Origin of the sequence: Legionella santicrucis (assembly GCF_001468135.1) — a bacterium.
GTDB lineage: Bacteria > Pseudomonadota > Gammaproteobacteria > Legionellales > Legionellaceae > Legionella > Legionella santicrucis.
The window spans coordinates 105,751-163,421 of the sequence record NZ_LNYU01000091.1 but is presented as its reverse complement, the minus strand read 5'-3'; the positions used below and the strand labels follow the sequence as shown (position 1 = coordinate 163,421).

Here is a 57,671-nt window from a genome sequence, read left to right as displayed (position 1 = left end):
TTTAATTGCTGATGCTGGAAAAACTTTAACAGGCTGTGGAGTTAAAATACCTTCTTCGAACAGAGCCAAGATGGTTTTTGACATGGCTGAAATACTATCCATTTTATTTACAAGCATGCGGTCAATATCAATCGCTGAAAAGCTAATATTCTGATTAAATGCCTGCATAGGCAGAAGCGTGTTTTCAGCTATATCTCTCTTGCCAATTTCTATAAACCGACCATATGGCGCTAATAAATTAAAACTATGTATCAACGCGTCGCCTGCGATAGAATTAATCACTACATCAACCCCATAACCATAGGTGTCACGCAATACTTGCTCTTTGAATAATGAGGTTCTTGAATCGTAGATATATTTAATACCTAGCGTTTGAAGATAGGCTCGTTTTTCTGTAGTGCCAGCAGTTGCATAAATTTCTGCTTGTTTCCATTGTGCTATTTGAATTGCTGCTATCCCCACTCCGCCTGTTGCATTATGAATAAGGACTTTTTCACCTGGTTGAATATCGGCAATTTGCACTAATCCACGGTAAGCCGCCAAAAAACCTGTTAATACCGGGGCTTGATAAAAATCAAGCGTACTCGGTTTGCGCAGAACATAACGTTGATCGACATAAGCATATGAAGAGAAATTTTGAGGCAAGGGTGCGATGACTTCGTCACCACATTGAAAACCCGTCACCTGCGATCCTATATCAGTGATCACACCGGCTACCTCCATACCAAGTGAATCACCAAAAAAAGTATTGTCAGTAATTTTATCATCCAGTTTGTTAGATAATTTTAATAAATCTTTGAAATTAAGCGCGCTGGCATACACTTTAATTTGAATTTCATTTGCCGTAGGCTTTCTTATCGGAGCAGAGATAAAAAAGAGACTATCCAATAAGCCAGGTTGAGTTATTTTCAACTCAACATTATGCTCACTCAAAGATATATTTTGAAATTCATTTTTTTTCACTTGTCCCTGCTCAATTTGTTGAATATAGCGAACATTATTCCTATAAACGACAGTGTCGCAGGATAACGATGAAAGCAATTCAGCAAGAATATGCTGGGAAGAAGTTTCTCTATCGATATCTATGGCCTTAATATTAATAAAAGGTACTTCATTTTCTATAACGCGGGTCAAATTAGGCAATGCCGAGCACGCTAGATGATTCTTATCAAAGGGATGTTGTGCTTCCCAGGTGAGAACAAAAAGGTTAAGCGGAATTTTATGCTTGCTTAAGGATTGGGCTAGTACTATCAACGCCCAGGTTTGCTCCGACACAGATTCCAGGGAAAGATCATTTGCCATAGAGCTAATATAAACAATATGTTTAGGCTGGTAACATTGCCATAGCCATAAATAATCTTGCAAACTATGTGCAGAAATTTGCCATTGGGCATCACTGATTTGCAGACGTTCATCTGCCCAACTCACAAAGATTAAATTCGGAATTGTATTTTTTAATTGCTGCACCAACTCTGAATGGGTACTGCCGTCATAAATCACTATCCAGGATTGATTCTGAAGATGTTCTTTAATAACAGGTTGTAGTGTATGCTCATGCCACTGCACCTTATAGTAAATGTGCGAAGAAAGCAGCGAATTTGCTGATGTGACAGCCTTCAAGCGCAGGCCTTGTAATTGCAGACATAACTCCCCATGTTCATCAACGATATCCACATGACCGAATAATGTCTTTTCATTTACAGTAGTTAAAAAAGCATGCGACCAACAAGATTTTGGCAGTGGTTTATAGAATAAAATTTTATTAATACTATGAGGTAAATACGCTTTAGATTTGTCAAGTTGCAAGGCTATTAATGATTGAAATGCACCATCCAGTAAAGGAGGATAAATAGAGGTTTGATCAAATAGTTCTTGATGTTCTCCATTCCAAACTAACTGAGCTAATACTTGATTATCACCTCGATAAATAGTATGAATCGTTCTAAAAGAACTCCCATAAATTAAGCCTAATCTATCAAAGGATTCATATAATTGTTCTATTGGACTAAAAGCCTGTAATTGGTTTTTCAGTTGATTTATATCCGTAGGATATGTTAGTGAAGTTAAATCCATTGGGTATAAGAAAGCAGTACAATGTTCCTGACTTAAAGAATGATTGGAAGTATGTAGGCTAAATTTGTTTATTTCCTTTTGCTGAGTCAAGGTTAAAACAAGTGGATCATTCTCATTATAAACAAGCATGGATTTAAATCGCATGTCTTCAATAATGCAAGACGAGACAGGATCGCTTTTTTTATTTAACGCAATTGCAGCTGAAATATAAGCTGCTCCCGGAAAAACCAGCATATTAAAAATTCGATGATCGCGTAGATAAGGAAAAAATGCTTCATTTAATTCCACTTGCCAGGAAGGGGGAGTGGTGGCTATTTCCTGATAAAACCAGTTCTCATTATTTGAGCCAATCCGTTGTTGTTTTGACGCTTCGCTTTCTCGCCAATATTTTTCTCTTGCCCACAATTGCAGGGGGGTATCAATAAATTGGCCAGAGGGCTGTAATGCGTTAAAATTAATAGGGATACCTCTACAATACAAATCACAAATAGTACCGAGTAAATACTCTCTTTCATTCTTTTTGTGGCGGTTTAAAGTATGAAATAATTGCAGTGGCGTTTGTTGGACAATCTCATTTAAATAATTCTTAAGAACCGGATGGGGTCCAATTTCAATAAAACTATTAAAGCCATCTTCTAGTAACGAGTTAATAGCCAGCTCAAATTCTACAGTTTTTCTGGCATTATCCCACCAATAGGATGCTGTTAGTGTAGAGGATAAGATAGCTTTTCCTGTTACTGTGGAATATAAAGGAATGGTGTTTTTACACAACTGAACAGAATCGATGGCGCTGAGAAAATCATTTTTTATCGGTTCCAGAACTTGACTGTGATACGCCAAATTAACATGGAGTAATCGATTAAAAACTTTGTTTTCAGTTAATTGCTGAGCTATATCCAGAATGTCTTTTTTATCGCCTGATAAAGTAATATTATTGGGACTATTTACTGCCGCTATACCTACAGATTTTCCGCCAAGTAACGGTTGAATCTCGTCACGTGACAGATTTACCGCAAGCATTTCTCCCCTGCCCATTAAACTATTTTGCAGACAACTACGATGGTAAGAAATTAAAATGGCATCATGTAAATCAAGCACACCACTGACATAAAAGGCGGCAATTTCTCCTACGCTATGTCCTACTACTGCTGCTGGTTTTACGCCCCAGGAAGATAACAATGTGGTTAAACTAACTTGCAAAATAAAATTGGCCAATTGTGCAATTCGGGGCTCATGCATACAACTTTCTTGTTCTGGCTTAAATAATTCATCTAATATTGACCAGCCTGCAATGGCTTGCAGGTGCGAGTCACAAGTAAGAACCATTTGTCTGTATATGGGTTCTTTTTCAAATAGCTCTTTTCCCATCTGTGGCCGTTGTGGCCCCATACCTGTGAATACAAAAACGACTTCTTCTGTACTTGTGTTGGCAGTAAATAAATTCGCTACGGACTCTCCTGCATTATAGCTGGCTAGTTTATTAATAAGTTCCTCATTAGATTTAACCAAGGTGATCAAACGATAATTAAAATGTGTTTTTTTATGATTCATCGTGTAAGCGATATCTCGCAAATGTAACCCAGGATTACACGACAGCCAGTGAAGATATTGCTTAATGCCTGCATCCAATCGTGCATTATTCATGGCGCTAAATACAACGGGTATAGACAAATCCACCTCAAATTTTTCCTGATCCTGGGCCGAACAGTGTTCAATGGTGCGCAGCAATGCATGAGCATTAGTCCCGCCATAGCCAAAAGAGTTCACCGAAGCATAAGACTCCTCTGGCCAATCCACAGTATCAACAGGTACGGTAAGTTGATTCAATGAACTATGAGGGTTGGGGGTATGAAAATGTAAATTAGCTGGTATTTTTTTATATTTTAAGCATAAAACGGCTTTAATAAGCCCAGCAACACCTGCAGCTGCTTCCAAATGGCCAATATTGGTTTTAACAGAGCCTATATAAACGGGTTTTTTGCGTTGGTTAAACAAGGCATTAATACTGTTAACCTCTGTTATATCCCCTGCTTGTGTACCTGTTCCATGGGCTTCAATATAACCTATATCATTTACTGTAACTTGTGCCTTATGATAGACCTCTCGCATTAAATCATGTTGCGCTGTTCCGTTGGGCAATGTAATTCCTAAAGTATGTCCATCCTGGTTGACCCCTGTTGCAGATATGATGGCATGAATTCGGTCGTTGTCTAATAAAGCTTGTTTTAATGATTTTAAAATGACAATGCCAACCCCCTCGCCACGAGCATAACCATTTGCTTTGGCATCAAAAGTCATGCATTTCGCATCTGGAGATAAAAATTGTCCCTTACTCATCACTATGGCATTTTCTGGTTTGAACATGGCGTTGGCACCACCAGCAATAGCCATATCTGCTTCCTTGTGAATAATGCTTTGGCAGGCATAATGCAGGGCAACTAAAGAAGACGAGCAAGCAGTATCCAGCGTTAGGCATGGCCCTTTTAAATCAAAAGTATAAGAAAGACGGCTTGCTAATAAAGTCATGCTTGAGCTGGTCGCAGTATGTGAGTCAATTAATGCACGGTTTAATTCGCTAAGTTGAAGCAGTTGATTATCAAGACAAAAGCCACCTATAAACACGGATGTTTTGCTACCATGAAGCTGCTTAAGCAGAATCCCCGCATCTTCAATAGATTCCCAGCATACTTCTAACAATAAGCGTTGCAGCGGATCAATCGCTGCTGCCTCTCGTGGTGAAATACCGAAAAATAGTGGATCAAAGTCTTCAAGATTTTGATCAATAAATCCAGCCGATTGAATAGTAGTCTTTGCCGGATGTTTGCTGTCTGGATGATAAAATTTTCTTGAATCCCATCTTGATTGGGGAACCGGTGAAATGGCATCAAATTTGTTTAAAAGCAGTTGCCAGAATTGCTGGTACGAATTTGCTCCGCCTGGGAAACGACAACCCATCCCAATAATAGCAATATCAGTATCACGGCATTCGGTATCACGAGACAATTTATGAAGTATTTGCATTTTTTAAATCCTTTTCTGAATCGCACTCAAAGAATGAGTTTTCACATTGTGGTGAGAATAGTATCGCAATTAGAACGATAATTGGTTCTATTGAAAAAAAAACAATAGTTTATACTTAATCAGAACTTGCGGATATTGATGGTGAGAATTTTGTACCTATCGATAAGCAAAAAATATCTTCACGGTTGTGATAAACAGGAACTGTTTTACTTTTACATGATTAGTAATTGAAGCCAATTATGGATATAATTGAATAACAAAATTCTGGGGTTTACAGATGTTTCCTGATTTGTCTCAATTAATTTTATTCATTACTTCAACTGTTCTTCTTAATTTAACTCCTGGCGCTGATGTACTTTATATAAGCAATAAAAGCCTGCAAGGGTTAAAGCAGGGGGTTATTGCTACATTAGGTATCAGCATGGGCATCTTTATTTATTCTTTTGCCACCGCTTTTGGATTATCAACTCTTTTGAAAGAGTCTCCTCTAATTTTCAATATGGTTAAAATCATAGGTGCAATTTATTTAATCTACCTGGCTTGGCAGTCATTTACACAACCCTCGTCTTCATTAATCAGTAATCAACTGCACCAGACTAAAGGGTGGAAGACGTTTCAAAATGGCGTATTGACTAACTTACTTAACCCCAAAGTGGGGATTTTCTTTTTAACTTTTTTACCACAGTTTGTTGATATTGAGGCTGGAAGTGTCGAACTGCAATTACTCACCCTTGGGATTTTATTTGTTATTTCTGGAACAATAATTAATTTGGGGTATGCCTTACTTATCTCGCGTTTAAACCAATTTATACTATGCAGTCAAATGACACAAAAGATTATCAATAAATTAACTGGCTTTATATTCTGCGCACTTGCCTATAAGGTCCTTATCGCAGAAAGCAATGAATAAGAGAGTATTATGCACTATTTGTTAGTTCACGGTTCTTGGCATGGCATGTGGTGCTGGGAAAAATTAATCCCTTATTTATGCAAGCAAGGACATTCAGTTACCTGCTTTGATTTGCCGGGTAGTGGTAGTCGGTTCTCAGAAATCGATGAAGTTAATTTAGAGCTATTGATTGACTGCGTGGAAAATGAGATCAATAAACTTAGTGAACCATTTTGTATTGTTGCCCATTCCTTTGCCGGACTCCTTGTGGCTAGGCTAAGTGAAAAGTATGCTTACAAAATACATCATACTTTTTATCTAGCTGCTTGGCTTCCACGTGAAGATAACTCATTAGTGGACATGGCTGTTGCTTTTAATAATTCGAATCTTCCCTCTATATTTATCCCTGCTGAGAATTCACTATGGACAGCTCTTGATCCCGAAGGTGCTAAAGAACTTTTTTATCATGATTGTTCGGAGGAAGACAAACAATTTGCTACTTCGCGCATCAAACCTAAAAATAAATTACCTGATCACACACCACAACAGGCAGTAAATCCTCGATATAGCATAGTAAAAAGCACTTATGTGCTTTGTGAAAAGGATAGGGTTGTCAATCCCAAGTCTCAGCTTGATATGGCAACATGTTTTGGATTTCAAGATTCGCAAATCAAAAACATCGCTACTGGTCACGCCCCATTTCTGGCTAAACCTCTGGAATTGGCTAATATTTTAGGACAGTTTAAAAGTTAGTCTTTTGGCTAAACTTAATACTCTCAAAAAAGCATTTATTTTGAGAGTATCAATAGAGTAGCGGTCGGTTTTAAAAAAAATGCATCCAAAGTATCAAAGACTTATATAAATATCAAAATATTGCCACTCTTATTTGCTTCAAAAGTTTATTTGAATTAAATGCAATTGATAATCATTCTCATTGACTTTCGGCTTTTATAATGTAATGCTGTCCCAAAGTTGCCTATTAAAATTGATAAAGGATTGTTATGTTTGATAAAATTAGCACGAGTTCACAGTCACACGATATATCATTAAGGTTCTGCGCCAAATGTTTAAAAAAATTTTGTCCCGATACAGAGCAAATAAATTCTGATACAGTGAGATTTATTGTGCCTACTCTGGATGCATTATTTAGAAATCATTTCGCTTATATTGAGTTACCTAAAAAAATGGTTGATGTAATTTATCATATTGAAGAGCATACTAGTGTTGACTTATCAGAAATTGCTGAGGTATTGCATGTTGAGTTAGGGGATTTACCATCCTGTGAAAGAGAGGAGGAGATAAAGTCATTTTACTCATATTCAACTGAGAGTAATTTTCATTTTACTAAGCAGCTTAAAATTTAATTAACTCTAGCTTAGCTTATTTTAATCGAACAAGTATTCAAATTTAACTTTTCTCAAATGGCGGCAAAAATTTTTGATCTTTAGTCCGAGCCATGATGGAAGTTGCTCTACCGCTAGTGGCTGATAGCACCATAGGAAAAGCACTATGAGCGCTTTTCCTCTTGACTTAGATTAGAGGCGGTAACGCGCATTAGATTATATGTAGGGCTAATGAAACATACGCATTAATGGTATATTGAGCTGCTCCGGGGTAACGTGCCCCACTAAATCTTCTTTTTCCAAATGCTCAGCTAATGCCTCGGGAGGTACATAATGAGCATGGCGCTTTATCTTCCACTCATCAAATAGGGCAAAGGATTGTGAGGCTGCGATGTTTAACGTATTAGCCACAAATTCGGAGCAAAACATTTTTGTAGGCTTAGGAAGTGTATTTTTGTCGTTAGAACGTTTCGTAGGATGGGCCGTTAATACAGAGCGAATAGCCTCATCTGGACTGGTGTCTCTTGCTACCCAATGTCCGATGAAAGAAAAAACACGATAGAGCATATTTACAAAACCTGAGAATATTTTTCGCCAGGTATTGTTTTCAAGACGAACTTGTTGGGCACTATATTGTTCTTTAGAAAGTGTATACAAATTTTCATGAATGGTTCTATATTCGTTTAATGCATCCTCGCTTTTTTCAGGATTTTGGATGCGTTTGTCTTTAAAGAGCTCTTTTTTAACACGATAAACATCGGAGTATAAAAAATGATGCAACTCTACTCTGTTATGTTGATAGGCATCGACAATATGAGAGTAATGCATCGCATTATTGTCCTCTTTATCAAATATCATCAGAGCACTGTGCGCATGTTTAGTTAGTTTATTTTTAAACCAAAAATAGATTTTGTCCCATACACTTTCATTGTCATGCAAGCTCGGTATTATTTTTTCTTCTTTCTCATTCGAGGGCTGTAAGATATCGCCGCTTTGAAGAGTACCTTTAATTTCGTGTTGGAATTCAAGATCTAGTGCATCAAGAACTTCTTTAGACTTCTGTTCTAATGAAAAGAAAGTTTCAAAATGCTTAAGTTGTATATTGGTTTGATCCATAAATGCTTGCAGTTTTAAACAGGCTTTATGAATTCGATCATCTTGGTCTTCATACATAGAAATATGGTGTCCTGCCAGTTCTAGTATTTTAAAATAGCTACTTACGCTGACTGGTTGGATAGGCGCATTAATTTTTTTCTGTAGTAGCGTTACATTGTCTCTTACCGTGATCAAAGTATCATTATAGATATTGGCTTCGGGGACTACTTTGCGATATTGTGTCATAAAGCTAAGTAAGGTTGTACAGTGAGGATGTGTTTTTTTGTATTTTTGCAGCGTGTCTAGAATCGTATCTAGTTGGTTTTGATCGTTCCCATTCAATATGTTTATTAATTCACATAAGTCTTGATGATTGGATGACAAATTGCCTTCGTTTTCAAATAATATAGCCAATTGTTGCAATTTTTTGGAGGAAAGCATTAGAGCTCCATTGGTTTCAATGAAATCGATAAGTGTAAAAATTATACACTACAATGTATTTATTATACATAGTTAGCGTAAATATTGAGTTTATTGGCTTTGTTGCATAGCTCAAAATCAGATCAATGGGGTTAATTGTAGATCTGAAGCAAAAGTGAACCAGACTTGTCTTTTTTCAATAAACTAAGAACAAAAATTAAAATTTAATCTACCCAAAAACTGCATGTAGATTTCATTAATAATCCGCTTAACTCATGGCAAAAGATAAGTATAATGATGTTATTGGTGATTTTCCGATCTTGAGTTATCGCATTGATTATAGAAGGTATTATCGGTTGGTACTCTATCTCTTATTTGTTTAGGGAAATCAAGTTATAGCTCTTAAACGATAGATTCTTTGGCAAATGTATAAATATCTATTCATTTGCTAGGATAAAGAAATTAAAAGGAAATTTATTAAATGTCTCTATTTAAAAAATTCAAAAAATTTTACAATTCCTCTTCAGAAAACAGAACTCAGATCCATCTTTTTCTTGGCTTTGTGATCATACCAATAGTCGGCATGTCTCTCTTATATATTTTTGTAAGAATATTCTGGTTGTAAGTTATTTGTGCCATAAGTATATACTAATAGATAGAGCAAAGCGTTTCCCCCCAATTTAAATCATCAATTTAAGATACGGCCAATTTCGATAGGAATAGTTTATGATCTAATCCACAAAATGATCAGAATAAGAATTGGTACCAGTTGTACAAACATTTATGTAGTCCTTGGTCCTTAAATAAAAAAGGATATTTTCAGCGACTAACCATGAGATAAGTTCTTTATTAAGGAGTTCATGGTCGGCCAAGATACCTTGAGCAGGCTCTTTGCCAAAAAGAGTAATTAAGTGTGAAATCAATTTAATCTGCTATTTTGCCGTGGTGGTGCCGCTTTATTCAAGAGCGTCCAAAACAAGGGAATAGCTAATAGTATTGGAATTAATATTTCATTTGATTTCGAAATTTGCGTCATAGCATAAGTTTCGGAATGATAGGCCAAATAAAGCCGTATCATTCAGAATACTCATATTATGTTTAAAAAGTAAAATATGTTATCAAACATAAGCTATTGTTTCCCTAGTATCAAGTCCTATAATGTCCGTTAAAAAACTAAGGGACTATACTGTCAATGAACTTGCCTCTTCTGATCCTGGTGGTTAATGGCTTTTTTATTTTTCGATTTTCTTTGGACTTCATTCGACACATTGAGCTGGTTAAGAAAGAAAACGGAAATCCTGTGCTGTTAGCGTTTTCTTCCATGATAATTTTCTTCTTATCTTCCTTTGGTATTTGTGATTTTGCTATATCCACTATTTTCTATCGATTTAAGAAGCTTGTTTCTGATAAGAAATTACCGGGAACGCTAAATACCCAATGCGTTATTCCTGTAGCAGTAATGGCCTGTGCTTTTATTTCATCAATTCAAGTCGGTCTTAAAACATTGATTGTCTGTATTATTGCTCAAGTAGTGGGTGCTTATATTGGACCTCAATTTGTTGTTAAGCTTTCTATCAGTATGATCAGAAAAATAATCAGCCTGGGGCTTTTTCTTGCTGCAGTATTTATTGTATTGGGCCAATTACATTGGTTACCAGCAGGAGGAGTAGCAACAGAATTACATGGTGTGAAATTACTGATTGCCGCGGGCGCACTTTTTATTTTTGGGGCGTTAAATAATGTAGGTATTGGCTCTTATCCACTTACCATGGCAACGATTTATATGCTTGGGATGAGTCCGCTGGCCTCCTTTCCTATTATGATGGGAGCTTGTGCTTTTTCTACATCCATTGCCAGTGTGCAGTTTATCAAGCACGGCCAATACAGCCGAAAAATTACCTTGTTTACATCGACGTTTGGTGTCCTAGGGGTGCTTATTGCTGTTTATGTCATTAAGGAATTAAATGTCGCCTGGTTACAATGGATAATCACCGCTATCATTTTTTACACAAGCTTTAGTATGCTTTATAAAGAATACAAGGCCCCCATAGCGCAATTAACAGTCAACTCTAGTCCATCCAACGGTTAGTTAAAGAGGGATCTATGCAATGATTACAATCAAAAATTGCACTCGTCATGGGGGGACACAATCCATTGCGAACCGCATAGGGCATCCGATGACTTAATCATCTGTATCAGCTATCACTTGCTTATCTAAATGTCATTTATCCGAAGGTCTGGGTTCTCATTTCTTAATCACATTCTTAAAGTGATCGCCAAACTTAAGACACCATTGCCGCCCCGTTTCATAACTTACTTCAATGCCCCGATACAACAAGCGCTCTGAACCATCTCGGTAGTTGTCATTAAAACGATGATAATTCCATAACGTAATGCTGACGGGCTGTGCAGAGTAATGATATCTTTTGAGTTTTTTTGATACCTCATAGGAGTCTGCTCTCCAATTTTAATACTAAGTTGGTAAAATATTTTGCCAACTCAACGGAGGAGGATTCATTATATTAGAACACATATTTAATGTTGGTATTTTTTTATAAACTACGTATTATTAATATCTTATGGAATATATAGCGTACGTAGAGGATGATCGAGATGGAGCGCAAACCAACCATTAAAAATCTATTATGGGCAGAATTGGATTATATTGATTGTGGGGATTTTGAACCCGCTATAGAAGATGATCGAGTTTTTCTTACAACGATTGTTCGTCTAAATGGGCGAAATAATCCTAAAAACTTTCAAATGCGGTTACGATGGATTGATGAAGATGGTTCTGAACAAGAAGTGTTTGTTGATCCCTATGAGTCTTTGGATGAAATAAATCCCGACAATAAAAAAGAATCGTTTTTACATTTTCGTACCCCAGAATTATTGTGCAAAAAAGACTATCAATGCGACATCTTTTACAAAGGAAGCACTTTATCTGTCTTGAAGGCTCCAAAAGGTGACTATATTCCTTTAACCATTGAAACTCCTCCTGCCAGACAAGATCCTCAATCTATTACTATCGCGGTGGGAGGAGATCAGGAGCGACATGAACAGTTGGGTTTTTTGGGGCAATTGTTTGGTATCAATAACTATTCTCACACCAAACAAATTTATAAACATATTGGCAGCAGTCAAGGATATCAACTATTTATTCATTTGGGCGATTTATTTAATGGCGAAGTTTATTTTTCTTTACGTAATCTATTTCGTTCTGGCCGTCGTGTTTTTGAGCGAAAAGTTCAAACGGAAGAGGCTTTTGATTATCATTTAAAGGCAGATTTTCTCCACCCTGCGAAACGGTATTTAGCCAAACTTAGTCATGGTTTTTACAATGTTTGTGATGATCATGATGGTGGAAATAATGATCAGAAAGAAGCGATTACTGAGCAAGAAAAAGCAGCCCGGCAGTACATGGAGAATTCTTTTCACAAGAATGTCGGGTTACCCCGTTTTAGTATTCAGGAACATGATGGTTATGGCAATGTAAAAACATCGGGTCGCGCTGGTCCTTTTTTTAAAAAACGAATAGGACAGAGTGAGTTTTTTATTCTTCATAATCGTCTTACTCAAACAACAGATGCAAAACCTGAATCTTTTTTGTTAGGCGAGAAGCAATGGGAGTGGTTGGAGCAATCGCTTGCAGAATCAAAGGCCAGTAATAAGATTATTATTTCACCTTTGCCTTTCGTGATGGGGAAAAATCCAGGTGAAGATTATCGAGCTCATTGGCAAGAATGGCACCGCTTTATTCAATTATGCCGAAAATACAAAGTTGGTACTATTCTTACTGCTGATTCCCATAACTTCAGTGAAAGTGAAATTCATGTAAGTAATGCCGATGATCCGAATGATAAAAACCGCTGGATTATTCATCAGCACCTCATTGGGACTTTAGGTGGAAGTGCTCAACATATTACAGATGAGGAAAATGAACGAATCAATACTCCTGGAAGGCCACTCTTGCTTCCTCAGGATAACGATTTTCCTAAAGAGCTTTATCAAGGGTCGCGAGTCATTTCTTATTTCTCTCCTGGAAGTAAACAGGCACTTATTTCTTCTCGACATTCTGGAGATGCTACAAATAGAGTAGATGGACAGGAAGAAACATTAATCGATAGTCAATGGACACAAAAAAATGAATGGCGTAAACATACTCATGGCTATGCACGCTTTGTTTTTACACCTCAAAGTCATTATGTTGCGGAAGAAATAGAGATAGGTGCTAATGAAGTCATCTCTAGCAATAGACAGAGTGTACGGTTATCTCCCGAGCAACTTGATGCATGGCAAGTAAAAATGTCTTTTTTTGCATGCAATAGAAAGCAATCAATAACTAATGAGCTTCGCTTGGAGAGTAAATACATAAATTCTATCTGCTAAATGGGGATAAAAACAGGTGGTTCTAAATGAACCACCTCTGGGCATCGTCAACTCCTACGTACACCTAGGCCTGTAAGAAAGAATTATAAGATTTAAAACTCTTTCAGTTTGTTAAACCTTTGAAGCGGGAACTTATTAAATTATACTCATTTGCATCAACTGCAATATGCTTTAATTGCTCAAAACTTCGTAGATCTTTTTTATAACCGCGGGGAAGTCCATCTTTCATTATACTAAGACAAGAGTTGTATGTATCTTTGCTTATTTTGGGAATAATTAATTGCTTAAATGATTTTTTATCGGTAGCGGTTATACCAGTGTTCCCTTCGAAATATTGTTCGCACAGAGATAAAAATAATTTATCATTACTTACTAATGTTATATTAATATGTTTTTTATCAACAAGCTTTACCAGATAACTTATTTCGTGATCTTTTTTGACCAGTTTTGTTTTAATAAATCCATAATCACGAAGAGCATATCGTTCTTTCTCTTTTTGCTCTATTGCTGCTCGTTCTTCTAGCTCATCAAATGTTGGTTTTTCTCCTTCAGCTACTTGACATAGTTTTGAATATGTTTCTTTATTCATATGTGGCAGATAAAGAATATATTTCTTTTTATCAAAAGTAACTATAGTGGCATCATCCATAGCACAGGCTTTAGCATATTGTCTTAGGGTAGCTTCATTATTACCCTCTATTTCAAGCATAAGTCCTTTGTTACCAAAATAAGCATTACATTTCATGATATTTCACAATAAAAAAAGATAAAAACTATACATGGATGTTAAATTATATTCAAGGAGTTGCTCTAACACGCACAGCTCTTTTCTCATCCTAAATTGATTGATTTTTTGCTGAGTAAACGGTTAACTTCTTCTTTTTAAGCCTAGCAATGAATAACGAAAGATATATGGAATGAAATGACATTCGGTGGACTTGTTCGTTCCTTAGAACCATTAATCGAGCTTTTGATTAGAGATCAATTGAGGAGTCAATATCTTAATTATATTGTGGAATTAAAACGTACCTCTTAATTAACTCACATTTGCGGGAAGGATAGTTAAGATCTAAAAATCTCAATTGAAGCGCCTTTAGTTTCTTCCCATTCTGAATGATAATCAATGTATAGCGCTATGAATTGATAAGATATTAGAAATTTAACGAGGTTGCAGTTTTTATGGCAAAAAGTAAAAATGATTTATTTTGTTTCTTTTCAGGTTTTGCTCATCAAGATATTGAGGTTCATGATTATTTGGAAAATCTTGAGCTTAAAACAATTCTTTTGACATGCCGTAACACGGGTAAACACGTATTATCCAAAGATGACTACATACAACTTGATGGAGTTCTTTTTCAGATTATTGAAACGAGTGGTTCTTGTTTTAAAGCGTGCAGCACTTTTGAATTGGCAAACAATACATCAATTAAGAATATCAATACTGGCAGTAAATTGACCTTAGGAATATTGGCAGAAAAGGATATAGCGCATGATCGCTTATGGATGTTACAACCATCAGCTTTAAGTCAAGTAAGGTATCTGAACTGTTCGGTATTAGATGGTCATGAGTATACTTTGAAACTAGATTTTGAAGCTCCCTTGGAGCTTGCATCTGTTATTCATCAAGATTGCCATTTAGGCCTCGCGGGCTCTAGCTTGACTGCGCGTGAAGTATCAAGTGATAGTCATTTAATTAAGTTTTCAATTTATTGTGGCCGAGAAACCAGAGAAAAATCACAATTTAACGAATACCTTAAACCAGGTGTTCGAGTCAATATCACTGAACCTGGTGAGATAGAAGATAGAACTTGTAAGCTATAAGCTTGGAATAACTTTTCGTTTCAATGATTGTTACACCCCTTGGGAGAGGGGTATGTTAATTAATCAAGTTTGGGGCTTGTTACTGGCTCGGATTGAGGTGCAGCATCTCCATATATATAAGAGTTCAATAATATTAGTGTACTTTGTGTTATAGCTAATGCTACTCCTGCCATTTTTATAACGCCCATTAACTGGCTAGGCTCACCAGTATTTGTGTATATTTCCGCTGCTTTAAAAGTGAGAAGCAAAAAACCCGTAATAAATTGTGCTCCTCCCATTAATTGACCCATATAAGAATAAGCAGAATCTTCACCCTTTCCCCTATAATATCGATTGCCAAAAAAACCAATTCCGCCAACAACCAGCCCACCCACCCCGGTGACCACATCACTGTTAATCATTTGATCCGCTTTACTGAGGGCATAGAGAATTGCGGGGCCTTTGGTAGCGATTTGCAGGTTAAATTTAGCAGCACTCTCATATACATCTGCACCTAATTTAGACCCATCGACATTAGAAGTTTTTTCTCGTTTTTCTTCAGCCATAACCACTCCTTGTAATAAAAAAAGCAGCATTGTTGTAGCCTGGGTGAACGCTAGAGGTCAAGTCTTTTGATAATTCTCTTTAAAAAAAACCTGTTATTAGGTATGTAACAGGATCCTATTACTGAAATCCTGTTACATATACCTTACTCCTGAGGGACAACTTGTTCTTTTCTAGATAGCTTAATTCTTCAAAAAGCGTTTGCCTTTCTTTTTCAAGTTATTTCGAAAAACTGTCTGGGGGAGGAAGGAGTACTCGATATCAAATTACATCAAAATTTATGAAGAGAATTATGCGAGATGGATTAATATCCATAGGCAGTCTAGGTTTGTTAGTACATTTAAGTCTGATTATCCCCAAATCAGTCTTTAATTAGAAACTCCCTTGAATTTTGTAATTCAAGAGAGTTTCTGCATTATATGGATTGCGAGAGTAGCTTGACTAATGCTTGCGCGCCAGCGGTTGAAGATGCGGGATTTTGTCCCGTAATTAGATGGCTATCAACGATAACAAAACTTTGCCAATTAGGTGCATTTTCGAATAATCCTCCTAATCGTTTCAACTCATCTTCTACGAGAAATGGAACTACTCCTGTGAGCTGTACTTCCTCCTCTTCACTATTGGTGAAACCCGTCACGCGTTTTCCTTTGACTAGAGGAACCCCTTTATAATTGACATGTCGTAGTACTCCTGGTGCATGACATACTAAAGCAACAGGTTTTTCTGAATTATAAAACGATTCAATTAAACTGATTGACTCAGCGCTTTCAGCAAGATCCCACAAAGGGCCATGGCCACCCGGATAGAATACCGCATTAAAATCTTCTGCTTTCATATCCGCAAGTTTGACAGTTTGAGATAGCTTTTTTTGAGCCGACTCGTCTTGCTTGAATCGCTGCATAGCCGGAGTCTGATTTTCAGGTAAATCACTCTTTGGATCAATAGGGGGGTGCCCGCCTTTAGGTGAGGCTAATGTGGGTTCAATACCTGCATCTTTGAATACAAAATATGGAGCTGCAAACTCCTCCAACCAGAATCCTGTTTTACGACCCGTATTACCGAGCATATCATGTGAGGTCAGCACCATTAATATTTTCATTCACTTCTCCTTGTAAGAATGCTGAAGATGACAAAGTTCTTTCAGTATAATACACATTTAAGCTAGATTAATTTATTTACACTAATAGAGGCGCCTTCTCCTCCCTTTTTTAGGGTAAGATTTACACGATGATCTTTTTGCACCGAATAAAATGATAATCGAAGGCGATAAAAAAGAATTTGATTTTAATGCATTAGTTTTTTTGCCCTCAAAAACTTAATCTCTTTATTGAACTTCTTAATAATACCCTTAATGAAACTTTTCATAGTCCGCCTTGTTGCTTGGACATCTTGCATGTAATATGGAAACATTGTATTTTTTTAAGGATAAGTATGCGTAATAACAGAATAACCTTAGCACTCTCAGTACCATCGTTGCTTGCATGAACGATGGTCTTCAAAATTTGATTGCCGCGTCGGCCAATAATTCATACGATATGGGCTGGGGTTCCACTAAAATAAGAACTTTTGCAACCAGTTCCAGAGATGGACAGAGGAACACGAAGAAAATCATTAGTGCATTAGGAAATAATGAGGACACACCCTATGCGGCACAATTGTGTGATGACTATGAGGTGGATTCGGAAGGAAACTCGCCTTGTAAAACAGGCACCTGCTATAGCAATTGGTTCTTGCCAGCTGAAAATCAGCTCTATTGTCTCTACGATAATGCTCCGTGGATAGCTCAATTTCCACAGGGTGACTATTGGAGCTCTACTGAAGTTGCTGATGACAAAATGTCCACTGCTTTCGCTATGCTTATGATATCCCATGCTGCTGGTTCCGCAACTTCTTATTTTAAGGATAATCTCGAATCAATTCGTTGTGTATCTATCTTCAACCCTTAGGTATTATTTAAGCCCATAAGAGTTCAATTCTTATGGGTATAGAATTAGATCATTACCCACAGTTGAGTAAAGTTTTTTCATATTTTATGTACAAGAATTTTTTACAATAGAAATATAATCAATTAAAATTCTCTTGCTTTTAGTTCATGTGAGTTCAATTCATTGATAACTCATTTTCTATATTTCTTACTGTATTTATTTCCAGGGAAGTTCGTTACTAAATTATGTGGCAGGAGAGGGGAGTTTATTATTAACCCAGAAGTCTTTTTGAAAGTAAGATACTCTTTGTTGCCTTTCTTTTGTCATAAAACCCACTTCTTCTATACTTGTCTGGCACAACCAATTCGTTATTGGGTCAGGGGCTTTACTTTGAAATGCCTTTGGAGAGAATAGCCCTACATTCTTTCCTTTATTTTTATCTCTTGCAGATATGTATTGAAAAATCTGTATTTCAGATTTCCGCATATTAGAGCCTAATTGTTGAGTATCGATATAAGAGGACGGTGAGATTAAAATTTCTTCATATTTTGAAAAAGGGGGGTGATCCAAAAATATTCCTCTATCACTTCTCACTTTTACTGAAAAGGATGAATACTGATTTGATATTGGATGTTTGTAAGGAGCTTCTGGGCCAAGCATGTATACAAATCTATAGTAAGCAGTTTCAGTTAATGCAGTATGTAAATTTAAAGATCCATAAAAAATTCCTTGCTCAAAAGTGGTTCCAAATCTTGAGCCATATTTAAGAGGTGGGTACCGAAAAGGAGTTGAAAGTAAATAATGTAAAGAATAGGTATCTGCAGGAAGAGGGCTTTTAGTCGACTCTAATAAATCTTCTAGTATACCTTGCTCATGCACATTATTTACTAAACCTAAAGTTGCTATTTGTTCTTGGGATTCTACTAATCTATAAATTTTCGCCATAAATGGTTTTACATGATTTATTCCTTTGCATTTTAACCAAATATCAACCATCTAAATTTTTCCTCTAATAGCATCTAAATAATTTACCACTCTTGATAAGCCCAAAATTGTTTTCATTGTTTCTAAAGGAACTCCTTGAATATGTCGATTATTAGTTTTTAGCCAATGGTTCATTGCATCTATGTTGCCACCATTAAGTGCAAATAATGAGCGATAGATCCTTATCAATAATAATGCACATTCTCCTTCCTTGCTTTTAGTTTCAATTTTTTTATTATTTAGTGCGTTTCTTAATGTATTACGATGGAGCCCAATAATTTTACTGAGATCATTAATTGAAATACTCAATATCTCTCTTAAATTAATCAGAGCCGTAGCTAATACTTGATCTTCACTAGGTTTTGATTCAATATTCATAATCGCTCCTCTACGCACTATATTGTATATATTAGCATAAAATGCACTAATTTGTGCATTTTGTTTTTTGTTATTTTAGAGAAACGGGACAAAGCGAATCCAACTTAAATTATGCATTCATTAGATTAAATGAGAGTGTTAGTCCAAGGCTAAATTCGGCGGGTTATTGTCTATCTAAACAGGGCATCGCAATATTCAACCTCTCATCGAGTTCGTTAAATGACGTACATTTTGGACAAAGCACTATATTCTATAAAATATTTAAAGAGTTGATTGATCCCCCATCAATTAATAAAAGATTAACTAATCTTTTGCTTTTAAAAAATATTTCGATATTTATTTCTTTTTTTGAACAATAGTAATTTATTCTGTTCAGCATTCCTTAAGAAAGATATCACTTTTTCTTAAGAATAATTTATTAAAATATATACAGTTCAACTACGTAAAATAGAGAAAGTAACATGAGAGAAAGAATAGATAGCGAATTAGAAGTTGATGACCTAGATGGGTTTGCTCTAGACGATCCTGCTCCTCATAGAACAGTTGATAAGACGCAATTTGTCTATCGTCCGGAAACAAATTGGGAAGTGAATACCGGGATGAACTCCTCTCGTTTACACAAATTATATAGCTTATTCTTTGATGAGAAATCGGCTTTTAATTTGGGTGAAGATGTTACTGTGTCTGAAAAAAGTCCTTTAGAAAGTGCTTATAGTTTACAGGCTAAACACAGCGATCAACAAATTTTTTTATTTAGGCCTGATGGCGGCAATGTTGCATGCTATGATGCGGATTCCAAATCGGAAGCAGGTTGGCTCGATGAGCAGCTTCAAAAAAGTTTGGCAGAAATCACCGCATTTTGTGCGACAACAACAAAACCCACCACTTTTGTAATTCCTTGTGTGGAAATGCCCACTAATTTAAGTAAAGGAGTTCAGCATCAAATATTACTTACTCTTAATTATGATCCAATCAAGAAACAACTAACGCCTACAATATATGATTCTATAGGTAGAGATACTTATGCCGAATCATTTTCATTTTATTTTAAATCAAAATCCAGATCGACTTGCGATGATATTGTAAATCAAAGTATTAAGAAAGCAGCTAAGGACGTTGATTCTTCTCTTACTGTTAGTGAGCTTAATCGAGTTGCCTACAATCATCAAAATCGTCTTACTGAAGGTAATTGTGGTTCTTATACGTTCAGAACAATTAAAGAAGTTGTTTCTTCAGCGGCCCACGAAATTCCTGTAAAAATTCCGGGTTCGGGCTATATTACGTCGGACAGTTACTTAACAGCAACCCACGTGCAGCAAATTCAAGATTGTATCAAGTATCGAACTTTAGGTTTTACTGATATTGAGCGTACGATGAGCGAAGGGAGTGTTTCTCCAACAGATCTCTCGGAGTTCATCTCTGCCCTGGAAGTTTATGGCCAATTACGAGCGCAACAGCCTGAAAAAGGGATGCTAAATTTTGGGTACAGTAAACTAGCCAAGTTAGCAGCTGTTGAATTGTTAACCGGGATTTTAAAAGATATTAATGATGGAAAAGAGATTAGTGAGTCACAATATATAAAATTAAAGGAGCAAACCGCTTGTTTAACAGATTCATCTTTAGGGAGTTTGGTGCAGTTTCATCTTAAAAGCTTAGGTGCTGAATCCCTGGAGCAACTGGTGACACCTCATATAAAACTGGATTTCGAGGAGCTATTTGATGTTCCAGAGATTACTGGGACAGAGCTTGCAGCCCATCGGCAAGTTCCTGTTGGTGAGGATGCCCTGCAACGACAGAGACAAATGAGAGAAGGTGTTACTGATCTTCGTCGTGAAAATGAAGCTGACACAGATTTAACAGAGAGTATAGTAGTAACCACGAGAGTATAATCGTTGCTCTAATATACAGACGGCATCGCCAACTTAACTTTTAGGGCTTTAATGTAACAAACAATTTACCAACTCAGCGGGTGGGATGATTCATTACATTAGAGCCTCAATTTCTACTATTTCGGACGATTTTCCTTGGCTTTATTCGCCTTTCATTAACCTTATCCATGATAATAAAAAGTAACTTTCAATGGGAATTTTTCGACAGGCTGTCTTCCTATCATGATGTTCCACCAAAATGGATCACTCCATCTGCTTTAGTGTTTTTCAACTATAGGGGATAAGTTATTCAAATCACAAGCCAAATATGAGTAATACCTTGGTAAAAACCAGCCTAATTTTTGAAGCAGTGCTTGTATTTTGTTTTGTGCAAATTGATTCTTATCAATCGAGAAGACTAACTCATGCTGCTCGGTTTCTGGGAGATAGGCGAGTTTGATTTTGGCGTCGTTGATATCGAAATGCTTCATGATGGCTTCAAGTAATTTTATTGAGGTATCGGGTAGGATCGTCGTTGGAACGTCGCTGATAAGGATATCCGTTCCTTCGCGAATAATATGGACATGCGCTTTATCTGTTTTGAAGGGATGGCTCTCTGGTTCAGCAAACGTACGATAGAGATGGAAACCTAAGACGTCGCCATAGCTGAGATCGATAGCTTGTTTTGGATTACGCGCTTCGATGGCTATGCCAACCCCTTCGTTGATTAAGAACGTATCGATGAGTTCAGGAATGGTATAGCTTGTTAGGGGGCTGCCATCTTCAGGGATGGTTTCAGATAGCTCGAGATTATAGTAGGTGAGACCTGCGGGATTGAAGATGATCTGAGGTTCACCACTAGTGAAGATAGCGTGGGGTAGGCACGTTATTAGACGATCATACCAAGCAGCTTGTCTGTTGGTATTTTCGATTTCAAACAGAGCTCTTAGCTCTTGAGTGGCTGCAATGGAAGCAGCTTTGTTTTTGGATGTATCCATAAAAGTATATCTTCATTAAAAATACATTGTATCAATATAACACAATGAATAATATTAACTGTCCCAAAAGCAAATCTTAATTGATTTCAAGTAAATAGATAGTATAAAAAAACATGGGTAATATGTTATAACCATATTGTTTTAATATAAAATATTAAGATTATACTCTAAATGGAGAAATGGAAAAATGAGATTAAAAGTAGAAATAGAAGCCGAATTAACTAAAGAAAGGAACCGCCTTAAGGGCCTGGAAAAGGAAGTTGCTGATAACGATGATCGTGGTATTGATCGCTACATGTTTCTCTCGTCAATAAAACAGCTGCTTGAGGGAGCAAAGATAAGAGTATCCGATTTGGAAGAGGAATTAGAGCAATATACTAAAAACAGTGCTACACCGAATATGACATTGTAAATTGGACCTACAGGGAAGTAGGGAATAAGAGGTGTCTATCAATCTTATCATTAAATCAATTTATTCTATGCATTATTCATATTCCGAGTTTTGTTTTGCTTTGATATAGTCGCGAATTGTTGGACGAAAAAAGAGAGTTATAAAAAATAGCTTCTACCTTCACTTTTAAAAGCCCAATTCAAAGTCTCTCCAACGGAGCTTGTAACTAAAAAATATGGAAAACGAGTTTAGTGTTAATACACTAAAGATCTGAGACAATTTTACCTTGTAAATTCGTCACGCAGCGCGTGGCTAATCTATTGAAATAGGATTAAGCCGAATTTGAGCTGAATTTATCATCGAGCATTAATCTGAAGAGGCGCGGATTAGAATGTTAAATTAGGTCTGATTAATTTTAAAAGCAGACACTGAACGTTTATTTTCTATTGGGAATACCAATACAAAAACAATCTCCATACCTCTAGTCTATGGCAAGTACTTATCTGAAATCTTATATAAATACATGACCTTCTATGATAAAATTATGACCATTTATAATGGTAATAAATAGGATTCAGTTTGTTTAATTCGTTTCATATAGATGGAGTAAAAGCATTTGATGAAAAGAATTATGGAGTAGCTAAAGATTTTTTTCTTCAATCAATTGATAAAAACCCAGAAGTAGCGGAAAGCTATCTTTATTTAGGAAAATGTTTCTTTTTTTGTGATGAAAAACAACAAGCTATTTCTCCTTTAAAAAAATTCATTGAATTAAGACAAAATAATTTAGATGAAGTTGCTAATGTTTCATATGCATTCGATTTATTAGGCCAATGTTATGAATCGGAAAACAAGGACACTGCGGCATTAAGATGTTACGAGATGGCAACCAAAATTTATCCGTCTGGTGCTTCTGCTTGGAATAACATGGGTTTGCTTTATATAAAATCCGCTCTGGATTATCTTGAAACAGACTTGGCAAATAGCGCTAAGCTGTTTAGAGGAGCGGAAGCTTTTATCAAAAAAGCTTTGGAAATATGTAGTGACAATCCTGTATTTTTACAAAGTGTAGCCAGTTGGTATGAACAATACGTTGAGGTTCTTGAAAGAGTTGTTGAAGACGAAGATGCTGTACAGAAGAATATAGCAAGCAATTTTAGTTATGCAATACATTATTACCGAAAAGCTTTATCAGTATGTAACGAACAAGACTTAGCATTAAGAAACATTGTTTTATCTAACCTTATAGAGTGTTTAGCGCAATACGGCCACCATTTGTATAAAAATAAAGATTATAAAAAAGCGCATGAAACTTATTTGGAAGCATTTTTTCTTGATCCAGAACATCTTATTGTCATTAATCAAATTGGAATGTCTCTTTTTAAACAGGATTGTTTCCTAGAAGCAAGAAAATACTTTTCTTCTATCTTGGATAAAACAGAGGATAAACAAGAAATTGCAGATGCTTGGTTAAATATTGCTTGTACTTATAGATCAGAGAAAAAGTGGGATAAGGCCGAAGAAGCACTTAGTCAAGCCAAGAAATTCGCACCTAAGGACCCTTCTATTACTGAGGAAGAAAAGAAGCTGAATGAATCAAAATTGGCCGCTCTTCTTATATCTACATCTCAAACACTATTTGGCAACTCAAATCCTGATTCTCAAGTTGCTGGAAGTAAAACAGTTCAAGGAACAAGTTTCCAACTTGAATTTAACTAAAATTTTCTGCAGCATGTTTAGTGCATTGCCAGTTAGGCTTAATATGTGGTAAAACTCATGATTTCAAATTATTTTGAAGAGAGGGGCGATTTAATGAAACCTACAGTGAATGTCACACTTAAGGTACCATTAGCGTACCGTTCATAACTCACATCAATACTGCAATACTGATTAGCTCCGCAGGATAATGACATCTTATAGGCTTTTGTTCCTGCATCTCTTTCACCGGCTAAATAAATTTCAGTTTGGCTCAAAGTTAAGTTGACGACGCCAAAAATTTGGAAATCCGCTGTAGCACAGATTCTTTGCGTCTAAAATTCGACAATACCCTCTCTTACTCTCGTTAAGGTACCCAAATATATTCTCTTGAAATAATCTGGCAGTTAAATATCAAAAGCGAAAGCAAAGTTTAAAAGCAGGCTATACTTTACTGGCAATGAGATTCGAGACGCAGGTATTTATGCATGCGATAAAGCATACTAGTATATTGATACTACTCATGTTACTAATTCAGGCTGGCTTACTTCTTATAATGGGGCAACCGCTGATTTGTGTTTGTGGTTACATTAAACTATGGGAAGGTAATATAGCCAGTGCTGGTAATTCTCAGCATTTGACCGACTGGTATACTTTTACCCATATAATTCATGGTTTTATTTTTTATTTCCTGAGCTGGCTTTTCTTTCCTAAAACACCTGTTAGTTTACGCTTGATATTTGCGGTTGGGGTTGAGATTTCGTGGGAAGTAATTGAAAATACGCCTGTAATAATACAGCGATATCGTCAGCAAGCATTAGCCGCAGGGTACAGCGGTGATAGTGTTATCAATTCTCTAAGTGATACTTTATCGATGATAATGGGCTTTGGAATGGCTTGGAAATTTCCTTCGTGGTTCATTGTGCTCATTGGTCTGGGGTTTGAGTTATGGCTGGCTTACGAGATTCATGATAATTTTATCTTGAACCTGATTAATCTCATTCACGAATCTCCTCAAATAAAAGTTTGGCAGAGCACCGTCAACTTAACGTAACATGACGCAATGATCGAGTTAGAGTCTAGTAATGACGAGCGATTTAAACTATGAAAGATTTATGGGATTCTATAGATAATGCTTGAATTAGAATTAGCAACTTAGTTTAAGCGCGATTTAAAAAAGATCTCAAAACAAGGAAAGAATAGCAATTTTTTTGATTTTATTATTGAGCATTTGCAAAATGAAAGACCATGGAGGCAAACATGAGGATCATAATCTGGAGACTGGCATGGATATCGCAAGTGTTAAGATTACATCAAAAAGTATTTAACGAAGAAGCTTTCCTTAATCTAAAATAATACAGAGTTTTTATTTATCTATCTTTAATTTTGCCGGTTTTTTGGTATCATTTTTTTAAGATAATCGATTGATTTATAATATCTATGGAAGAAAAAAGAATAAAAAAATTAAGAGAGATAGAGTCAGGAGAGTTATGCGATACTCTATTTTTTCAAGGTAATGGCTCTTCTCAAACTCAAGCACTTAAGTATGTGGGAAATCAAGAAATTACTGCAACAACTGGCGAAACAATGTGGTGTACTGGGCGTAATAACCTTTCGCCTCTTAATGTAATTTATAAATTGCATATAGGTGTAGAGATTGCCGATGTAAATTTAAAGCCTTTTGATTCGTATTTATCCTATTTTAATCCTATTAAAATAATAGGTTCGGCTATAACCTGGGGATCAAATTGGTATTATGGGTTTCACTTTGCATCGAGTATGCCAAAAACAGAATCAGTGGCATTTCATGCTCCAATTCTTTCGCAGGTGAGTATTGGCCAAGAAACTGATATACAATCTCATCGAAAGAAATATGATTCCTGGCTAGTTAGTAAAGATAAAACAACGGGACTTATTTTATGGGGTGTTTCTCGTGGTACCGCGGCAACATTTTGCGCTTTTGCAAAAGAAAAATATCCAGAAGTAAAATTAGTGGTCTTAGAAGGGGCTATTGATTCTGTACAAAATGTCATACCCAGCAGAGTTACAAATATAATCCCAGTAGATTTTCTTTCAAAAAGAATTACAAGTGCGATAACTTCAGGTTTTTCTTTTTTTAAGAAATATAACTTGATGCAGTACGATCCTCAAGGACCCTCACCACTAAAAAGTGTTGAAGAATTTCCTGAAGGGGTTCCAATTGTTTTTATAACATCAAAAAAAGATACAGTGGTAACCTGCAAAAACACAAGAAATATTGCTCAAACTTTAGCAGATAAAGGTAAGAATGATGTTTATCTTTTAGAACTAGAGCATTCTAGTCATCCTAATTATATGTTTGATGATGTTAATGACCGTGATAATTATGAAGCATTTATTCATGCTATTTATAAAAAATATAATTTAAAGTATAACTATGATTTGGCTATAAAAGGAGAAAGCCTTGTTCAAGATTGTTCCTTGCATGAGCTAAAGAACTCGAATACGATGAACTGTTATTAATTAAAAATTTCTCAAATTATTCTTAGCTAGGGAAGCGATTTGGAGATGCAATTATGTTTGATTATTGTGATGTTTGCCGTTTTATGCATCATGATGAACGTAGGAAACTCAAGGCCCAAGTTTTGCCGCATATTCCTCATCCATGTTTTCCTATTGCACGCGCCTGTTATGTTTTGATAGTTACATTAATTGAACTATTGGAGTAATATTTGTCTCGTTTTGCAGGGTGTCTAATGAATTCCTCGCAGCTTCATTTGTGCTTAAAAACAGCACTTATGTATTTTATTTTTCCATTTTAAATTAAAAAACATCCTTTTATGAAAAAAATCAATTTATTTTTTACTCCTCAATCAAAATTAAATACATCTCTTTCGAAAAAAATTCATCCAGCAATCAAATATTTTCGAGAGCTACAAATGACATCCTCTTCACCTCAGCTAGAAACATTTTTATCAAACTTCGCTGAACCCAAGTCAGTTGATTCTAAAATATTTATGGAAGGCGTGAAAAAATTTATTGAGTTGGCAAACTCTAATCCTCTTGATAAGGAACACAATAGAAAAACATTGTATGGAAATATTTATTCTGGCCTTCATTATAATAATGATTTAGTAAAATTATGGAATGCCCAACATCTTAACCATGAACCTATTAAGGCGTCACAAATAACAACTCTAGCCCCATCAGGATGGGATTCCACATTGCAGGATGGTTTTATCACACTTATTTATAAGGGACAGCAGCCAGCTCAAGCGTTAGACGAATTAGTCAAAGGACCGACAGTCATCGATTGTGGTATGTTTACTCAATTAAGCTTGTGGTTTGGTATTCGTTATATGTTAGGTAATGAGAGATTTAATCAATGTTTTGGACGTGCCCCATTTTTTATAACTCAGAATGTCTACAATAGCATTGAGAATAGCGACAAACCTTACTCTGGAAATCCACTTTATTCATTTTTATCAGACAAGATAACAGATGTTCCCTCTGTAAAGGTGAAACATCTTACAAACACGCCTTTATACCTATTAAAACATCCTGGAGGAAATTATGGCGGTGAAAATTGCATCGTCATTGGCGAGCAATATTATATATTTGACCCTCATTTAGAGAGCACTCAAGGAATTACAGAAGCTTCTGTATTAAATTTACTACGTGATGCATTTAATGAAGACAGGAAACCTTATGATATAGAGCGTTTATCCTTGTATGCGGCAACCCCAGAAGAATTTAATCCCAGGTTTTTACAAACTTATGGCCAATTAATTAATGAGGCTGAAAAATTACGTGATAAAACGTTCACGGAAGGTGAATTTTCTCATGTGAAACAAAATCCTGCGCTTGAGCTTACCTTTGATTTGCATAAATTTGCAACTTGGTTACAGCGCATGGAAAATACCATACCCTCTAATTCCATTGATTATTCACCCCAACCTATTGACTACTCTCTTATGCCAATTGAATTACTTGATGTGATTCCATTCGAAAATAAAACCTCAATGGACTTTTCTCAATTTAAACAAGACACACCCCAACAGAAAGAGCTCATGGCAATGAGCAAGCAATTTTGTCAAAGCGTATTAGCGGGCGAATCTAAATTTGTTATATTAAGTGGAAAAGCAGGTGTTGGTAAAACAGCAGCGGCAGTATGTGCTGCAAAAGATTTAACAGCCAGAGGGAAAAAAGTTGCCTGGATTTCAGAGGTAATGGTTAACGGGTGGGCGGATAAAGCCAAAAGCCTCTCTGATCTTGATGATTGTGGCCTAGAAATCGATAGCTTATTAGCCACTAATCCTGATGCAGTATTTCTGGATGACGATAATTTGGCAGGTTTTAGCGGTAATTTATTGCTTGAAAAAATATATTCCTGGTATGTGAGTCATCCAGGAAAAGGATTATTTATTACGTCTAATGAGTCTATTTGCTTTAAGAATTGTTATGGATATAAATTGGATGGACAATATTATTATCCTCCTTTTAGTCCTTACGATTCGACACAATACTTAAATTGGCATCATAAAGCGGATTTAGCAGGTGAAAGTCTACGTTCAAAACGTGATGGCCAATCCATAGGTGCTGTAGTGAGTGATTCAATCTGGAAAATCAACGAAAATAAGATAGGATGTGTTGAACTAATTCCAGCTTTTGACGAGGACAAGGAATTAGCTCCTATTCGCCGATCATTATGTAATACAAGTTCTATAAATTGTATTGCTTACGATAAATTACGTCCTATTCAAAAGCGCTGGATCCATGTGCATAAAGCCGGTGGCGTGTACTCATTTTCTGGTAAAGGTCACTCCCAATATATAGAACCTTATCTCACGGCAAATCCCTCAAAATTTGAAAAAACTACTTGCAAAACGATAGCTCTTGAAATGAGGGAGTATGATTCTTTTTTTTCTGGAAAGGAAATTGATCTAACCTCCATGGCTCAACTCATGCGTATACTTAATTATGCACATGATCAAGGTGGTAGACGGGTTATTTTAATCAATCAAACCAGCTTTAGTTCAGAGGAGCTATTACTTCAAATTAAAAAACAACTTCCAAAGTCTGAGCGTGAAAGAACCTGGTCTCGTTTGTTGCTATTACTGTGTGAAACAGAAGAATCTATTTTCAAATATGATCAATTTAATGGGTATATTGAAAATGCTATTCCAAAGAGATCTTTGTCTAAAGAGAGCAATGGATTAAATCGGCTATCTGTACTAAAGAAGAGTCGTCCCTATTTTCCAACAAGGTTAATGGAAAACGATTCATTCTTACCTGTCGAAGAGGCTCACGAAAACAACTCTCTTTTGGGAATTACTCAAAAGGATTTTGACCTCCAACCCATTCTTTCCAAAATACTGCTAAGTTTTTTCAAGGATGCAAAAAAGGTATATACAAAATCAAATAATATTAATCCACCGAAGCCTGAAACAGGAGTGAAAAAATATAGTGGTATTCCGAAAGGAATTTATACAGCACAACTCCGTAAACAAGAGGAAGAGCTTTTAATGAAGTCTCGTCACGAAAATGCCGAATTACAGCATGAATACGATAAACGATTTGGATTAATTTTGAAGTAAGATGATCTTTATATGGCATGACGCGAAGGGTTATCCCCAACTTTGTGGATAACCTCTTTTATCAAAGCCCCTTTATTAAGGAAAAAGATTCAATTAAAAAAAGACTGCATTGAACCCAAGACATTCTGAAATGGATATGGTTTTTTATTGTCCTCTGTGTATTTTCATTTTTTTCCAAGATCCCCGGTATAAGTTTCTTCAGAGACTCTTGATTTCATTGGTCGGAGTGACAAGAATCGAACTTGCGACCCCTGCCTCCCGAAGGCAGTGCTCTACCAGACTGAGCTACACTCCGTGTTGAAAGACGAAATTCTTCTGTGCCGGATAAACTCTCTAAGTTAATGATCGAAACTAATAATTTCTGAGTAATGCAAATTGCGCGAGCTCGATAAGCGCATTTTTATATTTTGAGTCAGACAATAGTGTTAAGCTGGAAATTGCGGCATTGACTTCCTTGGCTGCAATTTCTTTAGTGTATTCTATAGCCTTAGTTTCTTCCAATGCATCGAGAATTTCGGGTAAAAAGTCCAGTGTGCCGTGTTTTAGGCTTTCTTCAATTTGTTGCTTTTGTACTTCCGTTCCATGTTGCAATGCATAAATTAAAGGTAAGGTTGCTTTTCCATCTGCAAGATCATCCCCTATATTTTTACCAATTGTTTTTGCATCAGAGCAATAATCCAATGCATCATCTATAAGTTGGAACGCATTCCCTAGATGTAAACCATAAGCATAAAGAGCATCTTGCATTTCCTTAGGGGAGTTGCTAATTATTGGGCCTATGCATGCAGCCGCCGCAAATAATAAGGCTGTTTTGGCACGAATTACATCAAAATATTCCTCAAAAGTTAATGCAGGATTATGACGGTTCGTTAATTGTTTGACTTCACCACAACTGATTTCAAGTGCTGTTCTGGAGAAAAGCTTAAGTACCTCGGAATTATTTATATCAACCATTAATTCAATGGATTGAGTAAAAAGATAATCGCCAACTAAAATACTTGCTTTGCTTCCCCAGATATTATTTGCTGTTTGGCGTCCTCTTCTTAACGTCGATTCATCAATGACATCATCATGCAATAAAGTTGCTGTATGAAAAAATTCTACCATTGCAGCTAGGTCAATATGTTCTTGACCTTGATAACCACAGGCATTGCTTGTTAAAAGAACTAACAATGGGCGTAATCTTTTTCCCCCACTTTCAATCATATGGTGGGACATTTTATCAATTAGGCCAATTTGCGATTCAATTTTATTAATAATTAAATTATTAACGGCATTAAAATCGTCATTAATTAGCGCACGTATACTGTCAATCGCCATTGTTTGTCCTCTACGACTCAATCAACAAATGCTAAGGTTGAGCATAAGAATTGTCAAGTAAAACTGGGCTTGGATTTAATTATACATTAAAACGAAAATGCATGACATCACCATCGCAAACGATATATTCCTTACCTTCTAAACGTAATTTACCCGCTTCTTTAGCACCTTGCTCGCCGCCACACTGGATAAATGCATCATAAGCTATAACTTCGGCACGAATGAAGCCTTTTTCAAAGTCCGAATGGATTACTCCTGCAGCTTGGGGGGCGGTAGCTCCCTTAGAGATGGTCCATGCTCTTACTTCTTTAACTCCAGCGGTAAAATAAGTTTGCAATCCTAATAGTTCATAACCTGCTCGGATAACTCGATGTAAACCTGGTTCACTTAAACCTAAATCCTCCATAAATTCTTGGCGATCAGCTTCATCTAACTCTACGAGTTCTGCTTCAGTTGCTGCGCATAGAGCAACAATACTTGCTTTTTCTTGTAGCGCCAACTCACGAACTTGTTCCAGTAATGGATTATTTTCATACCCATTATCATCAACGTTTGCAATATAAAGCACCGGCTTTGCTGTGAGTAAGAAAAGTCGACGTGAAATGGGTTCTTCTTCAGCAGTGAGTACAAGGGTACGAACGGGATAACCCTCATCAAGATGCACTTTGATTTTTTCTAAGGTTTTCATTTCAAATAGCGCTTCTTTATTGCCACTACGACTGTTTTTTCCGGCTTTTAATAAAGCTTTTTCCAGAGTATCCATGTCTGCTAAAGCCAACTCTGTGTTAATGACTTCAATATCGCTTAGTGGATGGACATGACCTTCTACATGAACTACATCAGTATTTTCAAAGCAACGTACTACATGGGCAATTGCATCTGTTTCACGAATATTTGCTAAAAACTGATTGCCTAATCCTTCTCCTTTTGAGGCTCCTTTAACAATACCTGCAATATCAACAAATTGCATGGTTGCTGGGAGCACTTGTTGAGGGTTGACTATTTTACTTAAGGCATCAAGACGTGGATCAGGAACAGTCACAATTCCCACATTGGGTTCAATAGTACAAAAAGGATAATTTGCTGCTTCAATACCCGCTTTAGTTAGGGCGTTGAACAAAGTTGATTTACCAACATTGGGCAAGCCCACTATTCCACATTTAAATCCCATATGTAGTACCTCTAAAAAAGTTATATTTAGGATGAGTGCAAAAACTGGCACAAATCCTTAAGCGTTTAATTGATTCATTGCTTTGGCTAAATCATCCGAAAAGATGGATGGTATTACAGCAATACCCCTATCAATCGCGTCATAAGTTAATTGTCTTTCTTGTGCTGAGGGTTTACTGAGCACAAATTGATGGACTAAATCTTTATGTCCAGGATGGCCAATCCCAATACGCATACGGTGAAACTCCGCGCTTCCTAATTGAGCAATTATATCTCTTAAGCCATTATGACCTCCATGGCCTCCACCTGTTTTAAGTTTAATGCGTCCTGCAGGTAAATCTAACTCATCATGCACGATTAATATCTCATTGGGTTGAATGCGATAAAATTGACTTATAAGCCGGGTAGGTTGTCCACTATGGTTCATAAAAGTGGAGGGTAATACCAATTTACACAGATGTTGATTTAATTCTAAATCAACCAGCTCAGCCTGCATCTTTTTTTCAAGTTTAAAGAAAACACTATATCGTTGTGCTAATGCGGAAACTAACCATTCTCCTGCATTATGACGAGTATGCTCATAAGCTGAGCCTGGATTACGTAAACCGATAATTAGTTTAATGGCCATGAATTATAAGCTCTTTGCTATGATTGTAATTTTGGACTTATGTTGCTTGGGTGAAGCAGAGTGAGCAAGAAGCTTCTCTAGGTTCACCCAGGTTCTATTTATTGTATTACGTAACAATAAGAATATAAATTTTTTATTCTTCACTTTTCGTAGAGTCAACAGTAGGTACAGCTGATGCTGAAACTTCTGCCGTTTCTTCTTCTGATGCCGCACTTACTTTAGGCATATGAATACTTACCACCGGTGCATCATGACTTCCATCAGTAACATCAACAGTAAGTTGTACTCCTTTAGGTAATTTTAAGTGAGATAAGTGAACTACATCATCAACTTTGACTTCAGACATATCTACATTAATAAATTCAGGTAAGTCTTTTGCTTGGCAGCGGACCTCTACTTGAGTCATGGTGTGGTTGATGATACCACCTGCTTTAATGCCTGGAGCTTTTTCTTCATTAATAAAATGAACAGGTACTAATTTAACGAGGATATCAGTTTTAGAAACACGTTGTAAATCCATATGCATAACAACAGGTTTGTAAGGATGGCGTTGTAATGCTTTTAAAATAACATGTTCTACTTTACCATCAACGGTGATATCGAAAACACTTGAGTAAATACTTTCAGTTTCCAACGCTTTGATTACTTTGTTGTGTTGAAAATGAATAGAAGTGGGTTTTTTATCGCCACCATAGATTACGGCAGGTACTTGATTTTCAAGACGACGTAGGCGGCGGCTCGCACCTTTCCCCATATCCGTTCTTGTTTGAGCTTCTAAAAGGATGTTTGGCATTATATACTCCTAAAATTGATATAAATCCTTTGAAATCTAATCCGCGACCAGATTAAACACCGGATAAAAATCCGGAAAGGGTGGCGAAGTATACAATATTTTAAAATGAACTTGAAGTCATAGTCATAATTTCATAGAATATGCGACTTTATTGAATTTTTGATAGCCAAGCAGGCGAGTTGGAGAAAAATTATGTATGCAGTAATCAAAACTGGCGGTAAGCAATACACCGTGAAGGAAGGTGATGTATTAAAAATTGAATTACTGCCTGAAGATGTTGGCAATGAAATACAATTTAAAGAAGTATTAATGTTAGCTGATGGTGATAAGATTGTTTGTGGATCTCCATTAGTTGATAAGGCTACAGTGAAAGCGGAAGTGCTGGATCATGGTCGCCACAAAAAAGTTAAAATCATTAAGTTCCGTCGTCGCAAGCACCACAAGAAACAAATGGGGCACAGACAATATTATTCGCAAGTTAAAATTATTGCGATAAGTAAGTAAGAGAGGATAGCAATGGCTCATAAGAAAGCAGGTGGTAGTACTCGTAACGGCCGCGATTCGAATCCCAAGTATCTTGGCGTGAAGCGTTTTGGTGGTCAATTTGTTAATGCAGGTGAAATTATTGTAAGACAACGTGGCACACGTTTTCATCCAGGCCCTGGTGTTGGTTGCGGTCGTGATCATACTTTGTTTGCTTTGGTTGAAGGTTTAGTGCAATTCGTTGTTAAAGGAAGCAAAAATCGTAAGTATGTAACTATTGTTGCAGAACAAAAAGAAGAAACTGCAAATTAATCTGAGCATTACGAGTTACGTAGGATAGATGAATTGTAGCTTTGCTGCACTATTCTCAGGTTTAAAAGCAAGAAATTTTCAGTTTTGCTGTGCTAGGTTTTTTGTTATTTCCTAATGCGGTATCGTTTTTAGCCCCGGTAACGGGGTTTTTTATTTTGAGGTAGGCCATGAAATTCGTTGATGAAGCAGTAATAAAAGTAGAAGCAGGCCATGGAGGAAATGGTTGCTTAAGCTTCAGACGCGAAAAATTTATACCTCGTGGTGGTCCCGATGGAGGAGATGGAGGGGATGGTGGTAGTGTTTACTTTGAAGCCCGCACTGATTTAAATACACTCATTGATTTTCGCTATACACGTCACTATAAAGCAGGTAATGGTCAGCAAGGAATGGGCGGAAATTGTACGGGGAAAAAGGGTGATGATTTAATTATTAAAGTTCCAGTTGGAACCCTGATTTATGATATGGATACTGATGAATTGTTGGGTGATATTAAAGATCCTAATGTTCCAGTATTGATTGCTCAAGGCGGTTTTCATGGTCTAGGTAATACGCGCTTTAAGAGTAGTGTTAATCGTTCACCACGCCAAACAACCCAAGGGAGTTCAGGGGAATCAAGAAATTTACGACTAGAATTGCGAGTTTTGGCGGATGTCGGATTATTAGGATTGCCTAATGCAGGAAAATCAACTTTAATTCGTGCTGTTTCAAGTTCAAAAGCTAAAGTTGCTGATTATCCTTTTACTACTTTGCATCCTAGCTTAGGTGTTGTCAGTGTTTCTTCTCATAAGAGTTTCGTTATGGCTGACATCCCAGGCTTAATCGAAGGTGCTTCTACTGGAGCAGGCCTTGGACATCGTTTTTTAAAACATCTTTCTCGCACTTGTGTCCTTTTACATGTGATTGATGTAGCGCCTGTAGATGGCAGTGATCCTGTTGCTTCGGCCCAAACGATCATTAATGAATTGGCGCAATATAATCCCGAGCTACTCAAAAAAAATCGGTGGTTGGTGTTGAACAAAATGGATATGTTACCTGACGCAACAAGTCGAGAGGAAAAAATGCAGTCTATAGTGACAGGACTCAATTGGAAAGATAAAGTATTCGCCATTTCAGCAATCAGCGGTGAAGGAACACAACAATTATGTTATTCGCTCATGCAATTGATTGATGAGATGAAAGAGTCGGAAGTATAACTGTTTTGAGGTTGGTACTATTGATACGGCCAAACTCATAGACAATAAACTTTGCTTTTTTTAAATGGTTGAATCCTATTATCTGGCTTTTCCAAGATTTTTACTTGTAACTCTAGTTCTGGTTGTAATGATTTTTTGGTGCTGTACTCTTGAATCCTAATAAAAAAATTTCTTAATATTTTCGAAGACCTAGAATTAATTTTAGCGTATATACTTTTGATATAGTTTACAGTGTCTTTTTCTGAGCCTATGATATGTGTAACATAAATCAAAAGAGGTTATCATGTCTCCAAGAGGTGGAAAAAGGGAAGGAGCCGGGCGCCCTAGAGGCGAGCCTACCAAAATCATTCGTGTACCGGTATCTCAGCTTTCGGATTTTGCGCGATTAAAAGATCAATCCAATTATCAATTACCCATATTTTCCAGTAAAGTACAAGCTGGATTTCCATCACCTGCCGATGATTACATTGAAGGGTATCTGGATTTAAATACTAAGTTTATCAAGCATCCTTCCTCCACATTTGTGGTGCAAGCGGTGGGGAACTCTATGGTGGAGGCAGGTATTTTTTCAGGTGATTGGCTTTTAGTCGATAGAAGCATAGAACCTTTAGATGGCCGTATTGTGATTGCAGCAATTCATGGTGAATTAACGGTAAAACGTCTGTCTAAAAAGGAAGACAAGGTACAGTTACTTCCTGCTAATCCTCAATTTAAACCCATTAATATTACGGAAGACAGTGACATGGTGATTTGGGGTGTGGTTACTTTAGTTCTTCATGAGTTACCCTAACATGTTTTCCTTAATGAACTGCAATAGTTTTTATGCAAGCAGCGAACGCTTGTTTGGTTCCGAGTCCTTCAACGTCATGCCTCAAGTGAATAAACCCAAAGATATACTATGGAACTTATAAACCCAATAAGAAAAATTATTCATATTGATATGGACTGTTTTTATGCCGCGATTGAAATGCGAGATTTTCCTGAGTTAGCAAATAAGCCTATTGCAGTAGGAGGGGATGCCAATCGTCGCGGGGTTATTGCTACTTGTAACTATATAGCCCGCCAATTCGGCGTACGCTCTGCAATGCCAACAGCACAGGCACTTAAATTATGTCGGCAGCTCATCTTACGACCAGTACGTATGGAGGTTTATCAAAAAGAAAGTCACTATATTCGCGCTTTATTTGCAGAATATACGGATCTTATTGAGCCTTTATCATTGGATGAAGCTTATCTTGACGTCACTCATTCCACACAATGTAAGGGAAGTGCGACTTGGATAGCGCAAGAATTGCGCGAACGAATTTATCGCACACGAGGACTTACTGCAAGTGCCGGCATTGCTCCAAACAAAAGTTTGGCAAAAATCGCCAGTGATTGGTATAAACCTAATGGTCAAATGGTGATTAGACCAGAAGAAGTTGCTGCATTTATGCTTCATTTACCAGTGCGTAAATTATTTGGTGTAGGGCCTAGGATGGAGGAAAAATTAAATGTACTGAATATTAAAACATGTGGTGAGCTACAGCACTATTCAATTGAAGCTTTATGCAAAGAATTCGGCATTATGGGGCAGAGACTCTATGAGTTAGCACGAGGAATAGATTATCGTCTTGTTAATCCTGAGCGGATTAGAAAATCCATCAGTGTGGAGGAAACTTATCTCAAGGACTTGCCTGATGGTGATGCGTGCTTGGCTGCTTTGCCAGAACTTATGGCACGCCTGGAAGTACGAATAAAGCGGGTAGGAAAAATTTCTGGAATTCATAGTTTGTTTGTTAAATTGAAATTTAATGATTTTCAGAAAACTACGGTGGAATGCGTGCACGATAAGATTGACTTAATTATTTTACAACAGCTTACCCAGGAAGGGTTTTCCAGAAAATATATGCCTGTAAGATTATTGGGTATAGGAGTTAAATTAAGACAAGAAAAGACAAATGAGATGATTCAGCTTCCTTTATTTGACCTATAATTCTTATTGAGAAATATTAAGCCTAGGAGGCTACTATTAACAAAAAAATTGATTATTAGTATCAATTTATATCGATAGTTTTATCCTTACAACAATGAGAAAATGCTACTAACGAATACCTCATTACACGTTCTAGGGTTGAAAAAGCAGAAATTGTTTACTCACATAATGTTCGAGTGACCTGAAGCCCAGCTCTTTCGCCTGCATTGTAACTTTTCTATAAACTCTGAACGTGAGCGTTATGGATTTTAAAATAATGCTCACTTAAATCTTCTTAATAATAACTTTTATAAAGTTTTTATTGCCTAGCTCTTGTTCTATTATTTTAGATGAGTGCAGTAATTTCATAGAAAAAGTTGAAAAATTACTAATATCTATTGACATTTATCCGTATATTACCTAATAACAGAAAAAGATGATTTTTTTTATAATAAGCACTACTCTTATTGAACAGTTTTTTAAGATTTATTGTGTAATTGAAGGAGATATTATGGAGTTTTCAAGCCGTTATGTAGCGCATATTCCCGACGCTCAAGGGTTTGTAAATTATTCTGCGGAAGAAAACAAGATTTGGAAAACTTTATTTGAACGGCAAGTGAAACTATTACCTGGAAGAGCTTGTGATGAGTTTATAAGTGGATTAAAAACTTTAGGTATCACTTCTGATGTCATACCACAGATTCCAGACTTAAGTCGATGCCTTAAAGCTGAGACAGGTTGGCAAGTATCTGCTGTCGCAGCCTTAATTTCCGCCCGTGAATTTTTTGAATTATTAGCCACAAAACATTTTCCGGTCGCTACTTTTATACGTAGCGAAGAAGAATTGGATTATGTAAAAGAACCTGACATTTTTCATGAGGTTTTTGGCCATTGCCCTATGTTGACCGATAAAGTTTACGCTGAGTTTGTTTATGATTATGCTCGTAAAGTTTTAACTTTCCCTGAGTCTGATTGGGCCTTATTACAACGTATGTTTTGGTTCACCGTTGAATTTGGTTTAATTAAAACCCAAACAGGATTAAGGGCTTATGGCGGTGGAATACTTTCATCAATTAGTGAAATTGTTTACAGTGTAGAAAGTGATATTCCACTTAGAGTGATTTTTGAACCAATACCGGCATTTCGTATGCCTTACCGTATCGATATGCTACAACCGGTTTATTTTGTGATTAGCGATTATCAAATTTTGTACGATTTTGTTTTGTCTAATATAAGTGAGCTTTTAGCACGAACTCGAGAGCTAGGTGAATTTCCACCTTTGTTTGCAGTAGATCCGGATAATCCTAATATTCATATTAGGGCGTGTTAATGTACCATAGTATAATCGCTCGAAGTATGTATTGTAATGCGCAGCCAGTGTTGTTAACATCGAGCAACCTAGTTTGTTCATTGGCTGTTTCGAGTCAAGGAGCATTATTTGATTAAAGTACTAATTGTTGATGACCATGCATTGGTTCGAATGGGTATTCGACGATTACTCGAAGATATGTCAGATGTAGAAGTTGTTGCTGATGCAGAAAGCGGTGAGCAAGCTTTAGCATTAGTCAAGCAATATTCTCCTGATGTAGTTCTTTTAGATATGAAAATGCCTGGAATTGATGGCTGGGAAGTAACGCGCCGTCTGAAAAAATCAAATCCACATATTAAAGTCATAGCCGTAACTGCAATGTGTTCTGATGTATTACCCACTCGGGTTTTACAATTAGGGGCTATGGGGTATCTCACTAAAGAATCGGGTGCTGAAGAAATGGCTGCTGCGATACGTAAAGTAGCTAAAGGAGAAAAATATCTTAGTGCCGAAATTGCTCAAAAAATGGCAATCAACAGCTTGGAAGAAGCACAAGGATCTCCTTTTAATATATTATCTGAACGAGAAATGCAAGTGATGTTGATGATTACAAGTGGCATGAATGTTCAGGAAATCAGCGATAGGCTTTTCTTGAGTACTAAAACGATTAATGGTTATCGTTATCGTACGTTTGAGAAATTAGGTATAAAAAATGATGTTGAGCTTACCTACCTAGCTTTGAAACATGGAATCATAGAAAATCCTACTGGTTTGACGTCAGAAGAATAGAAAATTGCTACATTAAGAATTCATTGCTTTAATTCTCTAATTTTTAATGTCAAAAACGTGGATTATCTTTTTGTCGTCCAAGTTATAATCCGCTGCTCCATAAAAATACTGCTATTATTATCAATATGAATATTTCTAAAGAATTGGCATTATTCCTCGCTAAGCTTCCTAATGAACCGGGTATCTATCGAATGCTGGATGAAGAGGGTACTGTGCTTTATGTGGGTAAAGCTGCTAATTTGAAAAAACGGGTTACGAGCTATTTTAATAAGCAAAAAACAGGGATTAAAACACGTTCTTTAGTAACTCAAATTGCTTCTATTGAAATTTCAGTTACTCGAAGTGAAACGGAGGCATTGCTTTTAGAAAGCAATCTCATTAAAACATTAAAACCCAAATACAATGTTTTATTACGTGATGATAAATCTTATCCTTATATCCATCTTTCTAATCATTCTGAATTTCCGCGAATAGAGAGTTATCGCTCGAAAAAAAAACCACTTTCTGGAGATTTCTTCGGTCCTTATCCTAGTAGTGGGGCAGTAAAAGAAACTATAGTAACCATTCAAAAAGTATTTAAAATTCGTAATTGCCGTGACAGCTATTTTAATGCACGCTCACGGCCTTGTTTGCAGTATCAAATTAAGCGCTGTACTGCACCTTGCGTTAATTACATTTCTCCAGAGGAGTATAAACGCTCAGTACAAGATGCCATGCGTTTTTTACAAGGTAAGTGCCAATTAATTCTTGATGAATTAGCAAAACGAATGGATAAGGCAGTCAGCGAGTTGAATTTTGAAGAAGCGGCTCTTTTGCGAGATCAGATTAAAAGCTTACGATTAGTTCAAGAGCAACAAGGAATTTTACAATTACAAGGAGATGCGGATGCCATTGCCATTGAAGTAAATCCGGGTTTTGCTTGCGTGCAGTGTGTGACCATTCGAGAGGGGCAAATATTAACAAGCCATAGTTATTTCCCATCTTTGCCACAAAAAGGATTGGATGAAGAGTTCAGTGTGGAAGCTCTATGGCAACAAATTTTTAGCGCATTTATTGGCTTTTATTACTTAGATGCCCCGGAGAAAATTCCAGCACTGATTATTACGAATCACCCTATAGATGATCAAAAAGCACTTCAAGAAGCATTATCGCAGCAACGTGGTAAATTATGTAAACTTCAGGTCAATCCTCGTGGTGTTAAATTACGTTGGATGGATTTTGCATTGAATAATTTACGTGTTTCTGTTGCTGAATATGTCACGAAACATTCTACCATGAGATCTCGTTTTCAAGAGTTAGAACAATTTTTAGGACTGAAAAGGCCAATTGAACGCATGGAATGTTTTGATATAAGCCATACGCTTGGAGAGGCGACGGTGGCATCTTGTGTCGTATTTGAACAGGAAGGCCCTTGTCCTAATCAATACAGGCGTTTTAATATTGAAGGCATCACGCCAGGTGATGATTATGCTGCTATGGAGCAGGCAATTACTCGTCGTTTTAAACGTTTAGTAGAAACTCAATCTTTACCTGATGTACTCATTATTGATGGAGGTAAGGGACAGGTTGCTGTTGCTCAAAAAGCACTTTCATCTTTAAATATATCCTCTGTGATTTTATTGGGCGTCGCAAAAGGACCGTCACGAAAAGCTGGATGGGAAAAGTTAATTTTAGTGCATGAGGCGCTGGAATTGAGCTTACCTGATGATTCTAAGGCATTGCATTTGTTACAACATATTCGCGATGAAGCACATCGCTTTGCGATTACTGCCCATCGCAAGAAAAGACAAAAAAAACAGCTGGATTCTATTCTTGAAGATATAGAAGGAGTAGGTGGAAAACGCAGACAAGCATTATTGCATCGTTTTGGAGGGCTTCGTGAACTTGCGAAAGCGCCGTTAGAAGAAATTGCTAAGGTACCGGGTATTAATGAGCATTTGGCAAGGCGCATTTTTCTATTTTTTCATGGCGAAAATACATTGCCATGAAAAAATGGAGATGAATAATAATCTTGCATGCACACTATTTAATCACAAAGATTTATTTGTGATTATTAATGTCAGTCTTAACGAAATAGAGGATGAGAATATTATTTATAACCCTAGCAAAATTTCTAGTATTCGTACTACACTTAGGATAGATATGCTCGAATAATAATTAGAAAAAAATTGTATTTCAGCACAGATCTTGCAGATAAAAAATAAAAAGTAAGGTGAGGGGGGCATATGTATAAAATACTTTCCATTGCATTAATGATGCTCATGGGTGCTGTAGTAAATGCCGCTAATTTCTATGGCACAGGATTATGTGGTTATCCTCAATATGACTGTATTAAAATAGAGTCAGGACAAAGTTGGGAAACTTTATTTCCTGATCCTACCCAGCGTGACATTGTACAAAGGGTTAATCGTACTTATAACCCCCTATGGGCTGGTAAAATTGTTGCGGTACCAAAAAACTTAGCGTATCTCACTGTTTTTGATGTTTCTCCTTTCCCGCTTAAGATACCCGATGAGCATCAAAAGCAAATTATTGTAGACCAAGATAAATTAGCTTATGCCGCTTATGATGCTGAAGGTAACTTGGTAAAATGGGGACCTATTTCATCAGGAAGAGATAGATGTCCTGATGCGAATCGTTCTTGCCGGACTTTAACAGGTATTTATCGCGTCTTTAGTAAAGAAAATGAGAAATGTACATCCGATGTGTTCCCAATCGGTAAAGGTGGAGCCAAGATGCCTTTTTGCATGTTCTTTCATAAAGGCTTCGCATTACATGGTTCTGAAGACATACCAGGAGTCAGAGCAAGCCACGGTTGTGTGAGGATGTTTACTGCTGATGCTAAATGGTTAAATCAAAATTTTGTTGAGTTATCCAGTGAACGTAATAATTTCATGGGTACAACAATAATTGTCCGTCCAATAAATGATAGTGAGTGAGAAAAATGATGAATACAATAAAAAGATTCACTTCAATTTCATTGATTATTTTCTTGGGGCTGTTATCTACTCATCTTGACGCGGCTACTAAATCTAAAAAAAACAAAGATGGGGATGCACAAGCAAAGTCGGCAAAAGAGGAAACTCGATTTCCCATAGGCTGCAGACCTGTTGGGTATAAGGAAAGTTTAAAAATATTGAGCCTTTATCCAGGAAAAGAGGGCGCCTTGCAATCTTTATATTTCTTTTTCAATAAATTGCCGCAAACCGTGAGTTTATACCAAATGCGTGATGAGGACAGCGAATATTCAACACGTGTGAATCATTCTATTGGTGGTAACCAATGGGCAGTTTTAGCAACCGGGGAACCTTTAGTCAAATTTATTTGTACTTTAGGAGATGGTAAAACTTCCTATGGAAAAATTTTAGATTGTGCTGATACGATTAAAGTATGTGAGTACGTTCATGTTAAATTTGGTTTAAATAATAAAGGTAATTATTGGATCGTAGATGGTGCTACTCGAAATGAGGCAGTTAATGGGGTAGTGCATTATGGCATAATACCTGGGGTATAAATCTGAAATCATAAAAAAATTCAGGTTAAATTGCTGTGTTAAGAGGGAGAATTTTCATGAAATCGCTAGTACCTTGGGTATGTTTGTTTGTTGCATCAGCCGGCCAACAAGCTTTTGCTGATGATTTCAGTGCTTATCGATTAGGCAACTATAATAAAGCGATTGAACCTTTGATGAGTCAATCAGGAAAAAATGCTGTTGCTGATTATTATTTAGGTCGAATTTACCTTTATGGATATAGTCAACTAAAAAACAATCAGCTTGCCATACGTTATTTTACCCAATCGGCGCAAAAAGGATATTTGCCTGCCATTTTACTCATGGCCAAATACTCTTTATTACATGAAAAAAATCCCGAGCAAGCTCTAGGATGGTTTAAAAAAGCAGCAGATGTTGGGGATGTAGATGCCCAAATGTTTACCGCAGCGGCTTATATGTATGGAATTGGAGTCAAAAAAAATAGTGATATAGCAAGTCGCTATTATATTAATGCAGCAAAAAATGGTAATTCAATTGCACAATTTACTTTAGCAAAGAACTTTATAGATAGCCGAAATTCATCAAATCGTAAATTGGGGCTTATTTGGTTGAATAAATCAGTTGCCAATAATAATCCCCAGGCTCTTACTATGTTAGGCAATCTTTATATTGAAGGAAAATTGGTTGATAAAGATGAAGATAAAGGGATCGAATTATTAAATCGGGCTGTATCTCAAGGTTTTGCACCGGCAATGGTTGCTTTGGGAGAATTGGCTTTAGAGCATAATCAAAAGGATCAAGCTCTGGAGTGGTTTAATAAAGCAAGTAATCAGCAGAATGATCAAGCATACTTAGATTTGGCTCATATTTATTTACAACCCAAAAGTCCACTTTATGATCCTAAAACTGCTTTTATGTGGACTTTAAAAGCGGCTCAAGATGGATTGCCTCAGGGTAAACGTGAGTTGGCCGAAATGTACCAAAAAGGAATAGGTGTTGAGACGGACTCTAATATAGCAAAGCAATGGTTAGACCAAGCTAATCAAGATGAAAGCTCAAAAAATCAAGAAGCTGCTTTGGCACAAGCGGCATTGTGGTTGAGTAATGGTGTAACGGATAAATTGGAGCAGACTGATTTTCAAATGCAAGGAATATTCAGTGCCTGGCAAAATCCATCTGTCTTAGGTGATTTTGCTTATAATCAAGCACCCAAATTGAAGAATGTGATACGTCAATCTGTATTTAAACCCCAATTTGAATTGATTCAGCCCAATGATGTTCCTATAACCAGTTTTTATGATGTACTACTTCGTAAAAATCCTGATTTCCAATCCAATCAATGGACTTATCCTTTTTATCCTTTAAACAAGCAGCTGGCCGCTGCATTAAGGGAACATAGTCCTGTTTTTAACCAAACAAATTTACCTGTACCTTATATTGATGCAAATTATTACGATTATGATGATAACTCACAAGCGAGTATCCTGGATTTATGGACAAATGATTGGCAAGCTCAACTGAATTATATGTCTATTTTTAGCAATTTATATTCCAGAGCAATATTAGGTGATGCTCAATCGCAGTTTGAAATAGGGCAAATGTTTCAATACGGTATTGGTGTCGCTCAAAGTGATGCTTCTGCAATTATTTTTTATCAAAATGCGGCACAACAACAACATTTAGGCGCCGAGTACAATCTAGGCATGTTATATTTGCAACATGCTAAGGATAAAAATGATTATCAGCTTGCTTTAAATGATTTAACGGATGCTGCATTTAAGGGAAATAAAAAGTCTCAATATGTACTCGCCAGAATTCTTACTCAAGGAGTAACGGGGCAGGATGGAACGGTATATATTCAGCCTAATCAAGAACAGGCAACATCTATGTTGTATCTGGCTGCAGCTAATAATTATGGTCCTGCGGAATATGAATTAGCAGATAACTTGGCGCGACAGAATGATAGTGCGTTAAGTGTCAATGTCAGAAAGCATAAAATAGCAATGATACGTCAGCTTTATCAAGGAGCCGCAGATCGCGGAGTATCTCAAGCTTTATTACCACTTGCTTTTTATAATGCAATGGATGAAGACAAGCAAAGACAAGACCAAGCTTTCCAGATTGCTAAGGAACAAGCCTTAACCGGTAATGATGAAGCCGCACTCTTGTTAGGATTACTTTATGATCGAGGCATAGGGGTAGCAGCTGATCCTGGACAAGCAATCACTTGGTATCAACAATCAGGAAAAAATGCCGTAAGCGATTTTATTTTGGGTACTTATGTAGCAGAAGGCAAAGGCATTGCTCAGGACACAGCAAAAGGAATGGAACAGTTACAACAATCAGTTAATAATAAATTTTCCTACGCTGATTTCAATATGGCTGTGTTGCAAAAACAGATGGGAGTGGAGTTTTTACCTAATTTGATCCAAGCTTATCAGTTAGGAAATAGCCATGCCGGAATTGTTTTAGCGGATTATTATTTAATAGACAATTCTGATCCCCAAAAAATGCAGGAAGCGAAACAAATTTACGCTGGTCTTGCTGAAAAAGGAGATCAGTATGCCCAATTGAAATTAGCATATATGTTGCAGAAGGGTTTAGGCTCTGAACCTGATTTGACTGAAGCCCGACAGTGGTATACTGCTTCAGCAGAACAAGGAAATCCTCTAGCCCAATACCTATTAGCTCAATTATATCAACTGGGTATCAATAGTGATCCCGATTATAATTTGGCACAAGAGTGGTACCAAAAGGCCGCTACGGCATTGCCCGAAGCTTTAGTCGCATTAGGTTTTATACATGAAACTGTTGATGATAATTATCCTAAGGCATTGAAAGAATATAAAGAAGCAGCAGAAAAAGGCGATGCTTTAGGAACATATAATTTGGGTTTAATGTATTTATATGGAAAAGGCATACCAGTGGATTACCAAAAGGCTAGGGACTTCTTTGCTGAGGCAGCAAATCAAGGAGTTCATGAGGCTATGAATCAATTGGGGACCATTTATTTTTATGGATTAGGACAAGCCCGCGATACACAGCAAGCTTTAGCATGGTATAAAAAAGCAGCAGAACTAGGAAATGCTAATGCACTTTATCAATTGGGATTATTATCTGAGACGGGTGTCATTACCAAGCTTGATTTTAATGACGCACTCAAATATTACCAGCAATCAGCAGATAAAGGTAATGAAAAGGCAATGCTGGCTTTAGCTAGAATGTATCACTATGGCTTGGGTGTTGAAAAAAATCCTAAAATGGCAGCAAGCTTTTATCAAAAATTAGCCTTACGTCAAAATGCTTATGCTCAATACCAATTAGGCACTTATTATTTGGAAGGTACTGCAGGCGAGCACTCAGTTTCTAAAGGCAAAGAATTATTGCAGCAAGCAAGTGATAATGGTAATTTGCAAGCACGCCAAGTTTTACAGCGATTAGAAGCACAAACTCAAGCACGAGTTAGTTTTATTGAGCCTGTGTTGATGAATAATGCACCTGTAGTTGCTGCAGGACAAACAGCTGATTTAATGTACCTAGAAGCGCTTAATGAGTGGAATCAAGGTGATGAAGTTTTATCACGAATGATTTTACAACGTTTAGTGACCCAATATCCTAACTTTACACCAGCAAAACGTGCTTTTGATCAATTGAATCAAGCACGGTTAGTAAGCATTTATAGTTAGGCCTCTATATAGCCTGAGCGCAGCAAAACGGAATCTAATTTGGTTTCTGCATTCAGGCTATCAAATTTCATTTCAAATCCATAAAAATGGCTCAATGTGTGTGATATTAATGAGTAATAAACTGAATAGGCGGAAAAAGTCCAGTATCTATAGTTATGACCTAAGCTTACTTGTTGTTGAGATATGATAATATCATTATAATACTATTATCATATGTACCCGTGAGAACATCACTATGTTAGCGATTCTAGAAGCAAATAAAGCAGGCCTTCTCCAGCCAAAACACTGGATCAATAATATTATTGCTGGAGTTATTGTAGGTGTTGTTGCTTTACCGCTTGCTATGGCATTCGCAATTGCATCGGGAGCTAAACCAGAACAAGGGCTCTACACCGCTATTGTGGCTGGATTGTTTGTTTCGATATTTGGGGGAAGTCGACTTCAAATTGCAGGACCAACGGGTGCATTTATCGTTATTTTATCTGGTATTACAGCAAAATACGGCATTGAAGGCTTACAAATTGCAAGTATGATGGCAGGGGTAATGTTGCTATTACTTGGTTTGGCTAAAATGGGAACTATTATTAAATTTATACCTGATCCCGTAATCGTTGGTTTTACTGCAGGGATTGGCATTATTATCTGGGTAGGGCAATGGAAAGATTTTTTTGGGCTACCTGCTGTTAATGGGGAACACTTTCATACTAAATTGATCCATTTAATTCAAGTGCTTCCTCAGTTCCACTTAGCAACTACTTTGCTAGCCGTTCTTGCAATCATATTAGTTGTCTACAGTCCAAAAGTGCCAATGCTAAAACGCGTTCCTGGGCCTTTGGTGGCACTGATCGTTACGACCTTAATTCAAGTAATATTTCAATTCAAAGGAATCAAAACAATTGGTACCGCTTTTGGCGGGATTCCTCAGGGGATACCTGGGTTTGCACCTCTTTCCGTCACATGGGACAAAATCATTGAGTTAATTGGTCCTGCATTTACAATTGCTATGCTTGGAGCCATCGAGTCGCTTTTATCTGCTGTGGTTGCTGATGGCATGGCTGGTACTAGACATGACTCCAATCAAGAACTAGTGGGTCAAGGCTTGGCCAACATTGTAGCTCCTTTGTTTGGGGGATTTGCTGCCACAGGTGCAATTGCACGAACAGCAACTAATATTCGTAATGGTGGTACAAGTCCAATTGCGGGTATTGTGCATTCAATTACCTTAATCATTATTTTATTGATATTGGCTCCTTTGGCGGTCCATATTCCATTGGCCACATTGGCCGCTATACTTTTTGTGGTTGCTTGGAATATGAGTGAAGCGAAGCATTTTATTAAAATGTTACATCGGGCTCCTTTGGCAGATGCAGTGATTTTGTTGATTACATTTGTACTGACTGTTTTTGTTGATCTGGTAGTCGCAGTTAATATTGGTGTCATTCTGGCAACACTCCAGTTTCTTCGAAGAATGGCAACCAGCGTTGAAGTTCGTCAGGCGACAGAGCAGGAGTTGGTACAGGAGTTTGCACACAAAGGGTTTATCACTTTGCCACATGGGGTGTTAGTTTTTGCTGTTGAAGGCCCTTTCTTTTTTGGCGCTGTCGAAAATTTCGAACGTGCTTTAGCTGGAACACATACCGATCCAAAACATCTTATTATTCGACTTAAATGGGTTCCTTTTATCGATATAACTGGGCTGCAAACTTTAGAAGAAGTTATTAAAGATTTACAAAAGCGTGGTGTCAACGTCATATTGTCTGGTGCTAACAACCGAGTTAAGGGAAAATTGCAAAAATCTGGGCTTATCGATTTGATTGGAGAAAAAAATAATTTTTGCACTTTTGATGAGGCATTAGCCTTTCTAAAAGAAAGCATTCATGAATTAAGTGAAGCTTCATCTTTCCAGAAAATTGCTGTAAGCGACTTTGCTCAGAATGTGCAGAATACAGATTAAGAAAATTTTTGATCATCAGCCTACGGAAAGAAGATAATTTACTCATTTTTTTCTTGTGGATTAAGAGCTGTGTCTGTACCTTCTTCAAGATAACGGACCTCGTGTTTCTCAAGATACTCTCGAATTAATTGTCTGACAACTTGAGATGGAGTCAAATCTTGGGAAGCGCATAGCTTTTCAAACGCCTGTTTTTTTTGCGGATCCATTAGTACGGTAAAACGCGCTGTCTTATTTTCCACTTATTATTGCCCTCATGTTTATAGGTAAAACATATTATAATCACATTATAAATGTTGTAGAAACATCACTTTTTAGTAAGAAGCGAAAACTTTCATTGGCTTATCAGAGAAATTGATCGTTATTATTGTGGTTTTTTATTAAATCTCTAGATAGTGGCAGTACACTTTCCTATTTTTCTATGAAATAAATTCTTGCATCCTTGATAATATTTACTCAAAATATCTTTTGCTTTATCTGGTTTTAGAATGGTACCAAAATTCACATAACAGGGGTGTTGAGATGAAACATACGTTAACTATTTGCGTATTTGATCATACTGTAGAAGGTAATCCTTTTTGGCATGGTTCTTTTTTTCTATCTAAATTGAATGAAAGTAAACAGTTGCTTGAGGTCACAGAGACTTGGGGATTTTATGGTGTAACAAGTACAACTGATAAAAAGAGCTGGTGGGGTAAATTAAAAACTAAATTTGCTTTGGATGTTGATTTTCAAGGTAATCATGGAATACTCACTCACGAAGAAGTTCGATTTATGGATCTTGGTCATGGGTTGCATGGATATACTTTTGAACTCACTGAGGAGCAATTTAATGAGATACAAAAAAGATGCATTAAAGCAGTAGCTGATCAAGAGGCTGCCATTAAAGAAATTGTAGGTTCTGAAATCCCATCGAATCCATCGCAAAAGGTGAGATTTTATAAAGAAGAACCGGTATCCAAGCATATTTTTGAGATAGAAAAATACAAAGCAAAAATGGAGGGACGTGCTTCCCGGCTAAAGCCATTTGATTTACATGTGTCATTTGGTTTTTGGGGACCCAGTCTTGAAAAATCTCATACTTGTAAAAGTGAAGCTCTTAATCTGTTAGAAGGGATATTAACAGAAGAACAACTTGCACCTTTTAAAGCTACTTCCTTGCCTCGATTTATACGTGGTTTAGAGCCTATTCTGTTACATAGTACTGGTAAATTGCGCACTCATACCCGAAGTTCTGGCAAAGAAGTTTTCTATCGTGATAGACGCGATGAAGATGTTAAATTGTATTGGAGTGTTCCTCCTCAACATGTTGATGCTTTGTCAACAGACACACTAGATTTATTATCTATAGATAAAGAATATGTTACAGAGGTTAAGAGCACTGTAAGTAAGTTGCAACGTTTGGAATGGTCATTACGAAATGCTTCTTTGCCTACTCGATACCAAGAATATAAAGATAATTTAATTGATAAAGTTATTGCTTGTTATAAAGCATTTGCTATTGTGGAGCCTAAAAAAGATACAAAAATATCAGGGTGGCAAGGATTTGCTCTTTCTCTATTCTCATTACCAAGAAGTAGAGAGGAGAAAAAATTACAAGAAAAAATTCATCAGGCCAAAATGCTTTTAAATTCTATTTACATGGCAATTGTTGATGGATGGATAATTGACGAGAAGTATCCTTCCGAAGTATCTGCCACTGAAAATGATGAAGATTATAATCCGCTTGAAGCAGTTGTTTCTTATTTATCGATAGATGATAAAAAACAACTTTGCCAGATATTAGGGCGCAGTTATATCGAGAGTGAAGAAGATGAAGACGTGAGTGACGAGTCACTTTCAACAGTACCTTCAGTCGCAGCACAAAGATAGTTTACAAGAGCAATTCTCGGCGAAGAGTTGCTCTTTTTTGATTAATGTTTAACATTCATAAAATTCTTGTTTCACAATTCATTTAGTATCATAATCAAAAACAACAATGTGTTTTTTTAGGCCAAGTTATTCTGGGGGTCAGAATGAGCTTTTTCAAGTGAGTTTTTTACTGTTTCTCCTGATAAGTATAAAGGTACTTTTCTTCTTGAAAAAAGAAAATATTGTTCATGGACGTTTATCAACTGATTCAATAAATAAGCGCTAATTTAGTGAGAAAATAACATGAGTACTAAATCATTCGAGGACAAGAGAACTATGGCTAATCGTATACATCAAAATTTCATTACGGCGGAAGAAAAAGCAAAATCTTTTTGCAATAAGTTGGATGTGTTGCAAAAAGAGCTTTACTCGGCAAAAACAAAAACCGAATTTGATAGTGTAGCTAAAAAATTAATTACTCAGGGAAAAGATGCGTATCAGTTTTTATCAACACTGGCAGCAGGGAAAGAACAGGAGGCTAGGTTAGCTTTAATATACGGTTCTAAATATGTAGGACAGCTTTCAAAATACATGGGCGTAAAAAAAAGCATTTTAGAAAAAAATGAGTCAGCTGCTCTTGAAGAAACGTTGAAGAATTTAACTGATACTCAAAAGAATGAAGTTCGTAGCTTTATTAAGAGCTTGAAAGAACTTGAGATACTTTCAGAAACTCTTATGAGTCAAGAAGAGAAATTGAAAGAGCGCCTTAGTCAAGCAGATTCAGCAGATGTGATTGATATGATTGAGGCTGAAATTTTAGAGAAGAATAATCTTATGGAAGGTTCTTTGAATCGGCTCATCTCTTATCCTCAAGATGAGGCTGTAGCTGGAGCACTTGTCAACTTTTTGCAAATGAATGAGCGTCTTTTAAATATAATGCAATCATTTGATATACACGCGTCCTTAGAAGATGATCTATCAAATGCGAGGGCAGCGCTAGCGGGAAATAACAGATCTTTAGGTGGTTAAGGGAGTTGCCAATTGAGTTTTTGTACAAATATATAGAGCTAAAGGCTATTATGAATAATAGCCTTACAGAGCAAATTTGATTGGGGTGGCTCACGATGTCATGTAGGCAGAAGATGCCATCTTGCGTATTTGGGCGTTATTCAAAATTTTTAAAAAGAGTCATCTTTTGCTTTTATATGTTGCAACTCATGTTAATTTTTTTTGCATAGACAACTCGAGCACACTCAATTTTAAAAAAAGATTAATATAGCCTTAACGAAACTCACTTTGTATTCCTTCCGGTAATATGCTATTCATTTTATTCATTTTGATATCACTTAAGGTTAAGTTTTATGTGCAAAAATAATACACATAGTATGGATAGTTGACTGATTTTCAAATGCCCTTTTGGCTAAAAATCAATAAAACTACTAGATAGTGAGAGTTATTATGTTTGAGGAATTAATAAAAATCTTAGGAGATAAGGTAACAATAAAAAAAGACATTAGTGGCGCAATTGCATTGAGCAAACATATTGCATATCAAAAACATTTATCACCTATTTTATCTCTTTTAAAAAATGCACCTGAAAACAGTATTGATGTAGTTGTTTGCAATCAATTAATGAATAAGTTTAATAGGGATTGGAATTTTATATGTGCTGTTTACAATTTATTAATTACTAAAGAAGTAGCTAATGCAGCCAGCATTAATAGTTTTATTACAATGGCAGGAAAAAATAAAAAGTTTGAAGCGGCACAAAATGCATTTGAATTTGCTAAAACAAGAAAATTAGTTAATGAGATTACATTTAATAGTTTCATTGTTGTTGCAGGAAAAAATGGACAGTTCCTTGCAGCACAAAATGCATTTGAATTGGCAAAAACATGGAAATTGACCAATGCCATTACCTTCGCGACTTTTATTGATGTAGCTGGAAAGCATGGACAATTTGAAGTGGCACATAATACCTTTGAATTAGCAAAAAAATGTAGATTGCTCAATGAAGCTGCCTTTTCTAGTTTTATTGATGTAGCTGGTAAAAATGGACGATTTGAATTGGCGCATAATGCTTTTGAGTTAGCTAAAAACTGTAAACTGGCTAATGAAGTCACTTTTGCAAGTTTTATTGATGTAGCTGGTAAAAATGGACGCTTCGAAATAGCACAAAATACTTTTGAATTGGCTAAAAGCAGAAACTTAGCAAATCAGATTACTTTTAATAGTTTCATTAATGCAGCAGGAAAGAATAAGCAGTTTGCAGCTGCACAAAATGCGTTTGCACAAGCTAAAGAAAAAAGATTGCTTGATCGAGTCACATTCGCAAGTTTTATTGATTTAGCAGGGAAGAATGGTGAATATGAGGCAGCTAAAAACGCTTTTGAGTTAGCTAAAGAATGGAAACTAATTAATGAATTTACATTTAATTGTTTCATTAACATAGCAGGAAAAAATAGACAGTTTGAAGCAGCACAAAGAGCTTTTGAATTAGCAAAAAAAATGAGATTGGCTAATGCAGTTACATTTACTAGTTTTATTGATATAGCCGGAAAAAATGGACAACATGAGGCGGCGCAAAATGCTTATGAGTTAGCTAGAAAATGGAAATTAGCGGATCATTCAAATGTTATTTATTAAGAATATCGTACTAAGCTTTAGAACGGCTTCAATGCTTCTTCAGTCCGAGACGTGTGCTTAGCAGAAAACTCATCTTTTCTAGCAAAAAACACCAGCATTAGAAATAGTGGGTTACTTAGGTTGTTACAGAAAACAAACGAACTGGCATGTTACCAGTTCGAAGTTATAAATTCAGATAATTATGCAGCCATTGCTTTTACACGTGCTACTAAACGGCTTTTAATTCGTGAAGCTTTATTTTTATGAATCAAACCTTTTCCTGCAGCTTTGTCAATAATAGGTTGTGCTTTAGTATAGGCAGCTTGAGCAGCTTCTTTATTACCTGATTCAACAGCTTTAAGCACATTTTTGATGTAAGTGCGGAACATAGAACGTGCACTGGCATTATGTTGACGCAGTTTAACGTTTTGGCGAGCACGTTTGATTGCTGATTTAATATTTGCCACTTAAAAATCTCCACTCATTCAGTAGGTACAAAAGATGATGATCATGCACAACAAGATACAAATTGTCAATATAATTTATTTGTTTACTCATGGAAAATCAAATTTTAATTCCCTTATAACCAAGAGACTGAATGTCTAAGATGCTCATTTTTTTCAGGTTATATTAGGGTATTTTGACAATGGGGTTCTCCTGCTTACGTGCCACGCTTTTATCTGGAGTTACAAGAAACCAATATTGGTTCAAATGGATTTAGCATTTTTGAATCAAGATCATAATAAGCGAGGCTTAGGGGACAGAATAAATTGCCAACAATACCTAATTTTCTTTCATACTAGGAGGTACTGATTTTTGTCCAAAGCTCTTTATTGTGTTTCACTTTTGGGACATCTATAATTGCATTGCAAATTTCATCCATAATTTACAGGATATTAATGAATACCAGTATTAAAGAAACTTCAGACAAACCTACTGCAGAAGATTACTCACGGATAATGAATTTTATAGGACAAAATTTATATTCTTCTTTAGTTGAATCTATGGAAAAACTCCCTCCTCATTTCCATAATCAAAAAATGGTTTGTAATGCATTATCTGCTTTTTTAGTGAATGTTATTTATCAGCAGTCTTCTGGAAATAGTGAGTCATGCCAAAAAATGTTTGGGGAGATTACTGAAATTATCGAAAGCCAATTAAATAATATTACTCCAGCCACAAAGGCATAATTATAACAGAGTTGAGTTTTATTTATGTGCAGCATAAAAGGCATTTTATGCTGTTGATGTCGTTAAATGGATCAAAGACAGTATATCGAATTCGTTGAGTACAGTTTGATTTTGCTTTGTTTGTTTCTGAGTGATGAATGATTGTTTCACTTCTCATGCGTTATAAGATTATGTAAGAGAATGGATTTAGGTATATCATAAGATATCTTTCGTTTTATTTTAAAATTATGTCAGCAACAGATGCAGAAATTATGGTACCTAAACGACAAAGCTTATTGCGCTCAACTACGCTAGTATCAGTGATGACTTTTATTTCACGGGTTGTTGGTTTTGTACGTGATATGGTCCTTGCCAATTTTTTTGGTGCTCAAGCAGGCATGGATGCTTTTTTTGTTGCATTTCGTATTCCTAATTTTATGCGTCGTTTATTTGCGGAAGGGGCTTTTGCGCAGGCATTTGTTCCTGTACTCGCAGAATATCAAAAAACACGCACTCCAGAGGATGTTCGTGTTTTTATTGCTCGTATTGCTGGATATTTAGGATCTATTCTCAGTGTTGTTACTTTAATTGGAATATTTGCAGCACCTGTGATTATCTTTTTGTTTGCTCCTGGATTTAGCCACGATAGTAGTCGTGCATTATTGGCTACAGAAATGCTGCGTATTACCTTTCCGTTTTTGATGTTAGTTTCTTTAACAGCTATGGCTGGAGCAGTGTTAAATACCTATGGTTATTTTGCAATCCCCGCATTTACTCCGGTCTTGCTTAATATCTGCATGATTCTTGCAGCGATTTATTTATGCCCTCATTTGCCTACCCCTGTAGTTGGTTTAGCGTGGGGAGTCCTTATTGCGGGAATTATACAATTAATTTTTCAAATTCCTTTTTTATATCAACGTAATTTATTGGTAAGACCACGTGTAGTTAGAGATGATGCAGGGGTTAATAAAGTACTAAAATTAATGATCCCTGCCTTATTTGGTGTTTCTATAGCTCAGCTTAATTTAATGGTTGACAGTATTTTTGCTTCTTTTCTAAAAGTGGGCAGTGTTTCTTGGTTATATTATACCGATCGTCTCACTGATTTCCCGTTAGGTGTTTTTGGAGTGGCTGTTGCTACAGTAATTTTGCCTCACTTATCTAGAAGATATTCTGAACAAAGTATAAGTCAGTATTCGAGTGCATTAGATTGGGGATTACGATTAATTTTGCTGATTGGAATTCCTGCTGGTTTGGGGTTGTGCTTATTTGCAATGCCTTTAATCACCAGCTGTTTTGCATACGGTAAATTTACAGTCTATGATGTGCTACAAACCCAGAAGAGTTTAATTACTCTTGGGGCAGGTGTTCCTGCTTTTATGATGGTTAAAGTTTTGGCTTCAGGTTTTTATGCACAACAAGATATCAGTACGCCAGTTAAAGTAGGCGCTATTTGTATGGTAATGAATACTTTATTGTGCTTTTTGTTTATTCGACATTTTGCTCATGCCGGTTTGACTTTGGCTTCTGCATTAGCAGGTTATATAAACTGTGGCAGTCTATTGTTTTTACTGATTAAACGTGGAGTATTCAAACCTTCCCCAGGATGGTTAAAATATAGCATCCAATTAATTTGTGCTAATATTGCAATTAGTGTTTATTTAATTTTTACGACTGAAACAGTAAGTTATTGGCTTAGTTTTTCTCCAATAAAACGTTTAAGTGTATTATCACTGCATGTATTGGTGGTAGTAGTCATTTATTTGTTGGTTTTAGGATTAACAGGGTTAAGAGCTTCTCATTTTCGTGGCCAAGTGAAGGAATAAGAAATATGCAAGCAAAATTATTTTATGAAACTCAGAGTGATAGAGCTATTCCTCTTTATTTGATTTCACAGGGGCAGTGGGAAGAGCAGAGTAGCAAACTAACGTCTGCGGAACGAAATTGTTTTGCTTTACATCAATTTAAAGGAAATATAGGTGATTCTTGTTTTATCTTTAATGCAGATGGTCTAATTGATAAAGCCTATATAGGCTGTGGTAATGAAAATCAGGTTCAAGCGATGGCTAATGCGGCTCTATTACTTCCTCCTAGTACTTATAAAGTACAGGGCTTCTGTTCTCAAGAGGCATTAATGAATTGGGCTTTAGCACAATATTGTTTTGAAGCCTACAAGAAAAACGAAACTGAGCCACGGATTTTGGTAGTCAATTCAGATGATTTAAATGATCTCTTAAATTTAGTACAAGCTCAATTTTTAGTTCGAGATTTGATTAATAAACCAACTAGTGATTTAGGGCCAAAAGAGATGGCTGGAGTAGTTGAGCAATTAGCTAAAACACATAATGCACAATTTAAACAATGGGTTGGAGAGGAATTAATCAAAGATAATTTTCCAGCTATCCATGCTGTAGGACGTGCTTCTAAATCTGCACCACGTTTGTTGTCGTTAACTTGGGGTGATGAGAATCATCCCCGTGTTACTCTGGTAGGAAAAGGAGTATGCTTTGATAGCGGTGGTTTGGACATTAAATCAGCCTACGGAATGCGTCTTATGAAGAAAGACATGGGGGGAGCAGCACATGTAATTGGCCTTGCACAGTGGATTATGACGCGTCATTTACCTGTTCGATTACACATGCTGATTCCTGCAGTAGAAAATTCTATAGGACCTGATGCATTTAGACCAGGGGATGTTTTAACCATGCGTAACGGTTTAACTGTGGAAATACACAATACTGATGCGGAAGGTCGTTTGATTTTGGCTGATGCTTTAGTAAAAGCATGCGAAGAACAACCTGAATTATTAATCGACTTTGCTACGTTAACTGGCGCTGCTCGAGTTTCAGTGGGTAGTGAAATCGCTGCATTTTTTACGAATAACAATAAGATTGCTACAGAAGTGAGTGATGTTTCTTTGAAAGCAGTCGATCCTGTTTGGCGTTTACCGTTATTTGATGCTTATGAAGAGATCCTTCGTTCCAATGTGGCTGATTTAAGTAATGCAAGTGACCATCCATATGCCGGAGCCATTGTTGCAGGATTATTTTTGCAGCGATTTGTGTCAAAGACTACCTCTTGGATACATCTTGATATTATGGCATGGAATTTAAGCAATAAACCAGGTAAACCGGAAGGTGGTGAAGCGATGGGATTTCGTACAATTGCCGCATATTTGTTGCAAACTTACGGATGATTATAGGATAAAAAATTAAAAGGAGATTTTAATGTTGGTTACGTTTCATACTGATGCTTATGAGGACATTACGTATTTTGCGGATATAGCCAAGAGTTTACTTTCTTTAATGGGACATAGCGGCGCTATCCCAGGAGCAATCAAATCTGAAGATCTTCCCGAGGCTTTGCTGAATTTACAATCTGGTCTTAAAAAAGAAGAAAAAACAGTGGAAGATGATGAGGAAAATGATGAAGAAATTAGTTTGAAAAAACGAGCTATTCCTTTAATTGGTTTATTACAAGCAGCCATTAAAAAGGATAAAGATGTGCTTTGGGATTGATCAGAATAACCTGAACAG

47 protein-coding genes and 1 tRNA gene (1 of these 48 running past the window's edge) are annotated in these 57,671 nt (G+C 36.6%); 33 read left to right on the top strand and 15 right to left on the bottom strand.

Annotated features, from left to right (window positions below; translation table 11 throughout):
* Positions 1 to 5,094: the 5' portion of a type I polyketide synthase gene (locus Lsan_RS18400; RefSeq protein ID WP_058515574.1), read on the bottom strand. Its footprint begins 1,149 nt before the window's first position; 5,094 of the gene's 6,243 nt are visible here — the first part of the coding sequence; it begins with the start codon at positions 5,092 to 5,094; its stop codon lies beyond the left edge, outside the window.
* A gap of 277 nt (positions 5,095 to 5,371) precedes the next feature.
* On the opposite strand from Lsan_RS18400, the gene Lsan_RS18395 reads away from it, so the two are divergent.
* The 3 genes from Lsan_RS18395 to Lsan_RS18385 all read left to right on the top strand — a co-directional run bounded on the left by Lsan_RS18395 (position 5,372) and on the right by Lsan_RS18385 (position 7,347).
* Positions 5,372 to 6,004 carry a LysE family translocator gene (locus Lsan_RS18395; RefSeq protein ID WP_058515573.1) on the top strand — a complete coding sequence of 211 codons (633 nt, stop codon included), beginning with the start codon at positions 5,372 to 5,374 and terminating at the stop codon, positions 6,002 to 6,004.
* Between the two features lie 9 nt (positions 6,005 to 6,013).
* Entirely contained in the window at positions 6,014 to 6,736 is a 723-nt protein-coding gene (locus Lsan_RS18390) for an alpha/beta fold hydrolase (RefSeq protein WP_058515572.1), read from the top strand.
* 248 nt (positions 6,737 to 6,984) lie between these two features.
* Entirely contained in the window at positions 6,985 to 7,347 is a 363-nt protein-coding gene (locus tag Lsan_RS18385) for a hypothetical protein (protein WP_237762206.1), read from the top strand.
* A 207-nt stretch (positions 7,348 to 7,554) separates the two neighbouring features.
* Here Lsan_RS18385 and Lsan_RS18380 read toward each other — a convergent pair whose 3' ends face one another.
* Positions 7,555 to 8,862 carry a hypothetical protein gene (locus tag Lsan_RS18380; RefSeq protein ID WP_058515570.1) on the bottom strand — a complete coding sequence of 436 codons (1,308 nt, stop codon included), beginning with the start codon at positions 8,860 to 8,862 and terminating at the stop codon, positions 7,555 to 7,557.
* A 1,171-nt stretch (positions 8,863 to 10,033) separates the two neighbouring features.
* Here Lsan_RS18380 and Lsan_RS18370 point away from each other — a divergent pair.
* Together Lsan_RS18370 and Lsan_RS18365 are read left to right on the top strand one after the other, a co-directional pair.
* Positions 10,034 to 10,930: a sulfite exporter TauE/SafE family protein gene (locus Lsan_RS18370; RefSeq protein WP_058515568.1), complete on the top strand. Its 897-nt coding sequence runs from the start codon at positions 10,034 to 10,036 to the stop codon at positions 10,928 to 10,930.
* Positions 10,931 to 11,454: 524 nt separating this feature from the next.
* Positions 11,455 to 13,230, top strand: coding sequence for an alkaline phosphatase D family protein (locus Lsan_RS18365; RefSeq protein WP_058515567.1), 1,776 nt, complete (start codon positions 11,455 to 11,457; stop codon positions 13,228 to 13,230).
* A 103-nt stretch (positions 13,231 to 13,333) separates the two neighbouring features.
* Here the strand turns inward: Lsan_RS18365 and Lsan_RS18360 are convergent, their stop codons facing one another.
* Positions 13,334 to 13,975: a hypothetical protein gene (locus Lsan_RS18360; protein WP_058515566.1), complete on the bottom strand. Its 642-nt coding sequence runs from the start codon at positions 13,973 to 13,975 to the stop codon at positions 13,334 to 13,336.
* 434 nt (positions 13,976 to 14,409) lie between these two features.
* Between Lsan_RS18360 and Lsan_RS18355 the strand changes: the two genes are divergently transcribed.
* Complete coding sequence (locus Lsan_RS18355; protein ID WP_058515565.1) at positions 14,410 to 15,051, top strand: hypothetical protein; 642 nt, start codon at positions 14,410 to 14,412, stop codon at positions 15,049 to 15,051.
* 59 nt (positions 15,052 to 15,110) lie between these two features.
* Here Lsan_RS18355 and Lsan_RS18350 read toward each other — a convergent pair whose 3' ends face one another.
* Together Lsan_RS18350 and Lsan_RS18345 are read right to left on the bottom strand one after the other, a co-directional pair.
* A complete protein-coding gene (locus tag Lsan_RS18350; protein ID WP_058515564.1) occupies positions 15,111 to 15,596 on the bottom strand; it encodes a hypothetical protein in 486 nt (161 codons plus the stop codon).
* A 413-nt stretch (positions 15,597 to 16,009) separates the two neighbouring features.
* Complete coding sequence (locus tag Lsan_RS18345; RefSeq protein WP_058515563.1) at positions 16,010 to 16,693, bottom strand: type 1 glutamine amidotransferase domain-containing protein; 684 nt, start codon at positions 16,691 to 16,693, stop codon at positions 16,010 to 16,012.
* Between the two features lie 382 nt (positions 16,694 to 17,075).
* Here Lsan_RS18345 and Lsan_RS18340 point away from each other — a divergent pair, with 382 nt between their 5' ends.
* Positions 17,076 to 17,540, top strand: a complete 465-nt coding sequence (locus tag Lsan_RS18340) for an Lcl C-terminal domain-containing protein (RefSeq protein ID WP_058515562.1) — start codon at positions 17,076 to 17,078, stop codon at positions 17,538 to 17,540.
* Positions 17,541 to 17,762: 222 nt separating this feature from the next.
* Here the strand turns inward: Lsan_RS18340 and Lsan_RS18335 are convergent, their stop codons facing one another.
* Positions 17,763 to 18,515: an RES family NAD+ phosphorylase gene (locus Lsan_RS18335; protein ID WP_058515561.1), complete on the bottom strand. Its 753-nt coding sequence runs from the start codon at positions 18,513 to 18,515 to the stop codon at positions 17,763 to 17,765.
* Positions 18,516 to 18,881, bottom strand: a complete 366-nt coding sequence (locus Lsan_RS18330; protein WP_058515560.1) for an MbcA/ParS/Xre antitoxin family protein — start codon at positions 18,879 to 18,881, stop codon at positions 18,516 to 18,518.
* A gap of 461 nt (positions 18,882 to 19,342) precedes the next feature.
* Between Lsan_RS18330 and Lsan_RS18325 the strand changes: the two genes are divergently transcribed.
* Positions 19,343 to 20,770, top strand: coding sequence for a hypothetical protein (locus Lsan_RS18325; RefSeq protein ID WP_058515559.1), 1,428 nt, complete (start codon positions 19,343 to 19,345; stop codon positions 20,768 to 20,770).
* A 257-nt stretch (positions 20,771 to 21,027) separates the two neighbouring features.
* Here Lsan_RS18325 and Lsan_RS18320 read toward each other — a convergent pair whose 3' ends face one another.
* Positions 21,028 to 21,747 carry a hypothetical protein gene (locus Lsan_RS18320; RefSeq protein WP_058515558.1) on the bottom strand — a complete coding sequence of 240 codons (720 nt, stop codon included), beginning with the start codon at positions 21,745 to 21,747 and terminating at the stop codon, positions 21,028 to 21,030.
* Between the two features lie 187 nt (positions 21,748 to 21,934).
* Here Lsan_RS18320 and Lsan_RS18315 point away from each other — a divergent pair, with 187 nt between their 5' ends.
* The 6 genes from Lsan_RS18315 to Lsan_RS18295 all read left to right on the top strand — a co-directional run bounded on the left by Lsan_RS18315 (position 21,935) and on the right by Lsan_RS18295 (position 29,409).
* The gene (locus Lsan_RS18315) at positions 21,935 to 22,159 is read left to right on the top strand and encodes a hypothetical protein (RefSeq protein WP_058515557.1); all 225 of its coding nucleotides are present in this window, start codon (positions 21,935 to 21,937) and stop codon (positions 22,157 to 22,159) included.
* Positions 22,160 to 22,717: 558 nt separating this feature from the next.
* Positions 22,718 to 23,857 carry a tetratricopeptide repeat protein gene (locus tag Lsan_RS18310; RefSeq protein ID WP_058515556.1) on the top strand — a complete coding sequence of 380 codons (1,140 nt, stop codon included), beginning with the start codon at positions 22,718 to 22,720 and terminating at the stop codon, positions 23,855 to 23,857.
* A gap of 499 nt (positions 23,858 to 24,356) precedes the next feature.
* Entirely contained in the window at positions 24,357 to 24,887 is a 531-nt protein-coding gene (locus tag Lsan_RS18305; protein ID WP_162265626.1) for a DUF2585 family protein, read from the top strand.
* A 386-nt stretch (positions 24,888 to 25,273) separates the two neighbouring features.
* A complete protein-coding gene (locus tag Lsan_RS18300; RefSeq protein ID WP_058515554.1) occupies positions 25,274 to 26,335 on the top strand; it encodes an alpha/beta hydrolase in 1,062 nt (353 codons plus the stop codon).
* Positions 26,336 to 26,388: 53 nt separating this feature from the next.
* Positions 26,389 to 26,541 (top strand): hypothetical protein, encoded by a 153-nt coding sequence (locus tag Lsan_RS22250; protein ID WP_157068324.1) that lies wholly within the window; start codon positions 26,389 to 26,391, stop codon positions 26,539 to 26,541.
* 111 nt (positions 26,542 to 26,652) lie between these two features.
* The gene (locus Lsan_RS18295) at positions 26,653 to 29,409 is read left to right on the top strand and encodes a hypothetical protein (RefSeq protein WP_058515553.1); all 2,757 of its coding nucleotides are present in this window, start codon (positions 26,653 to 26,655) and stop codon (positions 29,407 to 29,409) included.
* Positions 29,410 to 29,627: 218 nt separating this feature from the next.
* Here Lsan_RS18295 and Lsan_RS18290 read toward each other — a convergent pair.
* The 5 genes from Lsan_RS18290 to Lsan_RS18270 form a co-directional block, all read right to left on the bottom strand.
* A tRNA-Pro gene (locus Lsan_RS18290) sits at positions 29,628 to 29,704 on the bottom strand.
* 56 nt (positions 29,705 to 29,760) lie between these two features.
* Complete coding sequence (locus Lsan_RS18285) at positions 29,761 to 30,729, bottom strand: polyprenyl synthetase family protein (RefSeq protein WP_058515552.1); 969 nt, start codon at positions 30,727 to 30,729, stop codon at positions 29,761 to 29,763.
* A 79-nt stretch (positions 30,730 to 30,808) separates the two neighbouring features.
* Positions 30,809 to 31,900: a redox-regulated ATPase YchF gene (gene ychF, locus Lsan_RS18280; RefSeq protein WP_058515551.1), complete on the bottom strand. Its 1,092-nt coding sequence runs from the start codon at positions 31,898 to 31,900 to the stop codon at positions 30,809 to 30,811.
* 57 nt (positions 31,901 to 31,957) lie between these two features.
* Positions 31,958 to 32,527, bottom strand: coding sequence for an aminoacyl-tRNA hydrolase (pth, locus tag Lsan_RS18275; protein WP_058515550.1), 570 nt, complete (start codon positions 32,525 to 32,527; stop codon positions 31,958 to 31,960).
* Between the two features lie 133 nt (positions 32,528 to 32,660).
* Positions 32,661 to 33,320 (bottom strand): 50S ribosomal protein L25/general stress protein Ctc, encoded by a 660-nt coding sequence (locus tag Lsan_RS18270; protein WP_058515549.1) that lies wholly within the window; start codon positions 33,318 to 33,320, stop codon positions 32,661 to 32,663.
* 192 nt (positions 33,321 to 33,512) lie between these two features.
* Between Lsan_RS18270 and rplU the strand changes: the two genes are divergently transcribed.
* From rplU to Lsan_RS18205, 12 genes are all read left to right on the top strand, one after another.
* Positions 33,513 to 33,824 (top strand): 50S ribosomal protein L21, encoded by a 312-nt coding sequence (gene rplU, locus Lsan_RS18265; RefSeq protein WP_058515548.1) that lies wholly within the window; start codon positions 33,513 to 33,515, stop codon positions 33,822 to 33,824.
* 12 nt (positions 33,825 to 33,836) lie between these two features.
* Positions 33,837 to 34,115: a 50S ribosomal protein L27 gene (gene rpmA / locus Lsan_RS18260; RefSeq protein ID WP_058463805.1), complete on the top strand. Its 279-nt coding sequence runs from the start codon at positions 33,837 to 33,839 to the stop codon at positions 34,113 to 34,115.
* 167 nt (positions 34,116 to 34,282) lie between these two features.
* A complete protein-coding gene (cgtA, locus tag Lsan_RS18255; protein ID WP_058515547.1) occupies positions 34,283 to 35,308 on the top strand; it encodes an Obg family GTPase CgtA in 1,026 nt (341 codons plus the stop codon).
* A 283-nt stretch (positions 35,309 to 35,591) separates the two neighbouring features.
* Positions 35,592 to 36,098, top strand: coding sequence for a LexA family protein (locus tag Lsan_RS18250; protein ID WP_058515546.1), 507 nt, complete (start codon positions 35,592 to 35,594; stop codon positions 36,096 to 36,098).
* 117 nt (positions 36,099 to 36,215) lie between these two features.
* Positions 36,216 to 37,283, top strand: coding sequence for a DNA polymerase IV (dinB, locus tag Lsan_RS18245; RefSeq protein WP_133134203.1), 1,068 nt, complete (start codon positions 36,216 to 36,218; stop codon positions 37,281 to 37,283).
* 490 nt (positions 37,284 to 37,773) lie between these two features.
* A complete protein-coding gene (gene phhA / locus Lsan_RS18240; protein WP_058515544.1) occupies positions 37,774 to 38,592 on the top strand; it encodes a phenylalanine 4-monooxygenase in 819 nt (272 codons plus the stop codon).
* Between the two features lie 108 nt (positions 38,593 to 38,700).
* Positions 38,701 to 39,360, top strand: coding sequence for a two-component system response regulator LetA (gene letA / locus Lsan_RS18235; RefSeq protein WP_058515543.1), 660 nt, complete (start codon positions 38,701 to 38,703; stop codon positions 39,358 to 39,360).
* 125 nt (positions 39,361 to 39,485) lie between these two features.
* Entirely contained in the window at positions 39,486 to 41,348 is a 1,863-nt protein-coding gene (gene uvrC, locus Lsan_RS18230) for an excinuclease ABC subunit UvrC (protein WP_058515542.1), read from the top strand.
* 237 nt (positions 41,349 to 41,585) lie between these two features.
* Positions 41,586 to 42,299, top strand: a complete 714-nt coding sequence (locus Lsan_RS18220; protein ID WP_058515540.1) for a L,D-transpeptidase — start codon at positions 41,586 to 41,588, stop codon at positions 42,297 to 42,299.
* 8 nt (positions 42,300 to 42,307) lie between these two features.
* Positions 42,308 to 42,874, top strand: a complete 567-nt coding sequence (locus Lsan_RS18215; RefSeq protein WP_193392764.1) for an endopeptidase IV — start codon at positions 42,308 to 42,310, stop codon at positions 42,872 to 42,874.
* A 56-nt stretch (positions 42,875 to 42,930) separates the two neighbouring features.
* Positions 42,931 to 46,539: an SEL1-like repeat protein gene (locus tag Lsan_RS18210; RefSeq protein ID WP_058515538.1), complete on the top strand. Its 3,609-nt coding sequence runs from the start codon at positions 42,931 to 42,933 to the stop codon at positions 46,537 to 46,539.
* Between the two features lie 235 nt (positions 46,540 to 46,774).
* Complete coding sequence (locus Lsan_RS18205; RefSeq protein WP_058515537.1) at positions 46,775 to 48,493, top strand: SulP family inorganic anion transporter; 1,719 nt, start codon at positions 46,775 to 46,777, stop codon at positions 48,491 to 48,493.
* Positions 48,494 to 48,531: 38 nt separating this feature from the next.
* On the opposite strand, the gene Lsan_RS18200 is transcribed toward Lsan_RS18205, so the two are convergent.
* Positions 48,532 to 48,732 (bottom strand): CopG family transcriptional regulator, encoded by a 201-nt coding sequence (locus tag Lsan_RS18200; protein ID WP_058515536.1) that lies wholly within the window; start codon positions 48,730 to 48,732, stop codon positions 48,532 to 48,534.
* Positions 48,733 to 49,012: 280 nt separating this feature from the next.
* Here Lsan_RS18200 and Lsan_RS18195 point away from each other — a divergent pair, with 280 nt between their 5' ends.
* The 3 genes from Lsan_RS18195 to Lsan_RS18185 all read left to right on the top strand — a co-directional run bounded on the left by Lsan_RS18195 (position 49,013) and on the right by Lsan_RS18185 (position 52,987).
* Positions 49,013 to 50,362 carry a hypothetical protein gene (locus tag Lsan_RS18195; RefSeq protein WP_058515535.1) on the top strand — a complete coding sequence of 450 codons (1,350 nt, stop codon included), beginning with the start codon at positions 49,013 to 49,015 and terminating at the stop codon, positions 50,360 to 50,362.
* Between the two features lie 315 nt (positions 50,363 to 50,677).
* Positions 50,678 to 51,370 carry a hypothetical protein gene (locus tag Lsan_RS18190; RefSeq protein ID WP_058515534.1) on the top strand — a complete coding sequence of 231 codons (693 nt, stop codon included), beginning with the start codon at positions 50,678 to 50,680 and terminating at the stop codon, positions 51,368 to 51,370.
* Between the two features lie 429 nt (positions 51,371 to 51,799).
* Positions 51,800 to 52,987, top strand: a complete 1,188-nt coding sequence (locus Lsan_RS18185; RefSeq protein ID WP_058515533.1) for a hypothetical protein — start codon at positions 51,800 to 51,802, stop codon at positions 52,985 to 52,987.
* A 179-nt stretch (positions 52,988 to 53,166) separates the two neighbouring features.
* On the opposite strand, the gene rpsT is transcribed toward Lsan_RS18185, so the two are convergent.
* Positions 53,167 to 53,433 carry a 30S ribosomal protein S20 gene (gene rpsT, locus Lsan_RS18180; RefSeq protein ID WP_058515532.1) on the bottom strand — a complete coding sequence of 89 codons (267 nt, stop codon included), beginning with the start codon at positions 53,431 to 53,433 and terminating at the stop codon, positions 53,167 to 53,169.
* Positions 53,434 to 53,865: 432 nt separating this feature from the next.
* Between rpsT and Lsan_RS18175 the strand changes: the two genes are divergently transcribed.
* The 4 genes from Lsan_RS18175 (at position 53,866) to Lsan_RS18160 (ending at position 57,653) form a co-directional block, all read left to right on the top strand.
* Positions 53,866 to 54,156, top strand: a complete 291-nt coding sequence (locus Lsan_RS18175) for a hypothetical protein (protein ID WP_058515531.1) — start codon at positions 53,866 to 53,868, stop codon at positions 54,154 to 54,156.
* 227 nt (positions 54,157 to 54,383) lie between these two features.
* Positions 54,384 to 55,961, top strand: coding sequence for a murein biosynthesis integral membrane protein MurJ (gene murJ, locus Lsan_RS18170; protein WP_058515530.1), 1,578 nt, complete (start codon positions 54,384 to 54,386; stop codon positions 55,959 to 55,961).
* Between the two features lie 5 nt (positions 55,962 to 55,966).
* Entirely contained in the window at positions 55,967 to 57,331 is a 1,365-nt protein-coding gene (locus Lsan_RS18165; RefSeq protein WP_058515529.1) for a leucyl aminopeptidase family protein, read from the top strand.
* Positions 57,332 to 57,362: 31 nt separating this feature from the next.
* Positions 57,363 to 57,653 carry a DUF1840 domain-containing protein gene (locus tag Lsan_RS18160; protein ID WP_058515528.1) on the top strand — a complete coding sequence of 97 codons (291 nt, stop codon included), beginning with the start codon at positions 57,363 to 57,365 and terminating at the stop codon, positions 57,651 to 57,653.
* Positions 57,654 to 57,671 lie beyond the last annotated feature (18 nt).

Excerpts from the sequence above, each read along its gene's own strand:
- Lsan_RS18395 (WP_058515573.1), top strand. The coding sequence starts at position 5,372 with ATGTTTCCTGATTTGTCTCAATTAATTTTATTCATTACTTCAACTGTT.
- Lsan_RS18390 (WP_058515572.1), top strand. The coding sequence starts at position 6,014 with ATGCACTATTTGTTAGTTCACGGTTCTTGGCATGGCATGTGGTGCTGG.
- Lsan_RS18385 (WP_237762206.1), top strand. The coding sequence starts at position 6,985 with ATGTTTGATAAAATTAGCACGAGTTCACAGTCACACGATATATCATTA.
- Lsan_RS18380 (WP_058515570.1), bottom strand. The coding sequence starts at position 8,862 with ATGCTTTCCTCCAAAAAATTGCAACAATTGGCTATATTATTTGAAAAC.
- Lsan_RS18370 (WP_058515568.1), top strand. The coding sequence starts at position 10,034 with ATGAACTTGCCTCTTCTGATCCTGGTGGTTAATGGCTTTTTTATTTTT.
- Lsan_RS18365 (WP_058515567.1), top strand. The coding sequence starts at position 11,455 with ATGGAGCGCAAACCAACCATTAAAAATCTATTATGGGCAGAATTGGAT.
- Lsan_RS18360 (WP_058515566.1), bottom strand. The coding sequence starts at position 13,975 with ATGAAATGTAATGCTTATTTTGGTAACAAAGGACTTATGCTTGAAATA.
- Lsan_RS18355 (WP_058515565.1), top strand. The coding sequence starts at position 14,410 with ATGGCAAAAAGTAAAAATGATTTATTTTGTTTCTTTTCAGGTTTTGCT.
- Lsan_RS18350 (WP_058515564.1), bottom strand. The coding sequence starts at position 15,596 with ATGGCTGAAGAAAAACGAGAAAAAACTTCTAATGTCGATGGGTCTAAA.
- Lsan_RS18345 (WP_058515563.1), bottom strand. The coding sequence starts at position 16,693 with ATGAAAATATTAATGGTGCTGACCTCACATGATATGCTCGGTAATACG.
- Lsan_RS18340 (WP_058515562.1), top strand. The coding sequence starts at position 17,076 with ATGAACGATGGTCTTCAAAATTTGATTGCCGCGTCGGCCAATAATTCA.
- Lsan_RS18335 (WP_058515561.1), bottom strand. The coding sequence starts at position 18,515 with ATGGTTGATATTTGGTTAAAATGCAAAGGAATAAATCATGTAAAACCA.
- Lsan_RS18330 (WP_058515560.1), bottom strand. The coding sequence starts at position 18,881 with ATGAATATTGAATCAAAACCTAGTGAAGATCAAGTATTAGCTACGGCT.
- Lsan_RS18325 (WP_058515559.1), top strand. The coding sequence starts at position 19,343 with ATGAGAGAAAGAATAGATAGCGAATTAGAAGTTGATGACCTAGATGGG.
- Lsan_RS18320 (WP_058515558.1), bottom strand. The coding sequence starts at position 21,747 with ATGGATACATCCAAAAACAAAGCTGCTTCCATTGCAGCCACTCAAGAG.
- Lsan_RS18315 (WP_058515557.1), top strand. The coding sequence starts at position 21,935 with ATGAGATTAAAAGTAGAAATAGAAGCCGAATTAACTAAAGAAAGGAAC.
- Lsan_RS18305 (WP_162265626.1), top strand. The coding sequence starts at position 24,357 with ATGTTACTAATTCAGGCTGGCTTACTTCTTATAATGGGGCAACCGCTG.
- Lsan_RS18300 (WP_058515554.1), top strand. The coding sequence starts at position 25,274 with ATGGAAGAAAAAAGAATAAAAAAATTAAGAGAGATAGAGTCAGGAGAG.
- Lsan_RS22250 (WP_157068324.1), top strand. The coding sequence starts at position 26,389 with ATGTTTGATTATTGTGATGTTTGCCGTTTTATGCATCATGATGAACGT.
- Lsan_RS18295 (WP_058515553.1), top strand. The coding sequence starts at position 26,653 with ATGAAAAAAATCAATTTATTTTTTACTCCTCAATCAAAATTAAATACA.
- Lsan_RS18285 (WP_058515552.1), bottom strand. The coding sequence starts at position 30,729 with ATGGCGATTGACAGTATACGTGCGCTAATTAATGACGATTTTAATGCC.
- ychF (WP_058515551.1), bottom strand. The coding sequence starts at position 31,900 with ATGGGATTTAAATGTGGAATAGTGGGCTTGCCCAATGTTGGTAAATCA.
- pth (WP_058515550.1), bottom strand. The coding sequence starts at position 32,527 with ATGGCCATTAAACTAATTATCGGTTTACGTAATCCAGGCTCAGCTTAT.
- Lsan_RS18270 (WP_058515549.1), bottom strand. The coding sequence starts at position 33,320 with ATGCCAAACATCCTTTTAGAAGCTCAAACAAGAACGGATATGGGGAAA.
- rplU (WP_058515548.1), top strand. The coding sequence starts at position 33,513 with ATGTATGCAGTAATCAAAACTGGCGGTAAGCAATACACCGTGAAGGAA.
- rpmA (WP_058463805.1), top strand. The coding sequence starts at position 33,837 with ATGGCTCATAAGAAAGCAGGTGGTAGTACTCGTAACGGCCGCGATTCG.
- cgtA (WP_058515547.1), top strand. The coding sequence starts at position 34,283 with ATGAAATTCGTTGATGAAGCAGTAATAAAAGTAGAAGCAGGCCATGGA.
- Lsan_RS18250 (WP_058515546.1), top strand. The coding sequence starts at position 35,592 with ATGTCTCCAAGAGGTGGAAAAAGGGAAGGAGCCGGGCGCCCTAGAGGC.
- phhA (WP_058515544.1), top strand. The coding sequence starts at position 37,774 with ATGGAGTTTTCAAGCCGTTATGTAGCGCATATTCCCGACGCTCAAGGG.
- uvrC (WP_058515542.1), top strand. The coding sequence starts at position 39,486 with ATGAATATTTCTAAAGAATTGGCATTATTCCTCGCTAAGCTTCCTAAT.
- Lsan_RS18220 (WP_058515540.1), top strand. The coding sequence starts at position 41,586 with ATGTATAAAATACTTTCCATTGCATTAATGATGCTCATGGGTGCTGTA.
- Lsan_RS18215 (WP_193392764.1), top strand. The coding sequence starts at position 42,308 with ATGAATACAATAAAAAGATTCACTTCAATTTCATTGATTATTTTCTTG.
- Lsan_RS18210 (WP_058515538.1), top strand. The coding sequence starts at position 42,931 with ATGAAATCGCTAGTACCTTGGGTATGTTTGTTTGTTGCATCAGCCGGC.
- Lsan_RS18205 (WP_058515537.1), top strand. The coding sequence starts at position 46,775 with ATGTTAGCGATTCTAGAAGCAAATAAAGCAGGCCTTCTCCAGCCAAAA.
- Lsan_RS18195 (WP_058515535.1), top strand. The coding sequence starts at position 49,013 with ATGAAACATACGTTAACTATTTGCGTATTTGATCATACTGTAGAAGGT.
- Lsan_RS18190 (WP_058515534.1), top strand. The coding sequence starts at position 50,678 with ATGGCTAATCGTATACATCAAAATTTCATTACGGCGGAAGAAAAAGCA.
- Lsan_RS18185 (WP_058515533.1), top strand. The coding sequence starts at position 51,800 with ATGTTTGAGGAATTAATAAAAATCTTAGGAGATAAGGTAACAATAAAA.
- Lsan_RS18175 (WP_058515531.1), top strand. The coding sequence starts at position 53,866 with ATGAATACCAGTATTAAAGAAACTTCAGACAAACCTACTGCAGAAGAT.
- murJ (WP_058515530.1), top strand. The coding sequence starts at position 54,384 with ATGTCAGCAACAGATGCAGAAATTATGGTACCTAAACGACAAAGCTTA.
- Lsan_RS18165 (WP_058515529.1), top strand. The coding sequence starts at position 55,967 with ATGCAAGCAAAATTATTTTATGAAACTCAGAGTGATAGAGCTATTCCT.
- Lsan_RS18160 (WP_058515528.1), top strand. The coding sequence starts at position 57,363 with ATGTTGGTTACGTTTCATACTGATGCTTATGAGGACATTACGTATTTT.